The 57,671-nt window shown below is 59.3% G+C and carries 38 protein-coding genes and 7 pseudogenes; 33 read left to right on the top strand and 12 right to left on the bottom strand.

Going from position 1 to position 57,671, the window contains the following annotated elements; genetic code table 11:
• Positions 1–250: 250 nt before the first annotated feature.
• Entirely contained in the window at positions 251–1,009 is a 759-nt protein-coding gene (locus I6F21_RS26925) for a GntR family transcriptional regulator (RefSeq protein ID WP_225183734.1), read from the bottom strand.
• Between the two features lie 151 nt (positions 1,010–1,160).
• Between I6F21_RS26925 and I6F21_RS26920 the strand changes: the two genes are divergently transcribed.
• The 17 genes and pseudogenes from I6F21_RS26920 (at position 1,161) to I6F21_RS26850 (ending at position 21,076) form a co-directional block, all read left to right on the top strand.
• Positions 1,161–2,702, top strand: coding sequence for an ABC transporter substrate-binding protein (locus I6F21_RS26920; protein ID WP_225129795.1), 1,542 nt, complete (start codon positions 1,161–1,163; stop codon positions 2,700–2,702).
• Between the two features lie 4 nt (positions 2,703–2,706).
• Positions 2,707–3,699: an ABC transporter permease gene (locus I6F21_RS26915; RefSeq protein ID WP_225183733.1), complete on the top strand. Its 993-nt coding sequence runs from the start codon at positions 2,707–2,709 to the stop codon at positions 3,697–3,699.
• Positions 3,696–5,270, top strand: a complete 1,575-nt coding sequence (locus I6F21_RS26910) for an ATP-binding cassette domain-containing protein (protein WP_225183732.1) — start codon at positions 3,696–3,698, stop codon at positions 5,268–5,270. The genes I6F21_RS26915 and I6F21_RS26910 overlap by 4 nt, the downstream gene beginning before the upstream one ends.
• A gap of 50 nt (positions 5,271–5,320) precedes the next feature.
• Entirely contained in the window at positions 5,321–6,049 is a 729-nt protein-coding gene (locus I6F21_RS26905) for an ABC transporter permease (RefSeq protein ID WP_225183731.1), read from the top strand.
• A 16-nt stretch (positions 6,050–6,065) separates the two neighbouring features.
• Positions 6,066–7,025 carry a TIM barrel protein gene (locus I6F21_RS26900; protein WP_225183730.1) on the top strand — a complete coding sequence of 320 codons (960 nt, stop codon included), beginning with the start codon at positions 6,066–6,068 and terminating at the stop codon, positions 7,023–7,025.
• 355 nt (positions 7,026–7,380) lie between these two features.
• Positions 7,381–8,100: a Crp/Fnr family transcriptional regulator gene (locus tag I6F21_RS26895; protein ID WP_225183729.1), complete on the top strand. Its 720-nt coding sequence runs from the start codon at positions 7,381–7,383 to the stop codon at positions 8,098–8,100.
• Between the two features lie 459 nt (positions 8,101–8,559).
• On the top strand, positions 8,560–10,080 hold the full coding sequence (locus tag I6F21_RS26890) for a porin (protein WP_225183728.1): 1,521 nt from the start codon (positions 8,560–8,562) through the stop codon (positions 10,078–10,080).
• Between the two features lie 311 nt (positions 10,081–10,391).
• Positions 10,392–11,378 (top strand): DMT family transporter, encoded by a 987-nt coding sequence (locus tag I6F21_RS26885; protein ID WP_225183727.1) that lies wholly within the window; start codon positions 10,392–10,394, stop codon positions 11,376–11,378.
• A gap of 1,394 nt (positions 11,379–12,772) precedes the next feature.
• Positions 12,773–14,635: a trehalose-6-phosphate synthase gene (locus I6F21_RS26880; protein WP_225183726.1), complete on the top strand. Its 1,863-nt coding sequence runs from the start codon at positions 12,773–12,775 to the stop codon at positions 14,633–14,635.
• Positions 14,636–15,778: 1,143 nt separating this feature from the next.
• Entirely contained in the window at positions 15,779–16,222 is a 444-nt protein-coding gene (locus tag I6F21_RS38720; protein ID WP_249787554.1) for a hypothetical protein, read from the top strand.
• Positions 16,120–16,335, top strand: a pseudogene (locus I6F21_RS39070) (hypothetical protein); the annotation flags it as partial. The gene I6F21_RS38720 and the pseudogene I6F21_RS39070, both read left to right, overlap by 103 nt.
• 51 nt (positions 16,336–16,386) lie before the next feature.
• Entirely contained in the window at positions 16,387–16,719 is a 333-nt protein-coding gene (locus tag I6F21_RS38710; RefSeq protein ID WP_249787562.1) for a hypothetical protein, read from the top strand.
• Positions 16,720–16,738: 19 nt separating this feature from the next.
• Positions 16,739–17,194: a hypothetical protein gene (locus tag I6F21_RS26870; RefSeq protein WP_225183725.1), complete on the top strand. Its 456-nt coding sequence runs from the start codon at positions 16,739–16,741 to the stop codon at positions 17,192–17,194.
• 81 nt (positions 17,195–17,275) lie between these two features.
• Positions 17,276–17,821, top strand: coding sequence for a prolyl oligopeptidase family serine peptidase (locus I6F21_RS26865; protein WP_346656832.1), 546 nt, complete (start codon positions 17,276–17,278; stop codon positions 17,819–17,821).
• A gap of 749 nt (positions 17,822–18,570) precedes the next feature.
• Complete coding sequence (locus I6F21_RS26860) at positions 18,571–18,777, top strand: cold-shock protein (RefSeq protein ID WP_346656831.1); 207 nt, start codon at positions 18,571–18,573, stop codon at positions 18,775–18,777.
• 917 nt (positions 18,778–19,694) lie between these two features.
• Positions 19,695–20,213: pseudogene (locus I6F21_RS39065) on the top strand (hypothetical protein); the annotation flags it as partial.
• A 146-nt stretch (positions 20,214–20,359) separates the two neighbouring features.
• On the top strand, positions 20,360–21,076 hold the full coding sequence (locus I6F21_RS26850) for a hypothetical protein (protein WP_225183780.1): 717 nt from the start codon (positions 20,360–20,362) through the stop codon (positions 21,074–21,076).
• 111 nt (positions 21,077–21,187) lie between these two features.
• On the opposite strand, the pseudogene I6F21_RS26845 reads toward I6F21_RS26850, so the two are convergent.
• A pseudogene (locus I6F21_RS26845) lies at positions 21,188–21,418 on the bottom strand (winged helix-turn-helix transcriptional regulator); the annotation flags it as partial.
• A 167-nt stretch (positions 21,419–21,585) separates the two neighbouring features.
• On the opposite strand from I6F21_RS26845, the pseudogene I6F21_RS26840 reads away from it, so the two are divergent.
• The 3 pseudogenes from I6F21_RS26840 to I6F21_RS26830 all read left to right on the top strand — a co-directional run.
• A pseudogene (locus tag I6F21_RS26840) lies at positions 21,586–22,331 on the top strand (aspartate/glutamate racemase family protein).
• Positions 22,332–22,924: 593 nt separating this feature from the next.
• Positions 22,925–23,092: pseudogene (locus tag I6F21_RS26835) on the top strand (transcriptional regulator); the annotation flags it as partial.
• A pseudogene (locus tag I6F21_RS26830) lies at positions 23,085–24,281 on the top strand (type II toxin-antitoxin system HipA family toxin); the annotation flags it as partial. The pseudogenes I6F21_RS26835 and I6F21_RS26830, both read left to right, overlap by 8 nt.
• Positions 24,282–25,056: 775 nt before the next feature.
• On the opposite strand, the gene I6F21_RS26825 reads toward I6F21_RS26830, so the two are convergent.
• On the bottom strand, positions 25,057–25,347 hold the full coding sequence (locus I6F21_RS26825) for a hypothetical protein (protein ID WP_225183723.1): 291 nt from the start codon (positions 25,345–25,347) through the stop codon (positions 25,057–25,059).
• A gap of 958 nt (positions 25,348–26,305) precedes the next feature.
• Between I6F21_RS26825 and I6F21_RS26820 the strand changes: the two genes are divergently transcribed.
• From I6F21_RS26820 to I6F21_RS26805, 4 genes are all read left to right on the top strand, one after another.
• Positions 26,306–27,577 carry a DNA repair exonuclease gene (locus I6F21_RS26820; RefSeq protein WP_225183722.1) on the top strand — a complete coding sequence of 424 codons (1,272 nt, stop codon included), beginning with the start codon at positions 26,306–26,308 and terminating at the stop codon, positions 27,575–27,577.
• Positions 27,578–27,580: 3 nt separating this feature from the next.
• The gene (locus tag I6F21_RS26815) at positions 27,581–31,123 is read left to right on the top strand and encodes a YhaN family protein (protein WP_225183721.1); all 3,543 of its coding nucleotides are present in this window, start codon (positions 27,581–27,583) and stop codon (positions 31,121–31,123) included.
• A 276-nt stretch (positions 31,124–31,399) separates the two neighbouring features.
• Positions 31,400–32,467: an SIR2 family protein gene (locus tag I6F21_RS26810; protein WP_225183720.1), complete on the top strand. Its 1,068-nt coding sequence runs from the start codon at positions 31,400–31,402 to the stop codon at positions 32,465–32,467.
• Positions 32,464–34,203: an ATP-binding protein gene (locus tag I6F21_RS26805; RefSeq protein WP_225183719.1), complete on the top strand. Its 1,740-nt coding sequence runs from the start codon at positions 32,464–32,466 to the stop codon at positions 34,201–34,203. Before I6F21_RS26810 ends, I6F21_RS26805 begins: the two co-directional genes overlap by 4 nt.
• Before the next feature lie 289 nt (positions 34,204–34,492).
• Here the strand turns inward: I6F21_RS26805 and I6F21_RS26800 are convergent, their stop codons facing one another.
• The 5 genes from I6F21_RS26800 to I6F21_RS26780 form a co-directional block, all read right to left on the bottom strand.
• Complete coding sequence (locus I6F21_RS26800) at positions 34,493–34,969, bottom strand: hypothetical protein (RefSeq protein ID WP_225183718.1); 477 nt, start codon at positions 34,967–34,969, stop codon at positions 34,493–34,495.
• A gap of 136 nt (positions 34,970–35,105) precedes the next feature.
• Entirely contained in the window at positions 35,106–36,410 is a 1,305-nt protein-coding gene (locus I6F21_RS26795) for a type II toxin-antitoxin system HipA family toxin (RefSeq protein WP_225183717.1), read from the bottom strand.
• Positions 36,410–36,661, bottom strand: a complete 252-nt coding sequence (locus tag I6F21_RS26790; protein ID WP_225129751.1) for a helix-turn-helix transcriptional regulator — start codon at positions 36,659–36,661, stop codon at positions 36,410–36,412. Before I6F21_RS26790 ends, I6F21_RS26795 begins: the two co-directional genes overlap by 1 nt.
• Positions 36,662–36,808: 147 nt before the next feature.
• Complete coding sequence (locus tag I6F21_RS26785) at positions 36,809–37,273, bottom strand: hypothetical protein (RefSeq protein WP_225183716.1); 465 nt, start codon at positions 37,271–37,273, stop codon at positions 36,809–36,811.
• Between the two features lie 53 nt (positions 37,274–37,326).
• Positions 37,327–38,493, bottom strand: coding sequence for a GSU2403 family nucleotidyltransferase fold protein (locus I6F21_RS26780; RefSeq protein ID WP_225183715.1), 1,167 nt, complete (start codon positions 38,491–38,493; stop codon positions 37,327–37,329).
• Between the two features lie 489 nt (positions 38,494–38,982).
• Between I6F21_RS26780 and I6F21_RS26775 the strand changes: the two genes are divergently transcribed.
• The 5 genes and pseudogenes from I6F21_RS26775 to I6F21_RS26755 form a co-directional block, all read left to right on the top strand.
• Positions 38,983–39,975, top strand: a complete 993-nt coding sequence (locus I6F21_RS26775) for a Wadjet anti-phage system protein JetA family protein (protein WP_225183714.1) — start codon at positions 38,983–38,985, stop codon at positions 39,973–39,975.
• Positions 39,965–40,603 (top strand): DUF4194 domain-containing protein, encoded by a 639-nt coding sequence (locus I6F21_RS26770; RefSeq protein WP_225183713.1) that lies wholly within the window; start codon positions 39,965–39,967, stop codon positions 40,601–40,603. The genes I6F21_RS26775 and I6F21_RS26770 overlap by 11 nt, the downstream gene beginning before the upstream one ends.
• Positions 40,600–44,034, top strand: coding sequence for an SbcC/MukB-like Walker B domain-containing protein (locus I6F21_RS26765; protein WP_225183712.1), 3,435 nt, complete (start codon positions 40,600–40,602; stop codon positions 44,032–44,034). Before I6F21_RS26770 ends, I6F21_RS26765 begins: the two co-directional genes overlap by 4 nt.
• Positions 44,035–44,036: 2 nt before the next feature.
• Positions 44,037–45,206 (top strand): Wadjet anti-phage system protein JetD domain-containing protein, encoded by a 1,170-nt coding sequence (locus tag I6F21_RS26760; RefSeq protein ID WP_225183711.1) that lies wholly within the window; start codon positions 44,037–44,039, stop codon positions 45,204–45,206.
• 927 nt (positions 45,207–46,133) lie between these two features.
• Positions 46,134–46,259 (top strand): annotated as a pseudogene (locus I6F21_RS26755) (integrase core domain-containing protein); the annotation flags it as partial.
• A 211-nt stretch (positions 46,260–46,470) separates the two neighbouring features.
• Here the strand turns inward: I6F21_RS26755 and I6F21_RS38705 are convergent.
• Positions 46,471–46,956, bottom strand: a complete 486-nt coding sequence (locus I6F21_RS38705) for a hypothetical protein (RefSeq protein WP_249787552.1) — start codon at positions 46,954–46,956, stop codon at positions 46,471–46,473.
• 185 nt (positions 46,957–47,141) lie between these two features.
• Positions 47,142–47,528, bottom strand: a complete 387-nt coding sequence (locus I6F21_RS26745; protein ID WP_225183710.1) for a hypothetical protein — start codon at positions 47,526–47,528, stop codon at positions 47,142–47,144.
• A gap of 1,209 nt (positions 47,529–48,737) precedes the next feature.
• On the opposite strand from I6F21_RS26745, the gene I6F21_RS26740 reads away from it, so the two are divergent.
• Together I6F21_RS26740 and I6F21_RS26735 are read left to right on the top strand one after the other, a co-directional pair.
• Positions 48,738–50,036 (top strand): glycosyl hydrolase family 28 protein, encoded by a 1,299-nt coding sequence (locus I6F21_RS26740; RefSeq protein WP_225183709.1) that lies wholly within the window; start codon positions 48,738–48,740, stop codon positions 50,034–50,036.
• A gap of 214 nt (positions 50,037–50,250) precedes the next feature.
• Positions 50,251–51,288: a pectinesterase family protein gene (locus tag I6F21_RS26735; RefSeq protein WP_225183708.1), complete on the top strand. Its 1,038-nt coding sequence runs from the start codon at positions 50,251–50,253 to the stop codon at positions 51,286–51,288.
• Positions 51,289–51,610: 322 nt separating this feature from the next.
• Here I6F21_RS26735 and I6F21_RS26730 read toward each other — a convergent pair whose 3' ends face one another.
• Both I6F21_RS26730 and I6F21_RS26725 read right to left on the bottom strand, forming a co-directional pair.
• On the bottom strand, positions 51,611–51,748 hold the full coding sequence (locus I6F21_RS26730; RefSeq protein ID WP_225183707.1) for a hypothetical protein: 138 nt from the start codon (positions 51,746–51,748) through the stop codon (positions 51,611–51,613).
• Between the two features lie 215 nt (positions 51,749–51,963).
• Positions 51,964–53,790: an NEL-type E3 ubiquitin ligase domain-containing protein gene (locus I6F21_RS26725; protein ID WP_225183706.1), complete on the bottom strand. Its 1,827-nt coding sequence runs from the start codon at positions 53,788–53,790 to the stop codon at positions 51,964–51,966.
• Positions 53,791–54,477: 687 nt separating this feature from the next.
• Here I6F21_RS26725 and I6F21_RS26720 point away from each other — a divergent pair.
• Both I6F21_RS26720 and I6F21_RS26715 read left to right on the top strand, forming a co-directional pair.
• Positions 54,478–56,217, top strand: coding sequence for an NEL-type E3 ubiquitin ligase domain-containing protein (locus tag I6F21_RS26720; RefSeq protein WP_225183705.1), 1,740 nt, complete (start codon positions 54,478–54,480; stop codon positions 56,215–56,217).
• A 728-nt stretch (positions 56,218–56,945) separates the two neighbouring features.
• Positions 56,946–57,083: a nucleotidyl transferase AbiEii/AbiGii toxin family protein gene (locus I6F21_RS26715; protein WP_225183775.1), complete on the top strand. Its 138-nt coding sequence runs from the start codon at positions 56,946–56,948 to the stop codon at positions 57,081–57,083.
• Positions 57,084–57,671 lie beyond the last annotated feature (588 nt).

Raw genomic sequence — 57,671 nt, 5'->3', positions numbered from 1 at the left:
CGATTTGCACCGACGAATTCGGCGACTCCGAGGGCCTGTGTCGATCCGGGTTATACTCCAATAGTTCGATCGGTTTCGACCTTGGGTTTCGATCGCGGCGCATTCGCGCTGTACTCGGGCCATGCATGTGGACCTCTCAACCAGTGACATCCTTGTCTACGCGTCAATACCCAGATAGCAAGCGGCGGAACCATGGTCCAAATCGTTCTGCCGGGCGATTTGTTCACGAGGTTGCGAGTGTCATCAATATCTACAATCTGTCGAACCGAAATTGGACCCTATCGGCAGCATAGATCACCTGGTAGCACCAGACTGGTTCATCATGCTGATCGATGCTTGATGCGCGCTTTTCCATGACCGGCCTAGCCAGGGATTGATCCAGCAGGGTTGCTTCTTCCTCGCTCGGCATCCGCGCGAGCAGGTTGATATCGATCTGGGCTTTTTCCACCAAAGCGAATTGCTGTAGCGCGTTTTCGACGTTTGCCTCGGGACCAAGCGCCGAGACGAAACCGTCGAAACGCGGTAGTTCCAGATAGCACGTGCTCAATGCGAGAGGGCGGTTGTCGGCCTCGCTGACGAGTCGGATGCGTAAGGCCGAAGAGTCTAGGGGTAAGCGAAGGGATTGCCGCACCCAGTCGTCGGGTTGGACGATATCCGCCGCGAGCAACCTACGGCTCGGCCTCATGCCATTATCGATGACGTTCTTCGAGAAAGTGTGGCGTCCGCTGAGGCGGTACTTGAGGGCATCGATCTCCACGAACGAGCCACGCCCGTGTTCAATGCGGATGATCCCCTTGCTTTGAAGGCTCGCTAAGGCCTTGCGAGCCGTCATGCGGCTCACGGCAAAGCGTTCGGCGACTTTGGTGTCGGATGGCAGTGGCCTGTTGATCTCGAAATGCCCGCTCAGGATCTCCTGCTTCAGCGTTTTCGCGATAAAGCGCCACCGGGGTCCTTCCAAAGCATCGGAATCGGTGTCAGCCCCATCGAGAGGGTCATCGACTTTATCCATATTGTATCCATTCTGTGTCATGAGGCTGTCATCTCAACTCGTATATACGAGTGCGGCCGTCAAGAGCGGGCTGCTTGGCAAACACAATGCGGCGGCCGTTCCGAGCGGACCAATACTCGATGGGGGTGAGGCCGTTGCCATGGCATCTCATATGATCACGCGTCGCAACTTCACTGGTTTGATCGGTGCCGCTGCCCTGTCCACGGCGTCGCGGCCGTCCAGGGCCCAGCAAACCGCGCCTCGCCGCGGCGGTCGCGTGCGGGTCATCCTGCAGGAGACGGCTTCCTCGTCATTACTTGATCCGACCAAGGTTGCGTCGTGGGCGGTCTATTTCGCCTATGAGCTGATAGGAGCTCGCCTCGTTAATGTCGATTCGCATCTTCAGCCCATTCCGGCCCTGGCGGAGAGCTGGGAAGCCGCAAACGGCAAGGTGAACGACTGGATCTTTCGCCTGCGCCGCGGCGCCGAGTTCCACGATGGCAGATCGGTCACGGCGCGGGACGTGATCTACACCATCAACCGATTGCGCGATCCGGCAGCGCAGTCGCCTCTGCGCGTGCTTGTTGACCACGTGAGCGATATCGTTGCTGAAGACCCGCAGACGATCCGCTTCAAGCTGACACGTCCCGATGCCGATTTCCCGCTGCTGCTCGCCCAGGATCGCTTCCATATCTTGCCTGAGGGATATTCGCGCTTCGACAAGCCACTTGGGGCGGGCGCCTTCATCGCCAATGGTCTCGATCCTGCTGGCGTAAACACATATCGCCGTAATCCGAACTTCTGGGACGGCGGCAAGCCCTATCTCGATGAGGTCTCATTTCAAGGCAACCAGGATCCGATCGCGCGCGTTTCGGCTTTGCTCGCTGGGGACGTCGACGCTGTGCAGACAATCAGCTTTGCGCTGGCTAAACGCGTGGCCGCAGTGACCGGCCTTGAGGTCGTCTCATCGCCCAGCGGTGTGCACAACGTGGTCGCGATGCATGTCGACAAGGCACCATTCGACCGTGTCGAGGTGCGCGAGGCACTAAAATGTCTGTTCGACCGCTCCCTTCTCCGCGACAAACTGTGCGCGGGGCAGGCGAGCATTGCCAATGACCATCCAATTCCTCCGTTTAGCCCGTTCTACCATTCCGAGTTGCCCGTCAGACCCTACGATCCGGACCGGGCGCGGACGCTGCTTCGCCAGGCTGGCGTCGACCTCGGCCAACTCGTTTTGCACGCCTCTGAGGCCGTTACGCCCAATGTGGCTGTCGACCTGGCGCAGATGTTTGCCGATACGGCGCGCCAGGCGGGCGTCAATGTGCAGGCGCGACGGGATCCCGTTGCTGGCTATTGGGACAATATCTGGCTCAAAGAGCCGCTGATGGTGGGTGGTTGGGGCATGCGCTACACGCCCGACGCTATGCTGCGCGTTGCCTATCGATCTGACGCCAAATGGAATGAGACACGGTGGAGACGACCCGAGATCGACCGTATGATGGACGATGCCCTGGCTACGACTGATCTAGAACGTCGACGCCTGTTGTACTGGGGGATCCAAGAGGCGATCCACAAGGAGGGTGGTGCCGCCATCCCACTGTTCTTCAATCAGCTCGATGCCAAGGCGAGCTATGTCAAAGGCGTTGCACCGTCACCGCTCGGAGCGCTCAAAGGCTCGGCGTTCTCCGAGATCTGGCTCGATCGCAAGGTTTGATCCCGTGCAAGCGCTGACACCATTTCACGCCGCGCCTGAGCGCGTGCATTCAAAGCGTGCCAAAGCGTGGCTGCTGTTGCGTGGCATCCTCACACGTGTTGCCATTCTTATCGGCGCATCCGCCCTGATCTTTCTCGGAACGGCAGTCATTCCGGGGGATTTTGTCACAGAGTTGCTGGGCCAGGACTACACTCCCGAGCTCGCTCAACGCATGCGCGCTGACCTCGGCCTCGATCGTGGCCTTGTGGAACGCTTCGTCCTCTGGCTCTGCGCCTTCTTGACCGGCGATCTTGGCCGCTCGTTTACGACCCGCACCGGCGTCTGGGAAGTTGTCGAGCCTCGCCTCGAAAACACCCTCGCCCTCGCTGCCGTGACGTTTCTGTGGTTTCCGGTCGCGATCGCGGCAGGGCTTGGAGTGTTCATGACTGGCCGACGCACGCAGCATTTCTTCAGGCTCGTAGCGCAAATTGTCATCTGCACGCCGGAATTCCTAATCGCCTATATCTTCATCTATGTGTTTGCCGTGGAGCTTAGGCTTTTACCTGCGGTTTCCCGCATTTCGCAGGGACAGCCTTTCCTGGACCAGCTCCGTCTCCTCGTTCTGCCGAGCGCTTGTCTCGGTGTCGGCATGGTCGCCTATGTCGGGCGGATGGTGCTCGCGCTGCTCGCCACGGAGGAACGCAAGGATTACTTCGAGTTTGCCCGGCTCAAAGGCTTTGGCCGGGGCGAAACTGCGCTGCGTTATGCATTGCCTGCGATTACACCATCGATCCTCAATCTCGCACTGACTTATTGCGCCTATCTGCTGACGGGCGTGCTCGTGATCGAAGTCGTGTTCGGCTTTGCGGGGCTTGGTGACCTTACTGTGTCCTCTGTTGTGTGGCGCGATATCCCCGTACTGCAGTTCTGCGCGATGCTGATTACCGGCATCTATATGCTGCTCTATTCATTGTCCGATCTCGTGAGCGGTCGCTTCGTCGCGAGGATCGCGCTGTGACAGAGGTGCTGCGGATACGTGATCTCACAGTAGAAATCGCAAGCTCGGACAGCGCCGTGAACCGGATCGGCGCGCTTAGTGCCACTTTCACGGGCGGTCGCCTCTATTCCGTCATAGGTCCCTCGGGCATCGGTAAGACGAGCCTGTGCCTGGCCCTTATCGGCTGGCAGCGTCCCAATCTCCGTATCACGGGTGGCGATACCTCGTTTCTGGGGCGATCACTCACCGGAATGGCTCCCCCTGATCGGCAGGCGCTTTGGGGGCGGGACATCCTCTACATTCCCCAGTCGTCTGCCACGACTCTCGTTTCAAGCCGTGGCGTGGTCGATCAACTCGCGGCCTTTCCCGGGGACACGAGCTCGCAACGCATTGAGCGCAGGCATCTGCTTCGCAGCGCCTTCGATCGCCTCGATATTCCGGGGTTCAACGAGAACCGCTATCCGCACCAATATAGCGGCGGCCAGCTCCAGCGCATTCTCGTCTCTAGCTTGTTCTGCGCTGCACCGCGCCTCGTCATGCTGGATGAACCGACGAGTTCGCTCCAGCCGGCACTGAAGAGCACGGTTATGACTGCCATCAAAGCGCGTATCCAAGAGATCGGCGCTGCAGCCATAGTGGTGACCCACGAGCTCGCTTTTTTCGAAGCCTTGTCGGATGGAACTATCGACCTTGCTAGGCATCTGAAGCGACCGCTTCCCACCCAAGCGGCCACTTCCCGCCAAAAAGACCGCAACAGCATAAGGGCGCTCGCCCCAGAAGACCGTCCTACTCCTCTCGACTCGAACACGGGCGAATCACCGCCGCGGCATGCTGTGCCGCTCCGTGTCGACCGACTGAGTGTGCATGCGCCAAGCGGGCGTTCGCTTGTCGCCGATGTCTCGTTTTCGCTGGGCTCTGGCAGCTGCATCGGTCTCGTCGGCCCGTCCGGCGCAGGCAAGACGACAGTTCTTCGTGCACTTCTTGGTCAGCACCGTGACTCCTCGGGGGAGATCTTGGTCGGAGGGCGCCGTCTACCTCTCCACTATTCGGCCCGCACAACCGCCGAGAAGCGTGTTTTCGAGTACGTCCCTCAGTCGGTTCGGTTGCACCTCAACCCGGCGCTGACGATTGCCTATCTGATCGGCCGCAGATTGCGTCAGGCGGGGGAGGCCGGCAACTCAAACGAGGCTGCAAAGGTTCTCGACTCGATTTTTCTTCCGACCAGTTATCTGCCCAAGCGCCTGTCAGAGCTTTCGGGCGGGGAATGCCAACGGCTTGGGATCGCCTTGGCTCTTGCGTCGCGGCCACGCATTCTTCTCCTCGACGAGGTGACGGCCTCGCTCGACTCTGCCAATGGCGCTCTTGTCGTGGAGCTTCTGCGCAAAGTACGTGATCATCGTTCGGTCAGCATGCTCTTCGTTTCACATCAGCCGGACATGGTGGCGCGGCTCGCTGATGAAGTGGTCGAAATGCGTGCCGGACGCGTGCTCTCCTCTGTGATCAGCGTCGACGCGGCATCGCCTCCCACGACGTTCCCGAACTCGGCGAGCGCTTTCGAGCCGGCGCATTCTGTTGGACGGGGCCGCACATGAGGATTGCCGTTTTCGCGATCTTTTCGCTTGTTCTCTTCATGGCACCATCTTTGATCGACGCGCGATGGACGGAGCGTTACGGCGCCGAGCGGTTCGAGCCACCATCCGCGGCACACATTCTTGGAACCGATCACCTCGGGCGAGATCTATTCGCCGAGACACTCGCGGCTGGCCGTGAGACTATGCTCATTTCCGTGACTGCGGCATTCGTCGCCTTTGGTCTCGGCCTCGGCCTCGCGGTGCTCACGGGCCTGTCGAGAGGTTTCGGCGGCTCGGTGCTCGCCCGATCGATGGATGCGCTGATCGCGATCCCGGGTCTGATCGTCGCCTTCGTGCTGATCGCGGCCCTCGGATCGAGTACGTCCAGCCTGATCGCCGTCATCATCGTCGTCGAATTCTGCCGTGTGTTCCGATCCCTGCGCGCGCCCGTCGCTCAGGTGATTGCGCAGCCGTTCGTGGAGCTCTCGCGCATTCGCGGAGAGGGCATCGGCTACCTCGTCTTTCGTGACGTCTGGCCAAATATACGGGCCTATGCAGCCGTAGAACTCATCAACCGCTTCGTGTCGTGCCTGATGTTCCTGAGCGCGCTCAGCGTGTTGGGCCTCGGTGTGCAGCCTCCGGCAAGCGATTGGGGCACACTCATCAAACTCAATGCGGCGGGTCTTCTTCTCGGATCGCCTGCGCCAATTCTTCCTGGCCTATTCATCCTTACTACCTCGCTGCTTGCCCTTTGGGCTGTCGGCGAGGAGCGTCTCACCGCGTCCCGCAACCGACCCTGACACTTCGAAACCGGACATGACCAAGCTGTTCTTGCACTCTTACGGCCTGCGCTATCACTATCGTCACAAACCTGGCTTCGACGTTTTCTCATTGATCGATATCGCGGCCGAACTCGGGTTCGACGGGATCAACGTATCAGCTCACCTACCGGGCTATGTTGAAATCTCCGGACGCGAACGCGATCACCTTCGGAAGGTACGACGCCATCTCGATCACCGCGGGCTACTCATCGACATCGAGACCCGCGGGACGGAGGTCGCCCATCTAAGCGATTGCCTCGCCATGGCCGCTGACGTCGGAGCTGGATACCTCAGGACCTTCACGACAGGTGCGCCGGATCGCCGCCATCGCGTGAGTGAGGCCAAGAGGAATTTATCTCAGCTCACTCCGATAGCCGAGCGGGTCGGCATTCCAATTCTCCTGGAGAACCACGAAGATTTGTGCGGCGCCGAGGTCGCGGAGATCCTCACATCGGTCAATAGCGCTTGGATCCGCGCGTTGTTCGATTACGTCAATTCGATGCTCTTCTTTGAGCATCCCTGTGATGCCCTCGAGGCGATGGAGCCCTGGGTATGCTCCGCGCATCTAAAGGATTGCGTGCTATTACCCCCTGTGCGTCAGGGGGAGGAGGGGACCCTGCTCGGTGTGCCGATCGGTTCCGGCGTTGCACCTGTCGCAGAGCTGACGCAAAAGCTCGCAAGGCTCGGGCTCGACCGCATCTGCTTCGAGAACACGTGGTCTTATCGCGCCCCGCTGCGCGACCGACGCGGCACGGGCGAGCCTGGAGAATCCATTTTTGGTTGGGCAAATCTCCGGGAACTGCCCGCTGAGTGGATGATTAATGCCGCCGAAATGGCGCAGTCGGCCCCTGGAAAGGTGGTTGAGCTGGAGATGCAAGCTCTCGATCAATCCCTCTGCTGGCTTAGAAAACTGTCGATCGGCGCCGGACTGACGAGGTCGGCTGCGAAGGCATAGCGCACCGGATGCCCGCGGGCGCGCAGGAGACGTCGCCGATCAGTGATGGTTCTGTGCGGGCCGTCGATGGGTTCACGATCATTCAGAACGTGCTCGAAGGACGTGGACGGATGGCGACAGAAGTGTGGAGTTCGACATGTCTCTGGACGACGGCGCCGGCCCAAGTGTGGGGCCCATCTGTTTCGTGGCCGGGCTTGCTCTGCACGCCTCTAGGCGGAAACCAGCGGATCGTCCTTATCTCGTAGTTTAAGAACTCCCGTCGGTTCATACCTAACTCGCGTTGGACGATGTGACCCAAGAGCAGAGCAGTCTATCGATGCTTCCGCGCCCTGGCAGCTGCGTCGTGCGGGCAAGTATGCGGTCCTTTGTCAAAAATGCGATCCTGGCGAGGCTGCCTCTCCAGGATCTCGTAGCAATAGGGCAGTGTCTTGAGCCTGTCGTTCTGGGAGAACGCATCGTTCTGCAAGAGCCGAAAAGGAATGTTGATTACGTCTATTTCATAGAGTCGGGGCTCGTATCGCTAAGGATTGTCACCTCCGGCATTATCCTTGAAACGGCGGTAATAGGATTTCGGGGAGCGGTCGGCGCTTCGGTTCTATTGGGAGGTCATCTTTCGACGCATCAATCTGTCGTGCTTTTTCCTGGAACCGCTCTCAGGATCCGCGTCAAAGAATTGCGTCAGCTGATGAACGAGCGTCCGCAAATCCGGGAACAGCTATCTCGCTACGTCGACGCGCTATCATTGCATTGCGCTCAGACAGGATTTTGTGGCGTTTGGCACCATCGCGAAAAGCGGCTCGCGAGCTGGCTCTGTCTATCGAGTGACTCAGCTGACACTCATGTTCTTCCAGTTACCCATGACTACCTTTCGTCCGTCTTGGGATTGCCTCGTCCGGGGATAACCGAGACCCTGAACAAGTTTGCTGAACAGCGTCTTATTCGCAAGGTGCGCGGCGTGTTGCGGATCGATGAACGCAAGTGCCTCGAGCAAAGGGCATGCACTTGTTACAAGCTTGTTTCCGAGGCGTATGCCTCCTTGGGATCCACAATTGCAGCGAAAGAGTCGACCAACTAAAACAAGCGCAGCCAATTCGGCTTCGCCTCTTCTGTTCAATTTGTAAACGACTTGTACGGCAGGTGTCGCCTGGAGGTGCGCATGCATATGCCTCGGCTAATGCTTTCAGGACGTTCAGCTCTAATCTCATTGAGGCGCAAGATGCGTTGCTATGAAGCATACGTTCTTAGCCGATTGCAGTCCGAAGCATACCGTTGTGAGGCGATTAGAGCACACCTGCCAGAGCGCGTGAAGGTTCGTCTGTTTCCTACACAGTTTCCGCGCCGATAACGAGGGTGATCTGACATCATAGCGATGCGAGCTGCGGAATGGTCCGCGCCGCGACGTTCACTGGTTCAATCAGTCAGGTGGCGTTCGAATAAAGCCCTTTCGGTCGAGAGTGATTGGGGGGCGAAGGTGATGGTCTCTTCGGTGCGCCTTGCTGGCCGCCTTTGAGATGGTACAGTTTAGAGGCCTGTTATGAAGTTCGTGGAGAAGTTTTTGTTCGGTTCGGCGGTCGGTCTGATCGCCGTGGTCGAGGCGCATGCAGCCGATCTTCCCTGGAAGGCCAGGCCAGTCGAGTACGTGAAGATTTGCTCGTTGTATGGGGCCGGCTTCTATTACATTCCCGGCACCGATACGTGCATCAAATTGGGCGGGTATCTGCGCGTTGAAACCACACTGAACACGAGCGGCCACTATGACATGCCCAGCAGCGGCGTCCCTGGGGCTCGTAATCGCCTGACGGACTATTACAGTACACGTTCTCGCGAATATCTTTCTATCGATACACGCACTGCGACCGAGTATGGTGTAGTGCGCACCTTCTTCGATGGCGCCTTTACCTGGACCACAGGTACCTATGCCGGCGTGGGTACAACTGGCGTGAATGGTTCGACAGCGTATACGTCGTCACTCGGTTCTGCGGTTGGCGCTGGTTCCCTTGGTGTCTACGACGCCTTTATCCAGTTCGCTGGGTTCACTTTCGGCAAGGCGGCTTCGCAGTTCAGCTCGCCTTGGACGGGATATCCCGGAAACAACATCGAACTGCCTGGCGGCGGCGGCTGGGAGCCCGTGAACCAGTTCACTTACACCGCTGACCTCGGTCAAGGAGTCACGGCTTCGTTCTCAGTCCAGGATCAAGTCGCCAATTACACGAGCAATGTCTGGAACGTGAGTGGTGCGACAGCCAGCGGTCTAGCCGTCGGCGCATACGGTGCCAACGACATCGGCGGTTCGCGCACACCAGACCTTGTCGGTATGGTGCGCGTTGACCAGGCTTGGGGCCTCTTTCAGGCGTCGGTTGCTGCACATGACAACCATGCTGCATATTATGGCGCATCCGAAGTCACCGGCAATCCGAGTGACAAGTGGGGCTGGGCCGGTCAGTTGGCATTGTCCATCAAGAACGTCCCGACGGGGCCGGGTGACACCGTCAACATCCAAGGCGTGTATACGAGCGGCGCGAGCCGCTACAACTTCGATAGCTATAAGTCGACCACCTACGCGATGTATGGTGGCACCGGACTTTCGGGAGCCTACCAAAGCATCGGGCTTGCTGGCATCTCTGACTCTGTGTTCGTAACTGGCGCCGGCCAGGAGTTGACCACGAGCTACGGCTTTAACGGCGCGTATACCCACAATTGGGATCCTCATTGGAGTAGTGCCATCTACAGTGCGTGGACGGCTGTGCGGTACAACAACACGGCCAAGGGCTACGTCTGCGGCGCGTTCGTCACGTCCCTCGCGTTGTCAAGCGGCGGTTCCGGCTGTAATCCCGATTTCAACTATGCCGTTCTTGGTACAGTTACGCGTTGGACTCCCGTCAGGAATCTGACTTTCTCGGCTGAACTCTCCTACATGGTGCTCGACCAGAAGTACGCGAGCGGAAGCACTGTGACGCTGCCGCAGCAACCCAATATCGCTAAGCCGGGTACTGTGTACGAACTCAAGGATCAGAATAGACTGACGTTGCTGCTGCGCGCCCAGCGCAACTGGTAGATCTTGCGAACTAGGGAAAGGAGAAAAGTAACGGCTCCATAGATCAACGTTCAACATCCAAGAAGGCTTTCGGCATGTCCGCCGGGAGCCTTCCAACTAGGCGCGATGATCCGACACGAGATCGTGAGTCCACATTAGTTCCAGCGACGGTAGGCGAGCCTAGCCGCGAAACATGCTTACAGCCGAGGACACTACAAATGTTGATGCGTTGGAATGCTCGCGGAGCGGCACTGAAGCTCGTATGTTCTTGACGTGGTTCCCACGCCGATGACGAACGCGACCTGCGAACGCAACCATGCTTACGCGGACTTATGGGCGCCGAGATGTTCGCTGGCTTTTCCAATCGTTTCGCCAACATAGCCGATCCTGAGCGATCATTTAACAACAAAACTATCGCTAGGAGGATTCCAGGCGTGAAAAGTGTCAAGAAGGTTCTTGTACAGGCCGGGCTTGTTTTGGCCTGGAGCTCAGGTTTCATCGGTGCACGGATGATCAATGGCGGAGAATCGGTTTACCTGGTCCTCTTCTGGAGGTTCGCAATAGCTGCAGTCATATTCTCTCCATGGCTGGGGTTGACATTGATCCGAGGGGTGGCGCTCCGCGACGTTGCGAACCAAAGCTGTCTTGGCTTCTTAGCAATGTTCTGCTCCACCACCTTTGCAGTAAAGGCCGTCGCAACAGGCCTGCCTCCTGGAACGGCAGCATTGATAAGTGCATTGCAGCCTCTTGCAACGACAATTTGCGCTGTGCCTGTATTAGGCGAGAGGATTTCTGCCAGAAAGTGGCTGGGATCTTTGATTGCTCTTGCAGGCGTAGCACTTGCAACGGGAGGGCCAACAGGGCATGCCCCGCTTTCGGCGTATGGATTGGCGGTAGCAGCTAGTCTATGTCTGGTGTTGGCGACGCTTATTTCAAAGCTGAGTTCCACCTCTATGTCCATTTTTCCTGCATTAGCAGTACAAAGCGCGGTCTCAGCGCTTTGTATGCTCCCCTTGGCCGTTCTGGATGGAAGACTCGCTCCTCACATGACGGCGCAATTTGCCACTGTCGTCCTGTGGTTCGTAATTATCTCAACCGCCGTGGGTTATGGACTTTACTGGTTCTGCCTACGGGAAAATGCGGCGAGTGAAGTTGCAACGCTGATCTATCTTACTCCCGTGATTACGGCGGCCTGGGCGTACGTTGTGTTTGGAGAGCCGACGACAATGAAGGCAACTCTCGGATATTTTGTGTGCGTGATAGGTATAGCTATAGGAACCAGCGCGTTCACAACCAAACTAAACTTAAGCAAAAAGTGAGATTGCCGGTTTTCCAAATAATCGATTTCTCAATTCACGCTTCCGCCGCCGCGCGGGAAGAACTTCGGGCCATCCGCCCTGATTCGCAGTGCCCCTGGCACGAATAGCGCGGTTCCCAAGTTGCTGGACGGCGAGGCTAAGCTGGATCAAAATTACTCACGCCGGGCTCTCCTTTGTGAAGGTGCACTCCGCGATCAGCAGATCTTCGCTGGTGTTGATTTCGGAGCATAGCATCTGAGGTCGTCGCGAGGTGCCGCTGTCACCTGTAGGACACGCTTTCCACTGGCTAAGCAAGAAGCTAGTCGGTGTAGTCCTGCCCAGCACGGGACCTCATTATATAGTCCGGCGCTGGAACGATCATCGTGCTGAGGGTTGTCGCTGAAAATTTAGCAGGTTCATGGTCTTGAAAAGTCCTCGGCGTTCGCGCTCCGGTCAAAGGTGGTGTATCCCTTCTTCGGACGAAGCCGAAGCAATCGATCAATTTGCCCAGTCTTTTCGCCGGCAGACGCCGGCCGAGCGATTCGCGCGGCAATGGCTAGTGCCATGCTCGTGCGTTTTCCTGGCAAGTGCCCGGAATTCGAGTGATCTGAACCCGACCATTTATCTCAACCTTGTCGTGCGATGTGCTCCCACTGGAGGAGCACGTGCTCAAAGACACACGCTTAGGCCGTTAAGCCCGACAACTGACCTCTCGAACGTAGTTCGGCTGTTTCCGGAATTCGAAGCTGCCGCCCAGCCGGCTTCGCAATCCGAATCCGCCTGGGCAACAACCCGCAACGTCGACCAGGAAGCCGTCGCCGGTGTCGAGAACTGGCAACAACTGCCATAGCGGCGCAGGCTGTCCGGCAGCAGGCGGCGAGGCCGCCGGTTAATGGTCGCCATCTGTCCGTCGCACGGCAACCAGTTGTTGCACCGACGACGATCGTGCGGTTCACCTCTGCGTTAGCTGTAGATCACGACCAGGCGCGATGCCGCACTTGCGACCTTTCTTTGCGATGCCCCAACATGATGATCGGGTTCTCAGCAGCACCAAGCTGGCACCGTAGGCGATGTGGAGATGACTCTTATGCGAAAGAGTGCCACGGGACGAGGGCATCTGGTGCGCTCCACAGCTGCACATGAATGGCCATGCGCACCACCATTCCTGCGATGAGCGGAAGAACGTCCAAGGACACTTCGAAGGATCGACCACTTGACAACGCAAATCTTGTCATCAGCACCGTGGCTGGCCGCACAAAGTGCGTTTGATTAGCGGGGGGGCTGGAGAGTGATGCGCGGTGCTGGTCATCCAGAACCTTCGATCCTGCTATCTAGCTCGGCGACCGGTCAGCTTTCGGAAAGCTAGACCCGGCATCCTAGCGTAGTGGAAAGTCGCGGCCAAAGGGAGTTACGAGATGGTTCGAATCCGTGACGCGCTCGACACCGCAACGGTGGATTCCGGCGGTACATCAGGCGCAACCCAGCAAGATGAAACCTCAGCCCAAGCGGCCTTCGCCCTGCACCTCGACGAGATACCGTTGGAGCAGGAGCAAGAAGGAGGTGCAGGTCCTTCTCATGCTGTTGCCTCAGGCGACGCGGAGCATCGCTCGGTAAACCAGCAACCCGACATGAAGCTGGTCGTGATTTCGAACCGCGGCGCGCCGTTCGACCCCAATAAACCCCAGACCGGCGGACTTGCCGCAGCCCTCGAGTCGGTCGTCGAACGTTCCGGCGCGGTCTGGATGTTCTCCTCGGAGAATCGCGGCGACGGGACTGAGCGGCCCCTGCCACTCGTGAAGGCTGGCGAAGGCCATGTGGCCGAACTCGATCTGCCGGCCGCGCACCATCGCGGCTACTATCGAGATTATTCGAATTCAACCTTGTGGCCGGTATTACACTCCCTGTCCGACCGGATGTCGCGCGCGGAAGAGGGATACGACAGCTATCGACAGATGAACAACTTCATCGCGCGTGCGGCGTTCGACTTGCGGGATCGGGACGCATTCTGGGTGCATGATTATCACTTGCTCCCGCTCGGGGGCGATCTGCAAAAGCTCGGCATCGAGCGGCCGACCGGCTTCTTTCTGCACACGCCGTGGCCGACGCCCGACAGGATAGAGCGAGTACCCAATCATCGCGAACTGATGAAGTCGATGCTGGAATACGATCTGCTCGGCTTTCAGACGAACCGGGATCTGAACAATTTCTCGGCCTGCCTGCGAACCTATTTCGGGCTGGAGAGCAAGGATGGCGTCGTGACCACGGAACGTGGGCAGTCGCGACTTCAAAAATTCCCAATCGGTATCGATCCCAGGCAGTTCGCAGAGTATCTTTCGGCAGAGCTCTCGCCCGCAGAGCAAGAAAAAATCTCGTCATTATTGCAAAACTTTGAGGGCGCGAGGTTTGCGATCGGCGTGGACCGCCTAGACTACACGAAAGGTATCGACAAACGCGTTGAAGCATTTAACCAACTCTTGGCGGTCGAGCCGGGCAGCATATCGCTGTTGCAGATCGCGCCGTCCTCGCGCGCCGACGTCGACGAGTATCGAAAGTACAAGGAGGACGTGGAGAATGCGATCAACCATGTCAATGCCGAGCATGGCACAGAGGAGTGGAGGCCGATCCACTACACGAATGACCCGTTCAGCCAGGCTGCACTCGCGCGTCTTTACCGCGCGGCACATGTAGGTGTCATCACGCCGCTGCGGGACGGCATGAATCTGGTAGCGAAAGAATATGTTGCTGCCCAAGATCCGAAGGATCCCGGCGTTCTGGTACTATCGAAGTTCGCTGGGGCGGCTGAAGACTTCAACGAGGACGAGGCGCTGCTGGTGGATCCAAACCATCCCGAAGAAATCGCAGCCGCCATTTCGAAAGCGGCCAATATGCCGCTTGAGGAGCGTGTCAGGCGCTGGCGGTCGATGATGGATAAGATCGAATCCTATACCATCCACGACTGGTCGGCGGACTACCTCCGGGAGCTGGACAAGAGCCGCATCACCGTTCCGGCTGATCAGTTCCACCATCTCGGTCTCGGATGGAGCAACGAGGCTCAAATGCCCCTGTACCAAAACTATGCCGCGGCGCTGACCGCCTATAACGACATCGATCCCGCTGATGCCGCTTTGAAGGAGGCTGCCTATGCAGACGTGAAGTTGGCCTTTGTGGCTTTAGCGGCTCCACTGAAGCATACACAGGACAGACTCTGGGATCTGCCGGCGCCGGCAGCTTCACGCGATGGTCATCGCGGACAAGAGCTCGGTGCCAGCGAGGACTGACCGCGAAAAGCATAGCACGGCGGATGAGGCTTCTATAGCAGGACGGAGGAGCAATCCAGGGCGATGACGCGGTTCTTGCGCGCGGCGCAGGGCCGCAGGAAATCAAGACATCATGCGAGTGGTCCATGATCAGAAGGGGGCGATGCAGTCAACTCAGGTTGTATCTCTAAACGACGCTGATGCGGGTGGTGGCGGCGGCAGCCGGCGCGCTGCTGCCCGTTGATCGTTCCGCCCGGAAAGCGGCGCTTGTTCTGGGCCGCAACAGCACCGTTACGGAACAGTTCGCACTGAGGGTTGCACTAGCCTTGAACCAGCCCGGGTGATCTGGTCGGAGCGGGCGTTCTCGACCGAAAATCTCGCCCTTGATCTCGTTTGTGCAATAGGGCTTCGATGAGGATCACGGCTCGTGCGTCGGTCCCCGCCGGGTGGATCAGGATCGTTTAAGCTGGACCGTAGCTCCCTCAATTGCTGCTCATGCCCAGCTTCATTTCGCCGTTGCGCCGAAGAACCTGATCTGGTGCTTGTACTTGTTGTTGATTGTTGGCTCAATCTCAAGGCGTAGCGTAACTAGCCCGTTTCTAGGGCGTTTTTTACTCTCTTCGCTCGAGCGCAATCCTCTCGACAATCAGTCAACGAACCGAGCTATCGGCTTGACTTGTGGGTTTCGCGAGGACAAAGCTCGTCGAAATCGGCAACGCTTGCAGTCAACGATCAGGAGGTCGCCATGCATACCACCCTTGCCGATGTCGATCTGGCTTCTGATCAATGCGCTGCTCTTCGATGCCCGTCGACAAGTCTGCCCGGTGACGCCAGCGAGAAGGCGCAAGCTCATATGCGGAGGAAAGCAGCATCGCTGCGTCCCGGTTTTTGACGCTGGCGCTGTCTGGCAGGCGCTTCGCCGACCCGCTGTGATGTCCGCTTGGCAACCAATGTCGGCAACCGAACAGGGTCGTGCAGCTCCGAACGGCTGAAACTCACGACTCTTTAGCCGGCACGCAGCTTGCAATAAGGGGGCGCGACACCGCGTAAGCCGCGCTACGTCATGCGCTTGCGTGCTTTCCGCCGCTTCTGCTTGACGCGCCAGGGCCCGCGGCTGTGGCCACTCGACCTCGGCCGGAGCAAGTCCCTGACGAAATCACTCCTATGCGCCACGTTGCTTTTGATTGCCTGCGCACGGCGCTTTCACACAAGCGAACGGATGCGGCGGTGACTGATGACCCATTCCTTTGGCTCGAGGAGATTGAAGTGCCAAGCGCGTTGGCTTGGGTTCGCGCCGAGAACGAGAAGACGCTCGGGGTACTCCAGTCGGATCCTCGCTATCGGCGCTTCTACGAACAGGCGCTCTCCATCCTGCAGTCCAAGGATCAGATCGTAGATATTCCATTGGAAGGGCGCGGTTTGGAGCATTTCTGGCAAGACGAGAACCAGGTGCGCGGCGTCTGGCGGCGTACCACGCCTGAGAGCGATCGTACTCAAGATCCAAAGTGGGAGACTATCCTCGACGTGGACGCCTTGGCCGTGCCGAGAACAGGAATTGGGTCTTTCAAGGTGCCAGCTGCCTTCCGCTTCAACAGCGCCTCTGCCTGATTAGTCTCTCCGATGGCGGCAAGGATGCCGCGTCCATACGAGAGTTTGACCGCGACTCCAAGACCTTCGTAGCGGACGGCTTTACTCTCCCAGAGGGCAAGCAGGACGTCAGCTGGGTCGATGCTGACACACTCCTTGTTGCACGGGAGTGGGGTGAGGGGACTTTGACGCAAGCCGGCTATCCCTTTGTGGTGAAGGAGCTCAAACGCGCTCAGCCGCTCAGTGAGGCTTGCGAGATCTTTCGTGGCGAGCCCACCGACGTTCTGACGTCCCCCTTCGTGCTTCGTGACAGCAAGGGTCATATTCATGCGACCGGCGCGGGCCGCGCGATCAGCTCTTTTGAGTTCGAGTATGTGGTCTTCCGCCCCGACCGACCCGTCAAGCTCAATCTGCCGAAGAAGGGCGCGATGAATGGCCTAGCGGGTAGTAGGCTGCTTGTAACGCTTGATGAAGATTGGACGCCGCCGGGCGATATCAGCTTCACCGCCGGTCGCTGATCTCGTATGACCTCAACGAATGGAAACAGGATCCGCTGCGCGCCAGCCCATCGCTTGTTTTCCAACCTGGGCCCCGCCAGGCTGGGGCGCCACAAAGAATTTGTTGATACTGACGATCCTTGAGAACGTTCAGAGCAAAGCGTTCGTTTATAAGTACGATCAGGGAGCTTGGTCGACGGCGTCGATCCCGCTACCGGAACATGCGCATGTCAGCCTGTCAGGCATCTCCGATGAAGCGGACCAGGCCATGTTCACCGTCTCGAGCTATCTCAGACCAACCTCAGTCTGGTATTTTGATGCCGAAAGCAAAAGCCTTGAGGAATTGAAGACGACACCGGCTGCCTTCGATGCGTCTAATCATGTCGTGGAGCAGCTCGAAGCCACTTCGCGCGATGGCACGTCAATTCCCTATTCTCTGGTGCGGCCGAAAAACGCAAGGTTTCACGGCACAATTCCGACACTTCTCTATGGCTAAGGCGGTGTCCAGGAGTCGCTTCTGCCCTCTTATCTGGGACCGGTCGGGCGGCTCTGGCTCGAACAGGGCAATGCCTATGTCGTGGCGAACCTGCGCGGGGGCGGCGAGTTTGGTCCAGAATGGCACCAAGCGGCGCAGGGAGCAACGAAGCAGACGACATGGGATGATTTCATTGCCGTTGCAGAGGACCTGATCCGCCGCAAGATCACGAGTCCACGCCGGCTAGGAGTCATTGGCGGCAGCCATGGCGGCCTGCTCGTTGGCGCTGCAATCACCGAACGTCCCGAGCTCTTCAACGCGGCGATCATCCAGGTGCCGCTGCTTGATATACTTCGATACACCAAACTGGGCGCCGGCACCGCCTGGATCGGCGAGTACGGTGATCCCGCCATTGCCGAGCAGCGTGCGTGGATCGAACGCTACTCGCCCTACCAGAAGCTGGTCGCGGGCAAGACCTATCCTGCTCCCTTAATTCTTACCTCCACCAAGGACGACCGCGCGCATCCAACGCATGGCCGCAAAGCTGCCGCGAAGCTCGCCGGGCTGGGCCTTCTATTACGAGAACATCGACGGGGGACACAGCGCCGCGGCCATTCTCATGGAAGTTGCGCGTCAACTGGCCCTTGAATACACCTATGCATCGAGGCGGCTTTGTTCTGAGTAAAGTCGGTGGACGGGCTGATCGAAGCAGACAAATAGAGACCATCCGTTATCTCAACGTCTTCACGGTGCTCAGCTGAATTCATCGAACCCAAGGCGAGAGGCTGATGAACCGCCGGCGGCGCGAGGAAGTTCGTCAGTAGTTACCGTTTTGAACAAGCTCCACAGTTGCCGAGCGGGTAAATACAACATGACGAGCGGATAACTTGCCAAATGCGCTTTATTCAGGATTGTCTCGGCAGACCCTGCTCGTTCGATGGGACTCGACGTGCGGTTGACAACCAAGGCGAACAGCCAAAGCGCAGCCCTGCGGGCCGTCTTCAAAGCACGTCAGGTAGCTTCAATACAGGCATGCGCGGATTGATAATCTTGCTCTAGGCTGCGCAAAGGAGTTCACGACCGCCCTGTTGTTCAACGTCGATGAAAACGATCCGCCGGCTCAGGATGAGCGCGGCATGTTCGAGGCTCCGCAAGCCTTCTGTAAGCCGGTCGCGCACGACCAGTGAGGCGAAGGTCAAACGTCATCTGGGCAGAAGCCTTGAGGCGAACTGTCGTCGACGTCAGGACGCTTTAGTCGCTTGCACAATGCGGCCTCAGCTAGACCACGCGGTGAAAAACGAGCACGTGACTAGCGCAGCGACTCGGCTCTTGCCGACCCTCTTGATGGCCGGGAGACTCTTCGCTAGATCACAACGGTTCACTATGGAGATGCCGTCGTGGCAATGGGTATTGTGAAGTGGTTCAACTCGACCAAAGGTTATGGCTTCATCAGGCCTGAGGACGGAAGTCCCGATGTCTTCGTGCACATCAGTGCCGTCGAAAGAGCCGGTTACACCACTCTCGAAGAGGGGGCCCGGGTAAGTTATCAGCTCAAGGCCGGGCGTTCGGGTAAGATGTCAGCTGAGGATCTCCGGGTTGGCTGATCCGACTCGCCTCCGGAAACTGCTCTCTGCAAAGCGGGTTCTCGCACCCCGTCGGGCGATGCCTTGTGACGGCGCGCTGGGCGTTTGGCCTTTCTACGGTCGGGGGCGGCGGTCTTGCGGACCGGATCGCGCCGGCCCGGCGCGGTCTTACAATCAGGATCATCGGGGTATCCGAAAGGGCTTCTTCCGCCCAACGTTCGACGAACCGCTCCAACACGCAAACTCTAAAATCCCGGTCGATCAGAACTATCAGGATCGGCTGATGGAGGTCATGAGAACGGCGATCTAGCTGGAAGCCTGGAAAGCCTTATCCCCACTCCGGCACTTAACTTCTAAGGCTTCAATCGGAATTCGTAGATGTAGAGCGAGATCGCCCGCGCCAGTACTCGTCAGCATCATACAAGGACGCGCGGCTGGCCCGACACGGCACGCGTTGGGGTGCCGTTACATGGAATTGATCGGCAATTATCTCGGATCGCGTACGCGTGTCCTTTATCTCAAGCGCAAAAGCACAGCGCATCCCGAAATCCCTGCGTTTGGAAGGAGATAGATAAATTTGGACCTCGCTTCATGTTGCCTTCCAGCGTCCCAATGAAATTAGCTGTAGTGTCCTGTTGCGATATCGTCAAATCAGCGTTCGCAGATGTGCCATGAACACGGCCTTTTTCCTGACGGCGATTTAGCTACCGCTCAACGAGCTCTTCTTTGTCGCACGATGCCCGCTCGTAAATTACGCGGCCAACACATAGGCGGCTAAGAGCTCACACTGTCCGAACGCAAGCGAGAAGCAGCCCCGCCGCAATATCGCACTGCTGATGCGGTTCCGCGGTCGAATCGGCGGCCTGAAAGGATGATGCCGAAACGTAACTCGTCGGACACCTGATTGTCAGCTTCAGAGCCAATGTCGGGAAGCTGGCATGGCGATGCGGCACGATACGGCGGAAACCTGCTGTTTGCCGGCGGCATGCTGCTTGCACAGATCGAGCTGCGGGCGGCGCGAGATAGCGCGTGCACGGTCGCAACACGAATTTCGCTACGTTTGCCCACACGCAAGAACTTGTGGGCTCGGCCTGCGTGCCTGGTCCGAGGATAAGGCAAATGAAAAAGTCCCTTCTGCGCGCCGCGTTGCTCTCGATGATGTGTTTCCCAGTCGCGCTGCTCCACGGGCTCGCTGTGCGACCCCAGTGGACGATTCGTGCCTCTGGCTTGAGGAGGTCGAGGGACCGCGCGCATTGGCCTGGGCACAGGCCGAGAACGAAAAGACGCTCGGCTTGCTGCAATCGGATCCTCGCTACGATCGCTTTTACCGGGACGCGCTGACGATCCTCCAGGCAAAAGACCGGATTCCGTTCGTTTCGCTGAAACGGCAAGGTCTCGAAAATTTCTGGCAAGACGAGAGCCATGTGCGCGGCATCTGGCGGCGCACTACGCTTGAGAGCTACCGCGGCCAGGATCCCCGATGGGAGACCATCCTGGACATTGACGCGCTCGCTCTCGCCGAGAACAAGAACTGGTCTACAAGGGTCGCCGCTGCCTTGGGCGGCGTTGCCTCGTCAAACTCTCCGACGGCGGCAAGGACGCCGTGTCCATACGCGAGTTCGACAGCGAAGCCAAAAGCTTTGTTGCAGGTGGATTCCAACTGCCCGAGGGCAAGCAGAGCGTCAGCTGGATTGATCGTGACACCGTCCTTGTTGCACGTGATTGGGGCGAGGGGACCACGACCGAGGCCGGCTTCCCTTTCGTGTTGAAGGAACTCAAGCGCGCTCAGCCGCTCGATCAGGCGCGCGAAGTCTTTCGCGGCCAGCACACCGACTTCAAGACCTCGCCGTTTGTGCTTCGTGAAGGGCGGATGGATGTAACCGCCGTGGTCTGTCGAATCAACGGCTTCGAGCGGCAGTATGTGCTGTTCGGACCCGCCGGGCCGATCGAGCTCGATCGGCCGAAGAAGGCCTTGATCGTCGGTATCGCGAGTGGCCGGCTGCTTGTGAAACTGGACGCAGACTGGATCCGCTCCGGCGATACCAGCTTCAAGGCCGGCTCAATGATCTCCTATGATTTGGCCGAATGGAAGCAGGATCCGCTGCGTGCGAAACCCTCTGTCGTTTTCCAGCCCAACTGCCGGCAGGCACTCAGCGGATTTGGCCGCACCAGGAAGTTCCTGGTCCTGACCATTCTTGATAACCTTCAAAGCAAGGCGTTCGTCCTACAGGTACGATCAAGGTGTCTGGCATGCCACACCAGTCCCGCTGCCGAAGAATGCGACCGTAAGTCTATCAGCCACTTCCGCGCAAAACGATGAAATGACGTTTACCGTCTCTAACTATCTCACGCCAACATCACTTTGGTACTTTGGTGCCGAAAGCAAACGGCTCGAGCTCTTGAAGACGGCACCTGCGACGAGCTACGCCATCGAATGACGCGACGTGCGTACACTCATAAACACAGTCATCGGCACGTTGGCTTTGCGTCTGTCAACCAGGACGACGCGCCGGCAGATCAGGCCACTGTCCTCCATGTGCTTGATACGCCGCCAACAAGCGGACACCGAAAGATTGGTCGATTCGGCAAGCGCTGTGACGGGAATTGCTGCGTCGAGCTGCAACTTGTCCAGAATCTTCAGGTCGCGATCGTCCAACGTCATGTTTTTTCAGCCGGCTTCGGAGCTCGGGTGAGAAGAGTTTTTGCTATCGCAGAGATAAGGCCCTTGATTTGCACTTTCCAGAGCGATTGCGCGAAACAAGGCCGAGATTTTGCCGCCGAAAGCGCGGTAAACCTGTGCCACCTTCGCAATGAAGTGGAGATCTCAAAGTGCAGCGGACGATTGGGCTGATCGGAGGATGAGCTGGGAAAGCACGGCCATCTATTACAAGGAAGTCAATGAAATCGTCCGTCAGCGCCGCGGCGGTCTCGCCTCGGCAGACATCTTGCTGCGCTCGGTTGACTTCGGCTATATCGTCACCCTTCAGAACGCAGGAGATTGGAAGCAAGCCGCGGCTTATTTAACGAGGATAGCCCGGCAGTTGGTTGACGCGGGCGCCAGCTGCATCCTGATCTGCACCAATACGATGCATGTGATTGCCGACATTGTTGCTGCCGAGCTGAGTGTGCCGCTCATCCACATCGTCGATGTGACCGCTGCGGCTCTTCTCGCTGCTTCCTTCAAGCGACCACTGTTGCTTGCGACGCGCTATACGATGGAGCAACCGTTCTATTGTGATCGCCTGCGGCAGCGCTTCGGCCTTTCACCTGTCATACCGGGGGAGGGCGAGCGGAGCCGGATCCACAATGTCATCTTCGATGAGTTGTGCTGCGGCACTGTTTCTGATCTGTCGCGCCAGGAAGTTATCGACATGATCGCGCGCGGTCGTACACGGGGCGCCGACGCCGTTATCCTCGGCTGCACGGAGATTGGCCTTCTCATCGGCCCGGAACATTCAGAATTACCGGTGTTCGATTCGGCGAGGCTTCACGCCACGGCGGCAGCTGATTTTGCTGAGGGTAAGCTGTCAGTTGGTGCCGTCTCGGCGATGATCGCCTCGCCGATCGACACTTGATCTTGTCCTCGGTGATGCCGATCTCGGCCTTTAGCCGGGGTCCTAACGCCTCTGCACCTAGCCATGGCGGGCAGCGCGGTAGCGCAAGAAGGGCAATTGTCAACTTGTGGCAAGATCAAACCGGCGTTCCGATCACGATGAGCTGCCGCCGCCTACAAGCTCGCCGAGATCGTTGTGGGGCCGGCAGCGCCGCTCGACACCGAGCGGCGCTAAGGAACATGCTTCGCTCGACGGAGATTAGCGCGGATTTTCCCGCCGGTCGTCTCGATCTTCTTTTCGAGGAACCCAGTGCTCGGGGAGCAGAATTCCCGATCGGTAACTTTCTGGCCCGTTCAGCGTTGGCTTGAGGGAAATGTTCCCGCCCGGTAACTTTTATCCTCCTTCCATCGGAACTACACGAAAAGTTCCTGATCGGTAACTTTTCCTTGGACATTTGCTGTTTCAACCCATAAAGTTCCCGTTCGGTAACTTATGATGAGAGAGCTATGAACACGCCTCCAAACGGCACTCCCCCCTCGGGCGGAAACGAGGCTCCTGGCGAGACCGGTGTCGCCCGCCAAGCCGCAGAGTTCGCTGCAGCATTCGGTCGCCTCATCCAGAAAGAACGCAAACGCCAGCGCCTCCGGCAGGACGAGCTGGCCATGGTGAGCGGGACAGGAAAGCGCTTCATCGTCGACCTCGAGGCCGGAAAAAGCACCTGTCAGCTCGGGCGCAGCCTGCACGTGGCAAACGTGCTCGGGCTGCGCATCGAGGATGTTCTCAAGGATGCCCAAGCCCGCCGCGCGAACACTTCCGAGACACCGGACATTCCCGACAGCGACGAGGAGGAGCCTCATGGACCGTCTTCCGGTCTACTTTGAGACGCGAGAGGTCGGCTGGATCACGGCCGCCGACGAAGCGTCAGGCTTCACCTATGCCGAATCCTGGCGCGGGCTGACCGGCGCCTTCCCTGTGTCGCTCACCATGCCGCTCACGCGGGCGTCGTACGATGCCTCGGTAATTCTGACATGGGCGGCAAATCTGCTGCCGGAGAACGCAACTCTCGGGACCGTAGGTCATATGCTCGGCAAGTCGCCGGCCGATGTCATCGGTCTTCTTGCCGAAATGGGCCGCGACACCGCCGGCGCGCTCTCCGTCGGACAGCCTGGCACCGGGCTGATCGCCGGCAAATGGCGAGAGATCCCCGACAAGGCCTCCCTCGAGCGCATCTTCAATGAGTTACCCCACAAGCCCTTGCTCGTCGGCGAAGATGGCGTGTCGATGTCGCTTGCCGGTGTGCAGACGAAGCTCGCCGTCGCTCTGGATGGCGACACCCTGTACATACCGATCGACGGCGCGCCATCGACCCACATCATCAAGCCCGATGACGAGCGCTTGCCTGGCGCCGTCCAGAACGAGGCATTCTGCCTGACGCTCGCGCGCATGATCGGAATCCCGACGCCGAAGGTGACGACCGGGACGGCAGGCGAACGTACCTACCTGCTGGTTGAGCGCTATGACCGCCGTCATGAGGGCAAGAGGTGGCGGCGGCTGCATCAGGAGGACTTTTGCCAAGCCCTGGGCCGACCGCCAGCTGCCAAGTACCAGAACAACGATAGAGGCCTAAAAGGACCATCATTGGCCGACATGGTTGGCGTGACCCAGCGCCAAATGACCGCACAGGAGACCGCCCGTTTCGTCGATCTTGCAATCTTCAATCCGATGGTTTGGAACACGGATTCTCACGCCAAAAATTACTCGCTGATGCTATCGGCGCGCGGCGCCGCCCTGGCGCCAGGCTACGACATCGTCTGTGCGGCGCCATATCCGAAGATCACCCGCAACATGGCGCAGAAGATCGGCGGGCAGAAGCAGGCTGACCAGCTCGGACGCAACCACTGGGAGCGCTTCGCCACCGACTGCAAGCTCTCTCCAGCGCAGACGATCCGGCGCGTCTCCGAGATTGCTCAGGCCGTGACGCACCATGCAATGGCGGCCAAGGCCGAGGTCGAAGCCATGCCTGCCGGCGGCGATCCCGTCCTGGACATAGTGGTCGAGGCGGTGATTTCGCGCGCACGCGGCTACCTAGAGCGCCTGAAGCAAGCGGAGCCAGCGCCGGAAGGCGCAGCAGCCCCATCATCGTTGGCGCGATCGCGCAATCGTCCGGGCCGAGGCGTGTCTGGAGGGCGGCTGAAGCTGTAGCGGATCATCGTCCGATCAGCGCTGACGCTCGAACAGGCCCGCCGCTCCCCGAGAGAACGCCGCCCAATGTGCTGAGGTCTTCGCGCGCTACCAGCTGGTCTCTGATCCGGCCGCTGACGCGCGATCGCTTCTGTAACCGCGGCCGGATCACCGACCCCTGATCGCGTTAAGCGAGCCGTTTACGGATATCGAGCTGCACGCCTTCGCGATATGGATCGCAGTCGCGCTGAAAGGCTTAAACAATCCAGGACGCCCAGCCCTGGTGAGGTGAGGCACTTGGTATGGGTGTCCCGTCCATTGGCGTCAGTGGAAAGGTTAAGCGCGCTACCGAGGACGCGGAGAGGAATTGTTACAGCGCTACCTACCGTAGTTGTACGGAGTTCACTCGGCATTTAGATACCAATAATTTGGCGCCGGGGCTGGAATTTCATCCCGAAGTCGATTGCAACCGGCAAAGGGGTCGCTGAAGGGCGACCCCTTTTCGATTGTATCGCGCTGTTCGACTTCTTCGAATCGCACATCACCGCCTGAAAACATGGCGCGCTCACTCGCGATCGGCCTGCACGCGCATCCATTCCAATCCGATATCGATAAACCCCAAATTGGTATTTGGCGTGATCATTGGCGGCGATGGCGTATCTGCAGTACCGCATGGGTACATCCATGCAGTTGATTCCTTCGATGAACTCCAGCGCGAAATGAGAAAATTCGCTTGATATCTGCGGTGCGCGGCAGGAAATTGACGAATTTTCCTCTTCGTGACGAGGTAAATTTTCCGTTCTGGACGGTGTCCGGCCGACGAGTCCGAATCAAGGCTCAAGCCGAATGAGCTCACGCAGCAGCAGCTTTCTATCGATGCCAAGCAGCGAGGCTGCTTCGGATGCTGCGCACCAGAGTTTCTCCGGAGTTGCGGAAGATGAAGGTGGGGGATCGTCGCGAAGGCTTTAAGTCTCTCCCAGGAGGGACAACTGGAAGTGATCAGGCACCTCGGCAATTCGGCTCGCTGCGATCGGGTTCCGTGAGAGTGACCACAGTTGGTCGTCTCCAAAGCGGCAGCTCCGATTCTTTGAACGCGCCGCGTGAATTGTGGGTTCGTTTTCGCGCTTGTACTTCCACTGCACAAGCTCGGAGCCCCGTTTGGCTACGACAACGAATCTGCTGTAATCGGGTCGATTTCTAAGGGGCCGAAAAGCAGTGCCATCATCCTTTTGCATTGGTACAAAGGCCCGCGACTACTCTCCGGCCACGGCTGGCGGTCAATGTTTGTGGCGAAAATTCTATCGCGCGTCAGGATTGCTGCCTCGCGCAGTGAAAAGCCTCTTTACCATTATGGCGGCGTCTTACGTTGCGACGGGGCGGCGGTATCGACTGCGAAGTCGATGTCGCAGCGGCCTGTCTTGGACCGGTCCGACGACCAAAGTCGTCATGAGACGAAGGCCCTGGGCGGATAAACCGCGGTTGCGGCACGGTGTGTGTTCCCAACCGATCGCCGCATTTGCGAGAATTTCGACGCGAGGTCGCTAGGAAAGCGGCTCGCAGGACTGAGGAGCTAGCTCAGATACGACCTTGTCCGAACTGTTACCAAAGACACGCTGTCCGCAACATGAATAACGCGATACTCATGTTAAACGTGCCACCGAATCTTCGCGTCACCCTCAAATTCGGCGGCCCCTTCGAGCCCTCATCGACAATCCCTTTCCGCGTTTGCGGATACTTGGTGACAACACTCCGCTCAAGATTGCGATAAAAGGATTTTACTAGTTTGTTCTGATTGGAATTAAGCGAGTCCTGTTGTGAGCACTTTCCAATTTATCCATACCGGCGACATACATCTGGACAGCCCCCTGAGAGGCCTGAGCGGACAGGAGGGGCCAGCGGCCGAGCGCATTCGAACGGCGACCCGAACTGCCTTTGAGGACCTCATTACTCAGGCAATCGATAGACAGGCGGCTTTCGTGGTCATCGCCGGAGACCTCTACGACGGCGATTGGCGCGATTTTCACACCGGCCTGTTTTTCGTTCGGCAGATGGGTCGTTTGCGGGCGGCGAAAATCCCCGCCTTCGTGTTGCACGGCAATCATGACGCCGAAAACCAAATCACGAAGCGGCTGACGCTTCCTGACAATGTTGAGGTGTTTAGCTATCGAAAGCCCCAAACTTTCAAGCTCGATGATTGCCGCGTCGCCCTTCACGGTCAAAGCTTCCGCCTGCAGGCGACGACGGAAAATCTGGCAGCAGCCTATCCCGCGCCGATCAAAGGCTATTTCAACATCGGCGTGCTGCATACTGCACTCGGCGGAATGGGTGGTTCTCACGAGAACTACGCCCCTTGCACGCTCGAAGAGTTGGTCAACAAGGGGTACGACTATTGGGCGCTCGCGCACGTGCATCAGGGCGGCGTACTGCATCAAAATCCGCACGTGGTGTTTTGCGGCAATCTACAGGGGCGCCACATCCGCGAAGCCGGCCCGAAATCGGCGCAGCTCGTTACGGTCCAAGACGGAGCGATCGAAGGCGCTGAGCTGCTCCAAACGGATGTCGTGCGGTGGATGCATGTCGATGTACCGGTCAGTGGTAGCGCGCGGTTCGGGGATGTTGTAGATCAAATCAAACGTTCGATCGACGAGGCGGCCAAGAACGCAGAAGGCCGACTGCTGGCTTGTCGCATCAAACTAAGTGGCCCGACGGCTCTTCACGCCGAACTGATGGCGTCTGCGCCGCAATTGTTGGCTGAAGCGAGAGCCGCAGCACTGGCTCTTGGCGAAGAGGTTGCATGGATCGAACGTGTGATCAATGCGACCGTGCCTGCGACGGCAGTTTCTATCCAGTCAGAGGGCAGCGCGATCAACGATCTCAAAGTCCTGCTAGCTCAGGCTGCGGGGGATTCCGATCTCCAGGCAGAAATCGCGAACGATCTGGGCGACCTTGTCCGCAGGCTTCCTCACGACGCGGCACTTGATATTGACGATTTTCTTCTCGAAGCGGTGATCGCGAAACAATACTCGGTTGTGATTGAGCAGGCTGGCGAATATCTGAGCGCACGTCTGACCGCGGAAAGGCGTTGATCCGTGCGTATTCGTTCTCTTGACCTAATCCGTTACGGACATTTCACCGGCACGACGCTTCATTTTCCGTCAGGCGAACCTGACTTTCATATCGTGTATGGCGAGAATGAGGCTGGAAAGTCGACGACGATGTCGGCGATTGAAGATCTGCTCTTCGGTATTCCCGGGCAATCATCCCGTAATTTCCTGCATGAGAATGCGGCGCTGCGCATCGGCGCCGCCCTGGAACGCGACGGCGCGCTGCTTTCGGTCCGGCGTCGCAAGGGCAACAAGGATACGCTTCTCGGTCCGGACGATCTGCCGATTGCGGCTGGCGATGGCCTGCTTGCTCCTTTGCTCGGCGGGATGGACCGTGCGTTTTTCTGCCGGATGTTCTGTCTTGACCATGAGCGCCTGCGGGCTGGCGGACGGGATATCACCCAGGCCAAGGATGATATCGGCGCGGCATTGTTCGCCGCCGGGGCCGGCGTGTCAGGTCTCCGCGATCGGTTGGGTGCGATGCAGGCAGAGGCGGATGGGCTCTGGGCCAGCCGCAAGGCGGGACACCGGAAATACTACCAAGCGGAAGACCGCCTTAAAGAGGCTGATGCGGCGTTGCGTCAACACACGGTGAGCGCAAGCAAATGGCAGGAATTGAAATCCGCCTTTGAAGAGGCGCGCGGCCTTTGCAATCAGATCGAGAAGGAAATCGAAGAGCAAGTTTCCGAACTTGCGAAGATTTCTCGAGTCCGGCGCGTATATCGCGGTGTGCGTCGGCTTCAAGAGATTGAAACCGAGATAGTGGACCTCGGCGCGGTGGTCGAATTACCTCCCGACGCGGCCAGGCGATTTGAGGAGGCCTCGGACGATAACGCTGCTGCAGAAGTGCGTATAAGCGCATTCCGCGAACAGATCGCAACAATCGGCACGGAAATTTCCAGACTCGTGGTTGACGATAGCGTTCTGCTCCACCAAACGGAGATTGAACGACTTTCGAAGCGCAGCATACAGCTGTCTTCGGGCCGGGCGGACTTACCGAAGCGCCGGGCCGAACTCGCCGCAGCGGAAGAAGTCCTGAAGCGCGCGGCGATTGAACTGGGGTGGACAGGGTCAGTCGCCGACCTGGTCGAGAGAATTCCGCCGCGGGCTAAGGTTGCAGCAGTCCGCGGACTGTTGACATCGCGTGGCAGCCGATTTGCCGCCGTTGATAGCGCTGAAGCGGCGCTAGAGGATGCCAGCGAAAAACTCGCTGATATACAGGCACGGATTGAAGCGCTCGGAGCGCAGAAAGACCTTTCGGTGCTGGCTGGGGTCGTCGAGTCCATTCGTGCTTTTGGCGATCTCGATGCGCGTCTTCTGAGTATCCATCAAGAGCATCAGGATGCCGATAGATCATGTCAGCGGCAAATGGCTGATATGAATCCGCCTATCGTGAGTGAAACGAGTTTGCAGGCCTTGAAAAGTCCGGCGGAAGAGGCGGTAAGGGTGCATCGCGATGCTGCCCGCGAGCTTCAGGCGCGTATTCAGCGCCAGCAAGCTGTGACGCGTGAGCTGACCCGTACAGTCGAAAACAATCGAAAGTCTTATGCTCGTCTTGTGTCAGATGAAAGAATTGTCGGCGTTGAGGAGTTGAAGAAACTGCGCGAACGGCGGGATGCCGGATGGTCTATCATCAGGCGCAGACATGTCGACAAGATCATGGTGCCAGAATCGGAGGAGCTCGCTTTTACAAGCGGCGAGCCGCTGCTCGATGCCTATGTGAAGGCCATCGAAGACGCCGACACCGCGGCGGACCGTCGTTTTCAGAATGCGCAGTCGACGGCTGCGGCCATGGTGCTGGCGCGGCAAATCGCTGAAGAGCAAGACGTCCTTGAATCCGCCAAGCAGGAGCTGTTTTCGTTAGCCGAAGAGCAGAAGGCATTGGCCGAGGCCTGGGCGATCCTGTGGAAACAGGTTACCGATAACCCGCGTTCTCCGGACGAAATGCTGGATTGGCTCGATGCAAGGGCTGGCGTGCTCGATCAAATCGCCAAGCGTGACGCCGCGCTTCATGCAGAGTCCTCGCTCCAGCAGCAAATTGCAAAAGCCAAGCAACAGCTCGCCAGCTTGATGGCGGACACGGCAATCGCAGCCTCGGCAGATAGTCTGCCGCTGAACGGAATTCTTGCGGCTGCCGAAGCGGGCCTCCGCATGGAGGAGGGCAACACACAAAAGAGGAATGAACTCGCGCTAGAGCAACGGAAGGTCGCAACAGAAGTCGAACGCAGGCGCGTGGCTGTTGAAAACGCTGCGAAAGAGCGTGATGTCTGGAACGCGCAATGGAAAGAGGCCCTGAGGGGCATCAATCTGTTACCCGAAGCCCCGCTTGAGACCGTTCAAGCGCAAATCGAAGCAATCGATCAAATGCGGGAGACGTCTGCCAAGATCGCGGATTTGAAGCACGAGCGCATTGGAAAGATCGAGCGGGACATCACGGCGTTTACCGAGGATGTCGAAAAGCTCGTAAATGCGATCGCGCCGCGGTTTTCCGGGCAGAATGCAGATGAAGCAATCCTGCAACTCCATGCGCAATTGAATGCGGCGAGGCAGACTGTCGTGTCCCGCGACGAAAAAGCTGAGGCGATGCAGGGCCTGCAGAAGAAATTGGAAGAATGCGACAAGTCCAGGACGGACGCCGAGGCTGTAATAGATCGCCTCAAGAGGGCCGCAGCCGTCGATTCGATCGACAGATTGCGAGCGGCTATTCTTCAGTCCGATCTACAACGCGCGCTTAGGGGTGAGCGATCGCGCTTGCGGACCACGCTTGAGGCTGATGGCGATGGGCTTGGTGTCGAACAACTCGCCGAGGAATGCCGCAGCGCCGATCTCGATCAAACAACGGCTCGGGAGCAAACGCTGAAGGCAATACTCAACGATGCCAGGGAACGCCAGCTGATCGCAATTCAGAGTCGCAATGATGCTGAGCGTTTGTTCGAAGCCGTCGGCGGCGACGCCGCTGCGGCCAAAGCTGCTGGTGATCGTCAGCTGGCTTTGGCCGAGATGAAGGAGGTGGCGGCGCAGTATGCGCGCGTTCGCTCCGCAACCATCATCCTGAGGTGGGCGATCGAGCGGTTTAGGCGCGAGAAGCAGGCACCATTGCTCAAACGGGCAGGGGAGCTGTTCTCTATTCTGACCGGCGGCTCGTTCCAACGCCTTACGCTCGAATACGACGAAAAAGATGTGCCACATCTGGCGGGCGTGCGCGGGAACGGGGGAGCGGTGCCCGTATCAGGTCTCAGCGAAGGCGCCGCCGATCAGCTCTTTTTCGCGCTGCGCATTGCTGCCGTTGAAGAGTATCTGATGCATGCTACGCCGGTGCCATTTATCGCAGATGATCTTTTCATCAATTATGACGATGCGCGCGCCTCGGCCGGTTTCAGGGTGTTGCAACTGCTTGCGGAGAAAACGCAGGTGCTTTTCTTCACCCATCACCAGCACCTGCTTGATGTGGCGTCTACTGCGTTTGGCAGGAGTGTTTCGACGGCAATGCTGGAGCCTCGTCCACATCAAATGAAGAACGTTGCTTAGATGGATTGCAGAATGCATGTCTCGAGATCATTATCTCTAACTACAAAAGCCGTCCGCGACGCGGAGTTTGCGTCGACATGCTTCTCGGACTTCCTTTGGGGAAAATCAATCCGAGAAAGTTCACGGTCCTGCAGGCCCTTCGTCGTCGCGACACCAAGCGTAACCTGATCGGCCAAGGGCTAATTTCACATTTAGCGAGGATGCAATCCTCGCCGAAATTGATCCATCCACTAAATCTCATAGGGATGACGACGGCTGTAGTGGATACAGTCGGCGTTGGTCGGGAAGGGACTGTATGGCGGCCAAGAGCGCGCCGGAGATCGCGCAGGAATTCGCGCAGGCGGCGCTCAGCCCGCACCGGTGATCATTCTGGGCAGCGGCGCCTCGGCTGCGCACGGTGTGCCCGGCATGGGCGCCTTGGCGTTGCAGCTTTCCGCTGTTAAGCCGCCCACGAGCTGGACAGCAGACGAGAGGAGCGAATGGGATAAGTTCATCGCGCAGCTTGCGGCCGGCGATGATCTCGAAAGCGCCCTCCAGGCCGTGCGCCCGACGGAACGCCAGACCCAGTTCGTCGCCAGCGAGACCCGCGCTTTCTTGCTGCCGCACGATCTTCGCGTCCTCCAGACGCTTGTGGCGGACCGGCGCGCGCTGCCGCTCTCGCGGCTGTACCTCCATCTCTTCGACAGCACGCACAAGACCGTTAATGTGGTCACGCCAAACTATGACCAGCTTGCCGAATATGCCGCGGACGCCGCCGATGTAAGCACGTTCACCGGCTTCAACTACGGTTATCTGCAATCGCGCGCTCGCCATTCGAACACGCGCGTTTTCGTTAATCGGCAGGTGACCCGTACGGTTGCCGTCTGGAAAGTGCATGGCTCTCTCGATTGGTTCCAGGATTCCGCCGGCCAAATCATCGGCGTCCGCGGAATGCGCGACGTGCCGACCGGATACTCGCCGCTGATGATCACGCCGGGCATCGACAAATACCGGCTGACACATGGCGAGCCGTTCCGAACGATCCTAGGCCGCAGCGATGCCGCGCTCGAGAACGCCCGCGCCTATTTCTGCGTTGGTTATGGCTTCAACGACGAGCACCTTCAGACCAAGCTGATCGAGCGTTGCGACCGCGATTCCGTCCCGCTCGTCGTCATTACCAAAGAGCTGACCACGTCCGCCCGGACCTTCCTCGGCGGCGGACGCTGCCGGCGCTATCTCGCGATCGAGGAGGGGACGATGGGCGCGCGCGCCTATATGCACGACGTGCCCAACGGGTTTGACGTAGATCAACCGATCTGGCGGCTCGACCGCTTCCTCAATGAGATGACAGGAGTTTCCGCGTGAGCATTCTGAATTTTGCGGACGAAGAAGCGCTGGGGCGCGTCCAATCGGTCGACACGACCACGGTAATCGTCCACGTCGATGATGTCGAGGCGCTGCGGGCGCTGCAGGTGAACCGGCTGGTTGCGCTCCAGAGCAGCCTTGCCGGCCACAAGTTGATTGGCGTGATCCAAAAGATCATCCGTACCGCGCTCGGTGAAGCGAAGATCGCCGATGTCGAGCTAGGCGAGGCCGCGCATCCCGAAGTCAATCTGGTGCGGATTATGTTGATCGGCACGCTGCTCGATCGGGACGGACCGCGCGCCAATGTCTTCCGCCGGACGCTAGAGACCGTCCCGGAGATCGACGCCTGCTGCTTCGCTCTCGAAGGCGAGCGCCTTACGCGCTTCATGGGCGTGATTTCGGAGGTGACCGGCGGCGCGCAGCGCCTGTCGCTTGGCGCTTATACGCTCGATCCCAACGCTCAGGCGTTCGTCAATGGCAATCGGTTGTTCCAGCGTCATGCGCTCATCGTGGGCAGCACCGGCTCGGGCAAATCGTGGACGACCGCCCGGCTGCTCGAGCAAATCGCTGAGCTCGACAGCGCCAATGCCATCGTGTTCGACATGCACGGAGAATATGCGTCGATGGCTGGCGAGGGCTTCGTCCATCTTCGCGTCGCGGGCCCAAGCGACATCGAAGCGGGGAAGGGGCTGAACGATGGTGTGCTGCATTTGCCCTATTGGCTCATGAGCTACGAGGCGCTTGTCTCGATGTTTGTTGACCGCTCCGATCAGAACGCCCCAAACCAGGCCATGATCATGTCGCGTACCGTCGTGGACGCCAAGACGGGCTTCCTGGAAGCCGGCGGTCATGTCGAGGTGCTCGCCAACTTCACGATCGACAGTCCAGTGCCTTTCAGGATGGAAACCGTGCTCGGCGAGCTCAACCGGCTCAACACAGAGATGGTACCGGGAGCCAGGACGGGGGAGAAGCAGGGCGATTTCCACGGCAAGCTCAGCCGGCTAATCCAGCGCCTCGAGGGCAAACGCACCGATCGGCGCCTCGACTTCCTATTCCCTGCGTCCGGCGTGGCGGACAGCTATGATTGGCTCGATCGCGCAGTTGAGCTGCTGCTCGGTGGCAGGGCGGCCCAAGGCGGCCATGGTGGCGTCAAGATCATCGACTTCTCCGAAGTTGCCTCCGACATTTTGCCGCTGATCGTCGGCATGGTCGCGCGCATGGCCTTCCACGTGCAGCAGTGGAGCGCGCAGGGGCTTCGCCATCCGCTGGCTCTGTTCTGTGACGAGGCACATCTTTATATTCCACAGGATCCGACTTCGGGCGCCGCGGAGAATGCGATCGCTACCTTCGAGCGCATCGCCAAGGAGGGGCGGAAATATGGCGTCGGACTGGTGGTGATCAGCCAACGCCCCGCCGAAGTGAACCGCACGGTCGCCAGCCAGTGCAACAATCTCATCGCGATGCGGCTAACCAACGGTGACGACCAGGCCGTCGTGCGGCGGCTGCTGCCCGACAGCCTCGGCGGCTTCGGCGACCTGCTTCCGGTCCTCGACACGGGCGAAGCACTCGTCGTTGGCGATGCGATTCTACTGCCCACGCGTATCCGCATTGCCAAACCGATAAACGAACCGCTTAGCGGCACGATCCAGTTCTGGGATCGTTGGGCCGACCCAGCGGCTGCGGCGACGCTCGATAAGGCTGTCGAGAGCTGGCGCCGTCAGACGCTTGTCAAATAGTTGCCTTCCAGCAAGCCTCTGGCGCATCTCGATGCTGGGCCAAAAGTGACTCGCTCATCGACATTTGTGAAGTCTGAAGTGAGTTGTCGCTCGCGGAACCAAGCTTAAGGTTGCTTCTTCACCACAGTAACGATGCCGTAGATATACTGCGGCGCGGGCCTCTAAAGTTCACATCCGCTCCTTAGGGAAGGCAATCGCAGATTTCCGCAGATTGCGCGGCACCCGCGCTTCGCCTCTGCGTTCTCGAAAGATAGAATATGTCCCCTTGTCATCTCGCTCGACCTGTCGATCACCAGCTTGAAGCGGCTGGCGAAACGGCGGTGTCGGTCACGTGACGCGGATTGCGGTCGGAAACCTCCTGATGTGCGAGTCGACGGAATGGCGGAAGCGCATCGAACTGAAGTTTGTGTTTTGGCTGGCGATAGGTTTTAAGCCCTTCACTCCATGACCTCGGCGTGAGCGGAAGAGGCTCAAGGGGGCAGTTGACGGGCGGCCTCAGCGCGTCGAGCGTGAAGTGAAGGACGTCGCTCATGGTTAGTTTGGAAACGCAGTCGCTGTTGGACCTTGCATACGGACGGCGCGGGCCGCTCGCCGTCGAAGGAGAGCGGCAATCGCCGTTCGAGAACCGGGCCCGTTTCTTGAGCCGCTGGTTGGCTGCTTTCGGGCAACGCTCCCTATTGCTGATCGCGCTGCTGCTCTTCTGGTAGGCAGCATCCAGGTTTGGATTGGTCGATCCGGTCTTCCTGCCACCGTTCACGGAGGTCATCGTAGCCGGCTGGCAGCTTGCGCAAACCGGCCGAACTCTATGACGTCTCCGCGAGCTTGCTGCACGCCTTGAGCGGATTTCTGATCTCTGTTGCCTTCATCGTTCCGCTTGGTTTGGCTGTGGGCAGTCAGCCCGGCTAGGCAGCCAGCGAATTCACACGGCGCTTCGCGCCATCAGCAATCGATATGGCCATCTTCTCCGGAAATCCTTTTGGAAGCGCGTTCAGCACCTGATCTATGGCTTTTGCGGCTGTATCGCCGAGCTGCTGGATGACAAGCTTGACTGTTTTGTCGGGGAGACCGCAGCTTTTCGCAGTCTGCACGAAATGTCGGCCGAGAACCGTGTGGACGACGTAATGCCGGTTGCTGCCGATCGCCATGGCCAGCTTCATTTGGTTTTGACTGATCTGTCCAGCGTCCAAGCTCGGTTGGGTCGAAATGATGTCGTAAAGCGGGGCAAGATGAAAACGTCCGCCCGGCGCCAAATGAATGCTAAAATTCTTCGCGTGGCCATCGGTGGTGGCGAGCAGCCAGAACACGATCTGCGCCTTGAAGAAAATGGCCTGGTCGTCCTCAGGCGTATCGCTGCCCTTGAGGAAATCCGAGATTTTGTGGATGCCGGGTCCGCCGTCGGATTCATACTTGCGCGCGGGCGGAACGGACAGCGCCTGGCAGCAGTCTTCCTGCGGCAGCCGCAACAGGCGGCCGTCGCGCGTCCAGATGCGATCGAACCGTTCAACTGCGAGCACGCGGCGCCCGGCGAAATCGATGATGCTTGATTTGGCGACGGGCAAGCCGAGTGCCGCAACCAGCTCAAGGCACAGATGCTCGTTTGCAACGCTGCCGGTCAGGTCGATTCCGTTTGGCAACTTCCCGATCTGCGGCTTGATAATGTGCGTAGTTGCGGTCGTGCCATGAGGCACGTGCCACTTGTCTTTCCAGTAAAGCAGCGCTGTCTTTTCCTGCGTGCCCGCGAGAGAAATGCGGAAGTCCTGGTCGGCGCCGATGCCGAGCGGATTGCTGGCAAGATTGCCGAGAATGGCGGCGACCTCCTGATCGCTAGCGGCGCGGCCATCAATGGCGCCGGCGCCCCCGGGTGCGGCACCGTCGGGAAGGAATTGCAGCGCGCCGATGCAATCGCGGCCGATTGCGGAGAGCAGGCTGTAAGCGTCGGCGCCATCAGCATGCGCGCGTTCGGCGACGCGTCGGCGGATGTCGTCATTATCGGGCAGAAGATTGTCAAAAACGGCGACGACGGGATCGCCGATATAACGATCCTCCCGCAATGGCAGCGACGCCGAAACGGGGATGGCATTTTCCCACGCGAGCCACTGCTTGTCATACTGGAAATCGATTGCGCCGCTGCTCTCGCGCCGCAGCTGCCCGACCAGCCGTGCGTTGAGATAGACGTTGAGCGGCGCGCGGGCAGGACGACGCGCCATCAGAACAGATCCTCAATCGCTTCAGCCGTCAATTTGGTCCGCGGCCGGATGACCAACTCGAGGTCGAGCGCGGCCAGCGCATCCATCAAGGTGCGCAGCCGCGTTGCAGGTACACCGGCTTCCAGCTTCGAGACCGTCGCTTGACGCGCATGCATCTTCTCACCGAGGCCAGCCTGGGTGAGCTTCTTCTGCCGCCGGTAGCGCCTGATCCCGGCGCCAACTTGTTGGGGGGTGCGGGCAATCGTATCCATAGGTTACCATACGCGAATGCGTATATATCGTCAATATACGCGATCGCGAATATCAGTCGATTATACGCGTCCGCGTATATCTGTGCCTAATACGCAATTGCGTATGAAGCCCCGCGATTTCCCACGATTGAAATTATTAAAAAACCATCACCGGCCCCTGCTCGTATCTGCCAGTCGGGCGTACGTCGCCTTGATCAGGTCGTCCAACGCCGCAGCGGCGTCCTCGTTGAGATTGGGATCTTCGCGCAGGATGGACGAGACCTGGGTCAAGGGACTGGCCGCGCCGAAAGCGACTTTGAAAAAGACACCCGGGCGGCAATCCGGCCCAGGGCGGGAGGTCATGGCGGTGGCCCCGACAAGCCCGTCAGTCCGTTCGTCATCGAAAAACCGGTCACGGTCGAGGACAAGAAGCAGACCGGCCATCAAACAGGCCAGCACGTTCCGATCCAGCTCTACTTCGTGCTGAGCCTCGAGCGCGTCGGCGGCAAGACCGAGCTGATCGAACGGCATGATGCACATCACCGGCATGGTCAGCTGCATCGGCAGCGAGATGATCAGCGAGCCAATCACGTGATTCGGCATGCCGACGCCGCCGATGATCAGCAGCAGCACCGGCGCGCCCGTCGCCGATGATGGGCGAGAGAGCCTCGTCGACCGAATTGGCATCACGGCGTTGGCGACGCCGTCGGCTTCGCAATTGAAACGCGCGCCAGAAGACCTTCCTTGCCTCCCGTAAGCCCGTACTCCTCTGCCGGCTTGCCGTCGAGTTTGGCCGCTTCGGCTACGCCCTTCGCGAGCATGTCGAAAGTGTCGTCCGAAAGACGCAGGGCGCCAACACCAAGCCGTCGTCGCCATCTGGCTCCGCGTTCCCAAGCTTCGATCCACCCAAAGCCTAGGTCGCTACTACGTTTGACGGCATTGAATGCTTGAATGAGCGCGCCAGCCTGGTTGATGTCCTTTTTGGCCTTATCCGCAAAGAACACATTCCGTTTGGTCGCCATGATCAGTTTGTGGACGGCGTAGCGCTCCGGGGCCGGTACAAGGACCGGCACTCCGGCGTCGTGCAAGACCACAGAGCGGATGGGCTCATGGATCAGGTAGTCTAGGAACCGCAACACCTGCGCACCTACAGACGGTCCCAATGAAGGCATCTGCGTCAGTCTGGAGGAGTAGTCCTCGTCGCCACGGTTTGGTGTAAGGAATTCGACCTTGAAGCCGGTGGCATTGACAAAACCGCTGAACAGCTTGGTTTCATCGGTGGAGAATGAGGGCGCAAATGTCGGATCCACCTTTTTCAGGATCTCTTCGATGTCGGGCATGCTTTCATCGATCGAGATCGAGATGCCGTAGAATTTCGCGATGTCCAGATCCTCGGTCGTCACGAGCTCGTCGGGCAGCTTGACGCCGAGTACGCCGCTGTATGTCTGATAGGCCATCGAACCGACGAGCGTGGCGCGAAGCCGGAAGAGTCCCGCGCGCGCGAGTTCGTTGACGACGAGACCTTCCATGTGGGGAGGGGCAGGGTAGCCGGCCCGCCTCAACTTCGCTGCCAGCTCGCGTCGCGCGCGATAGCCAATCTTGGTGCGCTGGAAAGCTTCCGCGCGTTTGGCAATCTCGGGATCATCGGCCGGACCGACATATTTGAGAGTCGTCTTCGTCGGTCCCTCGCCACCGGAGGGCTCGTAGGCCTTGTAGTAATAGTATTCGCGGTTGGCTCGCTTCTGTTTGAGAAAGGTCCCGTTTTCCGGGAAGTTCTCGTCGAAATCCGCGTCGGTCGCCTTCTGAACCAGGTCGGAGAACATGACTTGGTCGATGTTGGAAAACTGCTTCATAGGTATTTGTTACCATTTTGGCGAAGTGGTAACAACGGGTTTGTATCCATCCTGCCAAAATGGTAGCAAATTTGTATCCATTTTGCCATAATGGTAACAACAATAAATTCAATGACTTGAGGCCGGATTGTCCGGATCTTAAGACCGAACTCCTAGGCTCCGATCGGACTTCATACTAAGAACCGATCTTCCGGTTGTATTTTCAAGACCCACTCTCAATAACAATGTTGTCCGGCACATCATGCGTTTAGCGTCGCCATCTCAGCATGAAGTCGGGCCCAGGAGCCGCGTCATTGACCTTGTTCCGCCATTTGCATGACGACGCGTTTCTAGCTTTTTCGCGCGATCACAAGCACCTGTACGCGGCGTGTCTGCTCGACCTCCATGAACGCTTCTTTTCAGGCGCCCCGTCGTTCCCGACGCCGCAGCAGGTGGTCCACGCCATCTACGACGTCATGCGCGCCAACCCCGTCCTCTGGAACGAGGGCGATGATTTCGGCGTCGGCCTTGCGGATCCGGCGGCGTCCCGCCGAGATCATTTCCGGCAGGCTGGCCGACCTGAAGCGCGTCCGACGGACCGTCATGGAGTCGAAAACCGTCGCTACCCGGCTGGAAGCCTTTTTCGAGGAGTTCGTCGACCAGCTCCTGTTGAAGGATTTCGAGTCCATCCTCACCGTCAACCATCCGTACCGCTTCCGCGACGCCATTGTCGACCTCGCGCGGAGGATCTCCTACACCCCGGAAACCATGCAGGTCCTCGCCGAGGAGTACACAGCTTCGAGCATGGCAGCCGACATCGAGGACGGTCGAATGGCCGCGGCCGACGACCTGCTGGCCATCGAAAGCATCTTCGATCAGATCGGGGAGATGTTCGATAGGATCGAGGCCTTCCGCAGGCAGCTCGAAGCCCGGGTCCGCAACACCATTAAGTACGCCGAGCGGGGCGGGCAGGGACTCGTCGGCCGAGCCGGCGACCTGGTGCGGCGCCTGGATGCCCTACTGCGGGACGGCAGACACAACAAAGCGACAATCGAATGGAGCATCGAGCCGCTGCGGTCCCCCTGGTCGGAGCACCATCAGGCGACGGCCAGGCAACCACGCCGTCTCGTCGAAGCAAGGGAGCTCTCCGAGCCGCCGTCGGATCCGCTGTACGAACTGCGCAAGAAGCTCCGCCTCGAGTATATCGCGCGTATCGCACCCCGCCCCGAGGATGTCAGACGATTCCTCGAGGGCCAGGTGCCGCCATTCGCGACCAGGGAAGCCCGCTTCATGGAAATCGGTACCGTGGACGACTTTCTCGCCTTCGATTGCGCCCGCCGCTACGCCCTGACGGGCGAGGTTCCGGCGCAGGTCGCGGCCGGCTTTGAACTCGAACCGTGCCCCGACACGCCACCACACGACAGCGAATGGCTCCGTTGCGCAAACTTCCTGGTCAAGCGATCGGGCGCACTCCGGAAGGCGAGGGCGGCTCATGCTCAGTGAATTCGAAAACGTCGAGCGCTCCTTCGGCGCGGAAAAGGCAGCCGACCTCCGCAAAGCGCTGCACTTCCTACTACGGCGGCAGTTCGTGTTCGCGGGAGACCCCCGGACCGGGACAGTCTACAACACGATCATGGATGGCCGCTTCCGCGACGTGGTCGACGGCTTCTTCGATAGTTGCGGATACCGCGTCCACCGCGATCCGGAGGCGCAGTGGTCCGGCATCGTCGCCATGGACGAGGACGTGCCGCTGCCCCGGATGAAGCTCGACGAAACCATCGTGATGCTAGTGCTGGCGGCATACTGGCAGCAGGAGGTGAACGTCGGAGCAGTCGAGGACCGGGCCGTCGTTGTCGCCACCTTGAACGACCTGTTCGACCGGTACCGAGAGATGGCGCAACATGGCGGCGGAGGCGCGATCTCGGCCGCCCGTTTCCGTGACGTCCTGCGCGAGGCCGCCCAACGCAGTTTGGTCGAGATCGGTGATTTTGACGACGAGCAGCAGGACTGCGAGATCAGGATCCGCCCGATGATCAAGCTGATCAGTGGCGGCGATGCCCTCCAACGGCTTGAGCGCTACGTCCGTAGCGAGGAGGCGCGGTTTCCGCAGCCCGCAGGAGACGAGGCATGATGGAGCTGCGACACCTCACGATGGTGAACTGGCACCTGTTCGACGTAGCCGACATCGACGTGACAGGACACGTCGGGGTGCTGGGCGAGAACCGGTCCGGCAAATCGACGATCCTCGACATGGCACAGGTCGTCCTCACCGGCGGGAGCCGGCGGTTCTTGCGCCTGAACGCGGTCGCCGGCGATAGCGGAAAATCGCGCAGCGGCTCGAAGCGCAGCGTCGTCGATTACTGCCTTGGGACGCTCGGCGAAGACCAGCGCCGGCGCGACGAGGCGCGCACCTACATCGCGCTCGGTTTCGAAGATACGGAAGGCGCCCGGCCACCGGTCACGATCGGCATGGCGCTCGAGGCGCGCAAATCCGACAGCAGGGAGACTGTGCTGGCACTGTTCGTCGCCGTCGGGACCGTTCTGAGCTCCAACGATTTCATCGAGCAGCGAGGAAAGTCGCAATTCCCGGCGCAGTGGGAGGACGTGCGCGCCCGGATCGTTGCGGCGGTCGGCGAAGGCAACTTCGTCAATCATCGCGACCGGGCGAGCGACTACGTCCGCGAGTATATGCGCCATCTTCTGCCGCATTCGCCCTATGGTGAGCAGAACGCCAGCGCCCTGCAGAAATCAATCGTCAACGCGATGACGCTCGACCACAACCAGACGGCGACGCAGTTCGTGCGGAACTACATCCTCGAGGACAGTCCGATCGGCATCAAGGAGCTGCGCGAGTCGATCCAGACATACCGCAACATCAGCGAGACCATCCGGAAAATGCGCCTCAGGCTCGAAGCCCTAAGGGCGCTTCGGGGCGTCCTCGCCGCGCTTGAAGAGGCGCTCGAGACCAAGTTCAGGGAGGAGTGGATCGCAAAACGCGGGACTTGGCTCGCGGCGCGGGCGACAAACCTGGACTTCAAGACCAAGCGGCGTACCGAGATGGCGCGCCGGGACGCCGCAGCAAAAGAACTCGAATTCATCGACGACGACGTCAAGGCCATCGACAACGGGATCGAACGGCTCACGGCCGCGATCGCCGAGCACGATGCCAAGACCGGCAGAAAGTCCCTGCAGCAGACCGCCGATGTGGCCGGGCAGGCGGCGCACCGCGCCTCGGCGGACTTCAACGCTCGCATGGAGAACATCCGTCGCCTGGAGCCGCTACGCGCGATATGCGCGGACGGTTTCGAGGACTTCGTTCCTGCGCTTGACCGTCTTCTGACCGCCACCTCCGCGGCAGACATCGGGCGCGTCTCCGACGAGGTCACCGCGGCCGAGAAGTCCTTCGCGGCAAGCGGCGCCAAATGGCTGCCGAAGATCGACGAAGCGCGTCAAACGATCATCGCGGAGCTTTCCGGGCTCCGAGGCCGGCGCGACGAGGTGCTCGAACGCATCCGACAGCACGCCGCCGGAGGGGCGCGCGCCTATCTTGGCGACGACACTGAACTCCTCTGCCGCAGGCTGCGGCAGAGGGAAATGGTCCCGCGCGTACTCTGCGACATCATCGACGTCGCCGAACCCGAGTGGGTAGGAGCCGCCGAGGCGCTCCTCGGCCGCGACCGGGAAGCCGTGTTCGTGGACAGAGCGGATATCAGCGCCGCCACGTCAATCTTCAAGGAAGGTCGCCGCGAGTTTCGCCATGCATCGCTAGTGAGCCTAAACAAGCTCGAGCAGTTCAGGGCCAAGCCGGAGCGCGGCACTTTTCCCTCCATCTTCCGGAGCCAGGATCCGGACGCGATGGCCTTCATCATGCGCCGCTACGGCAATGTCCGTCTCGCGGACACGCTCGACCAGTTCAACAGGCCCGGCCGGGCTATCATGAAGGACGGCCTCTACGACGACGGACTCGTCCGGAGCCATCGCTGGATCGAATCCTCGCAGCATAAGATCGGAAAGGCGGCCCAGGCGAACGCTCTGCGATCCCTGCAGGATCAGGCCGAGGAGCTGGGTCGGATCCTGACCGACAAGGGGAAGGAGGCCCATGCCGCGGAGCAGGCTGTTGCCGCTCTGAAGAACATCTGCGAGGAACGTAATGACCTCGCGGCTTGCGCGGCCGCTTTCGCGGCCGCGCAGACTGAGGTCGCTGAAGCTCAGGCCAGGCTCGATGCCCTCGATGGCGCGGGGGACGGCGGGCTTCGCGACAAAAAGAGGGCGCAGCAGAAGCTGAAGGAGAAGAGGCTGGAGGAGAGAAAGACGCAGCAGAAGGCGTTCGGCGAGCACGACGGCGAGGTCAGGTCGGCGGAGAGGAGGCTCGGAGAGGGCGAGAACGTGCCCGGCTCCGAACTCAACCTCAGGGTCGCGCGGTCGATATACCGCAAGTTCTTCTCACTCTACTCCACCGCGAAAGGCAGGGCCGTCTACCGCGACCGCCTCGATGCCGCAGCCCAAAAGGGCTTCGCGGAGAAACACCGGGCCATCGCCGAGAAGGCCTTGAAGGATGCGGACGCGTCCGACAACGAGCGCGCCCGGATCGAGCGACGGGTCCGCGAGCTTCTTTACGATTACTTTGACCAGTTCGGGATGAGTTCGCAGGTCGGCGCGGAAAGCGAGCCGCTGCGGGAGGTGAAGCCGTGGATGGAGCAGCTCATCTCGGATATCGAATCCAACGAGCTGCGCCAGTACGAACGGCAGGCGCGGGAAGCGGCGGAGAAGGCGTCCACCCTGCTGCGCGGCGAGTTCATCAACGCGCTCACGGCCCGGATCGGAAAGATGGAGCGGGAGCTGCAATCGTTGAACCGTAGCCTCTACGCACATCCCTTCCATAACGAGCGATACTCATTCCACCGCACCCAGATGGTGGAATTCCAGCCCATCCTGAAGATCATCGAGATCGCCAAAACCTCTCCGGAGGCGCTCGATATGCTGTTCCGGGGCGACGTGCCCGATGACTTCCCGCACAAGGATACGATCGTCGCACTCGAGGCGCTGCTCGAGGACCCCGACAAGGATTTCACCCAGTTCGAGGACTACCGCAACTTCTACACCTTCGAGATCCACATGGAGGATGTGGCCACCGGCCGCTCGACCCGCTGGGAGCAGCGGCGCGGCACCGGGTCTGGCGCCGAACAGCAGGTGCCTATCTACGTTGCCATCGGCGCTTCGCTGGCCGCCGTCTACGGCAGCGCGGAGCGTCGTGCCGGCAAGCCTGCCGGTTTTGCCTTGGCCATGTTCGATGAGGCCTTCTCCAAGATGGACGGCAAGAACCAGCGGCAGATGATGAGCTTTTACAAAAACCTCGGCCTGCAGTTCGTGATCGCCGCGCCGTTCGAGAAGCGCGTCGCCGTGCTCGAGCACATGGACACCATCGTGGAGGTGGACCGGATCGGCGAGCAGTCCAGGGCTACCGTGGTGGAACTCAAAGAGAAGGCCAAGCGCGAACTCATGGCCATCGATCCGGACCTGATGTCCGAAGATGAGCTCGCCACCCGTCTGGCCGCCGAGTAGCCATGGCTCGGCGTTTCACGGATGCGCTCGGCCTGCTGAACGACCTGCTCAACCGCTTCGAGGCGGGGGCCGCAAGCCCGATCGCCCACCCGGACTACCCCGCCTTCCCATCAGTCGTCGCGGCGGACGCCTTCCTGAAACACATCAGGGAAGCCGAAAGTGCCGGCGCAGTCTCCCTTGGTTGGGGGCGCGGCCCCATGCGCGACCAAGTGGCACATGTGCGGCTGTCCTCGGCGGAGAACTTATACCGATATCTCGGCCGCACCCCGGCCTCACGCATCGCGGAGCATGCCGCCGTCCGGCTTGTAGCCGGAGTGGCGCTGCACGAGTCCCTGAAGAACAGCGGCTCTCAAATCGCAGAGGTGTGGGCGCGGGGTAAGACGTGGCACGGATTCGGCTCGTCCGACGTCGACACGCTGCGCCACGCATTCGTTCTCGCCCAGGCGATCCTCGACAACAAGCATCTGGACGTCGACTACAAAACTTTCTCGCGACGTACGGTGGGGCACAGCAAGATACTCGAGCGCATCGAGGGGGCCCTGGTCCGGCTTTTGAGCGGCATAATGGACTTTCCGCCTGGCGCCCGCCCCCGCGAGGCACTGCGAGCGATCGGGCTTGAGCGCTTCGCGCCGCCCCTGCTGATCGCGGGCAAGATCGACCTCGACGGAGCCGATCTTTCCAGGATATCTCCGCATTATCTCGGAATCACTCCCAAGGAGGCTGATCGCGTCCGGTTCCGGGAGCCGCCGGCCTACGTTCTAACGATCGAAAACTTCGCAAGCTTCAACCGGCACATCGCCGAGGCGGACCCCGGCCGATTAGGCACGACCATGTATGTCGGCGGGTACCCCTCGCTTGCCACCCAGCAGGCGCTGCGGACAATCGCAGGATTGGTATCCGAACAGACGCCGATCTTTCATTGGTCGGACATCGATCCGGACGGCACCTGGATCTTCCACACCATCGAGCGCGCCGTCGATCGACCGATCCGTCCCCACCTCATGAGCGTCGAAGTTGCCGAGCGTTTGGGACAAGTGCCGTTCAAAAAATCGGCACCCGCTCGATGTCCACCGGACTCCGGTATCGCAGCTCTGGCAGCGTACCTGGCCAAAGATGGAGCCAAGACGCTCGAGCAGGAAGAACTCGATCCAGTCCTGCCAGACTTTCATTAGAAAATGCGCGCGGACGCTCGTGGTTGCGGCTTTGGCCGTCTCGCTCAGGACGCCGTTTGTTTCAAGCGCGACAACAACACCGCCTGCAACTACGTGCTGCGGGAAAACCGACATCGTTTCTTCATAAAAACGCTCAACCGGCATTGGCATGCCGGTTGCTTGAAGATGTGACGAAACCACCTGTGACTATGATGCTCCTTCAGCATCCGGTCGAAGTATTCAGATGAAGCTTGCCCGCTTGATCGATGGCAGAGGTCCCCTGATGTGCTTTCCAAACCGTGCGCCTGCTTCGCGAACTCTGCGATCTCCAGGTCGCGCTCCGGTTTGCCGGGGAGAAGCCGATTGTCTTGTAAGGGGCTCGCAACGAATGGTGGTTCTCAACAAGAACGCCAACGTAAAGGCGTCCTCTGGACGATCGTTTGGCATCGCTTTAGCCCATGGCTCAGGGTGGGGCATGTGCGACATGCGGAGCGTGCATTCTTGAAGCTAGGTGCCGGCCTTGCATCGGCGCTTGCAGATGGTCAATGAGCTAATGCAGAACGATTCGGATGTTGAGAAAATACTCAGGCAACAGGACGAGCTCAAGGTCAAGCTGCTTCGCGCCCAATCGGTTGTCGCCGAATGTAAGGCAGGATTGGCGGATCTGGAGCGGAGGCTTGAGTGTCGAGCGGTCTCATCGTCGATCGATGAACGCCAGCACAACTCTGCGGCAAACAATTCAATACGTAAGGCACGACCGCCCAGATCGCGAAGCGTCGATGATCCGGTTGACCAGGATGCTGCCGTAGAGTTTTCGAGTCGATCATGGGACCGTTGAAAGCTGCCGCCGCGCACGTTGACGGCGACAGGTTTGGTCACGGACCTGGCGAAGATCTGCCGCAAGGCCGGGATCAGCCAGGCGACCTACTTCAACTGGAAGAAGCTGCGGACGCCCAGCAAAAAGTGGAGACTTGGCGCAGATGGTACAATGAAGAACGGCCCCATGGGGCAATCGGAAATCGACCACCGCTTTTGCTGCACACCCACGTCGGCGCAACCAGCCCGCCAACGTGACAGAGGCGCAAAACTCTAGTTCTGAGTGGTCCAAACTTCGGTCTCGCTGCAAAAACCCCGAGACTCTAACTGCGGCTGGATGAAAAGCAATGGCAGGTCACTCCTTCGTCAAGCTAATCGCTGTCGCTCAGGGATGCTGCTCATGCACCCTTGAAGCACGACTCAACTTTCAGGAAAAGTGGGGACTACGCTAGGCCAATGCCACGGCTATTCATGTATTCGCCACTATCGAAAACATGGACAACAAACGCTCTAAAACGCAGTGCTTGGACCATCTCGCGCCAGCTCTCGTGGGGGCATCGCATCCCGGCTTGGTTCGGTCCGCGCCAAGATGTCGAAGTCCAAGGGGTAAGATTTTTAAGCGGGGCGGCGGCAAAGGCGGTGGGATGCCCCGGGTCATCGCACCCGGTTTAACCGGAAAAACGAACTTCAATCCGTGCACCACAAAATTATGAAGATTGCGGCGGTTAGGCTTTGCGTGGCCGGATTCCCGATCTTTGACCGCAAGTCCCGACGAAAGGCTCCGGTTGATCGAGGCATTGACCTCTGTCTTGCTGATACCAAGGGCTGATTCCAGGCTGCGTACTGAGTAAGGGTCATCGTGATACGCAGCCTCCCCAGGATGCGCATCGCCCTCATTTTTGGCCTGTTCAAGGCTCACGAGCTTCAGCAATACAACAAGGACTTGACCTTTCATACAAATTCGCTTCCGTCCTTTGTCCTAGGACTAAGGACAAGACCATATGGCGGGCCTTTCAGGGATAGAACGTACTGCTTGGTGGCCGACGAGGGGAGATCTGCCGCCCCTCCTGGTAGCATCTTCGATTTGCAGTTACTTCAAATTGTTGCTGCCTCAGGTCTGCCCTTGCCGGTCAGCCGAATTCATATGCCCAACCGGCCCGCCAGCGTTTCTAACGAATCCATAACCGCTCCCTTGAGCGAGGCGGAGGCACCCGTGTGGATGTCTAGCAATACATCGAGTGCGGTTTGCGTGCCGTGCGCAGCGATCATAGAGACGGCTCTGGAGGCTCCGTTGTGGAACATCGGGCGACCACTCTCTCGAGAATGGAAGTGGCAGAAGATGCTGTCTTTCACGCAACTCGTCAGTGCATGCCCGTGTGCTGCCGTGTCAGAAACTAGAAGATCAATATCGTTCGAACCAAGCACCTGCTTCAATCTTCGCTCGATCGCCGACAAGGCGGCCTCGGATCCGAATCGCGCAAATCCCTCGGCCAAGTTTAGCCCGTCGATCCGTTCATAGTCTTCCATGGCCGCCCAGTCCTGGTTCCCGGGGCGAATGCGATCCGGAGCCGGCTGTAGCCTCGTCAGCTTCTCGAAAGATTCTCCGAGTACGGACTAACCCACTGATGTGATCCTGGACGGGAGACTGGCATGGACTCGCACAATTTCGAGATATCCAACACAGGACCTCCGCCATCGGTACAGCACGCCGTCAGACGATCAGCAGCCGAACCAGCCGGTAGAAGACGCCTTTGAGCAGCGATTGGATGCGGCGCGCGGGAACGGTTCCGCTGGCCTTGCCCGACGCCTCGGCCGCAAACCGCCGCCGAATGTGTCGCGCGGATTTTGATTACATTCACGAGATGATGAGCGGCGTCAGTGCTCGACAAAAACTGTCACGGCGACTGCTGAGAAGTATCTTCAAATGCTTTACAAGGTGGCGCGTTTCCCCGGCGAGCGCGACCAGTCACTCGAAGCCAGTGATGACAATGCACGAAATCGGCTCTCTAACACCGTGTTCAAGGAGAACAAACACGTAGGTATGGCTTTGCGGGCGCTTCAAGAACAGCGAGGAGGTTCATCAGCAGTCAAGGTCAGGCGCGTGCGGGCTGCGGCTTCGGCGAGGTGTCGGGTGCACACCCGTGGCTCCCACTGAGGCGATCTGGCAGCGGCTAAGTGACGAGGCCCAATCGGAGCGCCGCGGATCGCCTTCGACAGCTCCTAGCGTCAGCGGCGGTGAACAGTCGATTTCCTTAACCCCGCGAGCGCTCGACCTCGATCTTGCCGCCGTGAAAGCCGATCGCCCCGCGTTCGTCCAACGACGTGTCGCTACAAATGTTGCGGTGCGCCCTCCTGGCTGAACGGCAGCTTCGGTGGTCAGGTGACCGTGGGCGCTCCTGTCAATTCTTGTAGTGCGGCTCTTCGATCAAACGTCGATCCGACGCAGCGTCCGGATTCACGCGCAGTTGTTGATGCCGAAAATCGGGGCCGGTTGGGCACTCTCTCAGTGTGAGAACGCTGAGAAGCTGTTTGGATTTTGGACTATCGCACAACGCTTCGTCTTGTTCGCGCATAGGCAAGGTGCTGCTGCGCAATCGTAAGGTTCAGGCCTCTGCTGCGTCTTATAAATGTCATCTTGCGCGGGCCAGTGACGCGCGCGACGGCTCGATCGAGCCAGCGCTCAATACCAGAAAAGGCACGCGCCAAACGTGGGCGTGACAAAGCACGAGCAGGTCAATGACAAAGCGTTTTCGCAGCTGGGCCGTATTATCCATACTCGCCTCCATGGTTGTCTGCCCCGCCGCAAAAGCGCAAGACCGCCGGACTATCGCCGAACCTGTTGCACCTCAGACGGTCTGCGATCGCCCTGTGCCTTCCGGCAAGAACGATACAGTTAGCCTACAGGACGCCATTCAACATTGCCCCGATGGCGCTGCAGTTTATCTTGGGCGCGGCGAGTTTCACTCAGGTCCACTCGAGATGAAATCGGGCGTGACCTTATGGGTCGGACGCGGTGCGACACTGATCGCCATCCCCGAACCTGCTGCTTACGACAAGGGCCTCGGACAATGTGGTCGCATTGCAGAAAAGGGCGACGGTTGCCGGCCATTCATCAGCTTTTCTAAAACGCGCGGCGGCGGCATCTACGGAGAGGGCATCATCGATGGTCAGGGCGGCGCAATGATCGGCGGCGGCGCGGAAACCTGGTGGCAGCTAGCCCGCCGCGCCCAAGCCCAGGGCGGCAATCAGAACGCCCCACGCTTGATCCAGGTCGATCATGCGCTGGACATCACGTTCTCTCGTGTCACCTTGCGCAACGCTGCCAATTTTCATGTCGCGATGAACCGGGTTGAAGGTGCCACGTTTTGGGGCCTCACGATCGATTCGCCGGCGGATGCCCGCAACACCGATGGCATCGATCTTGGCGCCAGTCAGGATGTGACCATCACCCACAGCGTGATCCGTACCGGTGACGACAACGTTGCAATCAAGGCCGGCGACAATGGCTCAAGCAGCCATATCTCGATCATTGATAATTATTTCGGCTGGGGGCATGGCATGTCGATCGGCAGCGAGGTGAATTCCGGGGCCAGAGACATATTGGTGCGTAATCTGACGCTGGATGGTACGACGTCGGGCCTGCGCATCAAGAGCGATGTTAGTCGAGGCGGTCTGGTCGAGGGCGTGACTTATGAGTACGTGTGCCTGCGGGGCAACCGGTGGCCGCTGGCCTTCGATACAAAATATGATCCGCGCGCTCAAGGCACGAGGATTCCGGTCTATCGGCAAATCGTTCTCCGTCATGTGCATGGCGACACTGGTGTGCTGCTGATGCGCGGCGTAGACGAGCGGCATGCCCTGGACGTGACACTCGAAGATGTCCGATTCGCCAATTCCGCGACTTGGCAACTTGAACATGCGAAGGTCACCGCAAATCACTCTGACGTATGGCCCCCGCTGCCCGGACGAGCTACACAACCGCTGCTGCGCGGATCGGAGGTATGTTCCAGGGCATTCCGCGACGGCAATCAGTAAGCACTACACCCGGCACCGAACTCAGATGGTGAGTTCCGCATCTGAGGCCAAGATTACTGTACACGGTCGGCCTCATGTCCCGAGTTGGTTGCAATTTGGCGAGGGTTTTGCAGGGCCGAAAATGCCAAGGTGACGAGCAGGTTCTGATTTGGCGTTGAAAATCTCGTGTCGATGCGCGGCGACTATCCCGCTGAGAAACGAAGTGTGAGATCACATGCGAATTTTCATTTCCGCCGCTGCACTTCTGGCGGGATGTTTCTGCATCTCGGCAGCGTACGCTCAGGCACTATCGGTGTCGCATGCCGGAACTGCAGACTATCACTCCTTGCAGCAAGCCATCGACGCGTTGCCGGCGGAAGGCGGAAATATCCGGATCGCGCCGGGCGTCTATCGCGAGAAGGTCAAAATCTCCAAATCCGGTATTCATATCGAAGGGACTGGCAGGAAGCCGGAGGATACGGTCATTGTGTATGGCGACGGCGCGATCAATGTAGGAGGAACCGCCCGTTCGGCGACGCTGGATGCCGCCGGCGATGACTTCCGGCTCGAGAATCTGACCATCCAGAACGACTACGCCCTCGATCCGGCCAATCCACCCTCGCAGGCGGTAGCGCTGTCCGTTACCGGAGATAGGGACGTCATTACGCGTGTCCGTCTGCTCGGCGCCCAGGACACGCTGTTTGCGGGCAAGGGACCAAACGGCAGAATGTCACGACAATACTTCTCGAACTGCTACATCGAAGGGCATGTCGATTTCATATTTGGCAACGCCAAGGCCTGGTTCCGGCAATGTGAGCTGCACGGCCTCGCCAATCAAGCGGTCATCTATACCGCTCAGAGCAAGGCAATGCCGGATGAGGACAGTGGCTATGTTTTTGATCATTGCAGGCTGAGTGCCGACCCTGCTGCTCGCTACATCGCACTTGGCCGCCCCTGGCGCCCCTATGCCACAGTGGTCTTCCTGTCGGCGAAGATAGATGCCCCCGTCACCGCGGAAGGGTGGCGCGAATGGACCCCCGGCAAGACCAATACGTTGAGGACAAGCTATTATGCTGAATACAGATCCTTCGGCGTCGGGGCTAACCCCTCAGGCCGCGAGCCTCATTCCCATCAGCTGACAGAGGGCGAAGCTGCGAGATGGTCGCTGAGCGTGTTCTTCGGGGGTGTCACAGATTGGCTGCCAACGACTCAGGATGAAACAAAGAGCAACGTTCACGGTGAAGGGGTTCGACGGCGATCCTCGGGTGAATGACGGGAGGAGAGCCTGATTGTGATGGAGAGTCTTGTACAGCAACCCAACTGCCGCCGGAGTCACACCGACAGAAGGGGCAGGCGCGACGATCTCATCGGTTCGCGGTCCGCCCACAGCGCCCGCTCCAGCTCGCAGATCATCTTGTCCGTTTTCGGCGGATCAGTGTCGGCAAGCTCTACGGACCGTCACGTCGGCATCGTCGTCATCGCTTGGGAACGGCTGATTTTCTTGCTCAGCGCCTGCGCAGATCTCCGGAGAACGAAGTGCGCTGATGCTTCGCGGCTATCTTCGTTCGGTCAGTGATGGTCAGGCCCCTCGTAGCTCAGCCAGCAGCCGGCGCCTCGATCAGCCGATACGCGCGGTGCAAGTACGGTGCAGTCCGGCGTTCTTCCATGCCGGCTTCGAAGCCGTACAAACGCGCGTATCGGCTCTCCGATTTCGACAATTTGCCCGTATCCATGCGGCCCTCGATAGCAGCCGACGATCATCCGCCTCATCGCGAGATCGGCCATCGTCGCTTTCGGGAAACACCCGCTGGAACGAGTCGAGCAGCGCCGGTTTTTAGATCGGCGCCGCTCCGCTTGCTGCGCATCACGTGAAGGCTCTCGGGCACAAACCGGCGCACCAGAGGGAAACTGTAGCAGGAATTAACAGCCTCCTGCAGCAAAGCTGGCTTCACAGGGTGAGGCCGAGATCATTGAGCACCTTGTCTCTTAGAGCGCCCTTGATCTCACGGGCGATCTCTTTGCGAACTGCGGCACCCAACACTCGCTTGGCATCTTCGACGAGGCCAGCTTCAGCCCCGGTCAGGCCTTGATCGGCGAGCTGTTGCTCCATTCGGCTGTCGAACTCCTTTCCCATTGCACCAATGAGCTGGTCCTGCGTCTTGGCATGCTCTTCAGGTGCGATGCGGCGAATCACATCGTCCCAAGGCTGCCAATCCATTGCCAAATAGTCGGCAAATTCCGCCGCCTCCCTGTTCCGCACGGATGTCTCTGCGCTGTCAACGTCAGAGTCGGTAACGCCGGAAACTTCAAAGAAGCGCATGTCCGGCGCGACGTGTTGTAGTCCCAGCCGCTCGCGCAGTTTGTTCTGATAGGCAAGAAAGACTTCAACGGCGTCGATGTCTTCTACGTTGTCGACCGAGGCGAGCGAGTGAGCCTTATCGCGCGCGATCGCCTCGAGCGCGTCCATGCGGAACATGACGCGCCCCAATTCGACGAGATCGGCAAGCCGTGCCTTGTTGTCATAGAGGCCGTTCTCGACTTCCGCGATGAGGCGCGCGGTCTGCATTCCGTTCCAGGTTAATGTTCTGCGGTCCTCGCAGCTCTGGTTGGCATCCCATGCCAGTTGAAAGTACTGGGCACGCAATTGCGGGTTTTTTGCCGCCTGACGCAGATCATTGGCCACCGATTGCCGGAACCCTTCATTGCCAGAGCTGACGGACTCGAACAGCTTGGCGAGGAAAAGCCCGTATTCCCGAGCGCCCGGCTCTTCTGCAAAGTTCTGCCAAGCGGCAAGCACCTCCCGATCGACCTCCTGTGGATTGCCCTTCAGCCATTCTGCAACTGTTTCAGCGAGAGCGTCCGCCTGCTCATCGTCTGTCCCGGACGATTCACTTTCGTCGTCGTGCGAAAGGTGGACAGTCGGGCCGACATAATCCTCCGCGCTTAGGATTGTACTCAGGTTCGCCAGGACCTGCTCAGACAGCGGATTTTCAGTCAGAACTAGGGTGCCATCATCGCCCAAGGCCGTCAGCAGGTCCTCGGGCAGACTCGTCAAACGGTTTTGGCTTACGTCGAGAAACCGGAGCGAAGCTGGGAGAGCCGGCGGCAGATCCGTCAGTTGATTTTGGCTTACGTCGAGATATTCGAGCATAGCAGGGAGCGCCGCCGGTAGACTCGTCAGCTGATTGTGGCTGATGTGGAGAAATTGGAGCGAAGCAGGGAAGGCGTCGGGTAGGTTCAGCAGCCGATTGTGGTTGGCGCAAAGAAATTGGAGCCCGGCAGGCAGGACGGCAGGTAGGCTCTCCAGCCGGTTCGAGTTCACGTCGAGGCCTCTGAGCCCGCCCGGAAGCGGGGGCAGGCTGCTCAGCTGATTGCCACTGACATCAAGACGCTGGAGCGAAGCGGGGAGTTCGTCAGGCAGATTGGTAAGCCGGTTGAAGGGCACATCGAGCACGACAATTTCGCTTGGAAGTCTGGGCAGACTGGTAAGGGACAGCGACTGGAGATCCAGCATGGCGTCTTCACCCAGAGCATTGACCCGCCTTGCCGCTTCGTCCCGGTCCTCGAGAGGACCCACGTGCGGTTCAGCAGCCCAATTCTCGAGCGCCTCGTCTTGTTCGGCCGCCGCATGGGTTGAATGCCCGGAGTTTGCTGCGAAGCCCGTCACGAAAGCATCCCATTGTGCCGCCCCCCGGCCTTCCGCCCCATCTTGTTGGGAAGATGCAGAAGGAGTGCCTCCGCCGCGCCGAATCTGTCCTGCCTCAAAAGGATCCATTCCACTCCCCTTACGACACTGAGCCAACCCAGCCCATGACAACACGCTCTAGGACCTAGGACACTTATCTTTCGACAAGCTGACAGCCCTATCGCAAGGGCAACGATGGCACCAAAGCCGGCAGAAGTCGGTAAAACGATTTGGAGCAAGAAATTGATCGCGGTCGCGGGTAGTTATCTCCCGTGCGCAGCAGCACTTAAACGCCGCGCCGCAGCGCGCCGATGGTGGGATATCTCAATGGCAGGCAAATGAAGCCTTTTCGGCCGAGTGCGTGAAAGACGAAGAGCGGCAGTCGCTCGAACGCTCAACTCCGCGGGGGTCCTTTCACCTGCCAACCCAATCGGTGCCACGCTGGTCTTTGCCACTGGTGATAAACCGAGCGACTTGGATGTTCTGCAGCGAGGCTCGTCAGCTAATCGACAGGTGACCGTGCTAGGGGCAGAACGCTTTCGCGTTGGCGGTCCTCCGGATCTGTCCGCCCAACGAAATGGCAGCAAACGTTGCAGCAGCATTGATCCATTCGCCGCCTCCAACTCGTGTGAAGCTGTACCGCTTCGACCAGGAGGGGGGCGCCCCGACCCACGTGCGCTCGCTCGAATGATTATTGTGGCAGCGGGCAACCTCCTGCTTCGTAGCCTTGCGCAGCGGCAGGCGTATTCTTCAAGTTTCTGGCGAGGGAGAAAGTTGATGGACATAGGACAGGCACAGCGGAGCGCAGGTTCCGCCCCGGATACTTTTGAAGAAGGGGAGCGGGAAAGCTACCTCGGCGGCTTCAATCGTGCCGTGGCGAATTTGGTCGAAACCTTGACAGGGTATCGGACCCCAGCCTCCGCGCGCGCGCAGATCCTGGACAATTGGGTTGCCGAAGAGGGGCAGGGCGAAGCCGAGAATAGGCGACAGGGGCGCCGACGAATCAGGAATTCGGATAACACAGGTTCGCACTCGCTCGATTTGTCCTCCCTCTCGCTGACCGCTCTGCCTGCCGCGCTGCCGCCAAGGTTGCTGGAACTGCGCGCCAGGCACAACGAGCTAAGCAGCCTGCCCGCTATATTCCCACCCGGTCTCCAGCATCTTCTCATTAGCCATAATCGCTTGACCAGTTTGCCGGACGATCTTCCGGCAACCCTCTCTGAGCTGGAGGTCGCTGATAACAGGTTGACCAGTCTGCCGGCAAACCTTCCGGCCGGGCTGCAGATCCTGAACGCAAACGACAACCGGCTAACCAGCTTACCGGACGCTCTCCCGAGCGGGCTCACCGCGCTTGCGGTCAGTGGCAATCAGCTGACCGACATCCCCGAGTCCCTCCCCTCGTGGCTCATTGAACTCAATGTCAGCGGCAATCAATTGACCAACCTTCCCGACCCTCTTCCGAGCACGCTCCAATCACTCAATGTCAGCGGTAACCGGCTGACCGACCTGCCTGAAGGTGTTCTAGAAGCTCGTGTACCGCATAATAGCCTCTACTACCCGCATCTGGAGAGCCTCGACTTCTGGGATAACCCGCTGCCGGACGATGTTCTCGCTCTGGCGGCTGAAGCGCCACCGCAGCTTGCGCAGCAATCCCTGCATGAGGCTGCCGCACACTGGCTCGCAGACGACCCGGCCGCGCTGGGCGAATGGCAGCACTTTGCGGATGAGCCCGGCGCCCAAGACTACGCACAGTTCCTGGAGAGGCTGCGAGCCACTGTGAACTACGGCAATGACGGGTTTCGGCAGGCAGTGGCTGATGATCTGCGGCAGGCGGCCGCCAATCCGACATTGCGCGAGCAGTTCTTTGCGCAGGCTTCCGAGGCCAACGCGAGCTGCGAGGATCGTGTCACCTTGCACTGGAATGGTATGCAGACCGCGCGCCTCAACGCTGACGTCGAGGACGGGGTATATGACGATCGGCTTGGCGATCTGATCCAGCGCGGCCGTGTCGCCTTCCGCTTGGAGGCGTTGGACGAGATCGCGCGCGACAGGGTCAACTCGCTCGCCAACGGCAACCCGAACGTAGACGACATCGAAGTCTACCTGGCCTATCAACATCGGCTGCGCGAGCCACTGGAGCTCAGTCATGTCGCCCCTGACATGCGCTTCCTGGCGGTCTCTCACGTAAGCGAGGATGATGCGACGGAGGCGCTCAACCTGGTCCGGGGGCGGGAAGCAAGCCAGTTCACCGACTACATGGCAAGCCGCTGGCAACCCTGGGAGACGGTGCTGAGGCGCATCGCTCCGGACGAATATGAAGCGATGCAAGACCGGCTCGTCGAAGCCATGGGCGAGGAGTTTCAAACCCGCTTGGATCAGCGACTGGCCGAGCGTGGTCTTCTAGGCGATCCGGATGCCGAGCGGGTTCTCGGCGCCCAAGTCCGAAAGGAGATCGCTGGCGAGATCAAAGGCGAGGTCATGCACCGTGTGCTCGCAGAGCGCGGCCTGAAACTATGAGGCTCCCAAACCGCCGCAGAGATATTTATCATTGCTCTGCGGGCGATACGTAAAGATCGATCGTGAAGCCTCACCCATCGCTGCCAAGGTGCTTTTGCACCTTGGCAAGTGCGCTGCCGTCGATCAGGGCCTTTCGGTCTTGCCGAGCGACAAAAGTTCCCGCGCGCGAGGCGACGCGCATTTGCGTCGCGTCGAAAGCCGCTTCGGGATGAGAGCTCAGTCGGTCGAAAAGTTGTTCAGGAGACCAAGGCGCGCAGCGGTGAAATTATTGGTTGCGCAGGCGCTGGCTCAGCCAACCAACTCGGTTTGACGAGGTGGCTGACTGTTCGGCAGGTTTATTTGACTTCGGGGGCTTCCCGCGAGCTCCATCGTGGCAAGCAAGTTTTTCTAGTTCAAGCATGCACCGCGTTGGCAGCTTACGATGGCAAGCCGTCGTGCCGGTGAGGTCGTGCGCGCGCTCGAGCGCGGCGATCCCGAGACTGCACGAGAAACCTTTTGGTCCCTCAGTCAAAGACGAAGCCCGATTTAAGTGATCGAATCGAAGTCTGCCGGATCTTCATTGCCAACTCGGCTTGCGAGGCCCGTAAGCAAGCTGCGTGCTGGATAAACTTTTAAACCTATCCGATCCCGAGAGGCGCTCACCGTTACTGCTGCGAACTCAGGACGGCCTGCACATCTTCCCGAAAAACAATGTTTGGGTCGTTGACGCCTGAACGCGCTGGTGGCCACTGGGCGAGAATCTCGTCTTCAAGGGCGGAACGTCCCTTCCCGAGGCTTACGGCGCAGTTCGCCGGTTCCCGGACGACCTGGATCTCACATACGGCATTCGAGCAACAGCTCCGAACCTGGCGAAACACAATCGATGACAATTCGGTCCCTCAGAACTGCAGTGAAAGCAAAAACGGAACTCCAAGGCACGAGAACGCCTCCCGGTCTGCGTCGGGGAAAAGACGTTGTGTGTCATCAATGAACGCCTACAACAGGACAAGCTCACTATCAAAAATGATGCCAAGGACGACAAGATGCTCGTCACGTATGATCCATTGAGACTGGTAGCAGCTATGTGAGTCCCGCCGTAATGCTTGAATTCGGCGATCCACCGGCGACCAATTTCGTCGGCTCGAACACGAGACCGGCGAAGAGGTGCGGCAAAATTGGAACGACCCCGTCCGTCGTCAGGCGGGCGCCGATGCGACGCCGGTCTCGCGCGCAGCAATATCCTGATCTCGTCAGCTTTTTGAAAGGTTGCGGCTACAACAATCGAGAATCTGAACGAGCTGCTATCTCGCCGTAATCCAGGCCGTATGGATTGCTGCAGAGTCGATACAAACATGAGGAGAGCAGGATGGATCCGGTTGACCCATTCTTCGATTCGATCACTTAAATCGGGCTTCGTCTTTGACTGAGGGACCAAAAGGTTTCTCGTGCAGTCTCGGGATCGCCGCGCTCGAGCG

This window comes from Bradyrhizobium sp. NBAIM03 (assembly GCF_020194055.1).
In the GTDB taxonomy this organism is placed as follows: domain Bacteria; phylum Pseudomonadota; class Alphaproteobacteria; order Rhizobiales; family Xanthobacteraceae; genus Bradyrhizobium; species Bradyrhizobium yuanmingense.
Note: the sequence above shows the minus strand (reverse complement) of the source record. Positions and strands in the feature narration are given on the sequence as shown.

Bases quoted from the DNA above. Each gene is read 5' to 3' on its own strand.
- I6F21_RS26760 (WP_225183711.1), top strand. From the start codon at position 44,037: ATGGCTCGGCGTTTCACGGATGCGCTCGGCCTGCTGAACGACCTGCTC.
- I6F21_RS26920 (WP_225129795.1), top strand. From the start codon at position 1,161: ATGATCACGCGTCGCAACTTCACTGGTTTGATCGGTGCCGCTGCCCTG.
- I6F21_RS26880 (WP_225183726.1), top strand. From the start codon at position 12,773: ATGGTTCGAATCCGTGACGCGCTCGACACCGCAACGGTGGATTCCGGC.
- I6F21_RS38720 (WP_249787554.1), top strand. From the start codon at position 15,779: ATGCGCCACGTTGCTTTTGATTGCCTGCGCACGGCGCTTTCACACAAG.
- I6F21_RS26900 (WP_225183730.1), top strand. From the start codon at position 6,066: ATGACCAAGCTGTTCTTGCACTCTTACGGCCTGCGCTATCACTATCGT.
- I6F21_RS26870 (WP_225183725.1), top strand. From the start codon at position 16,739: ATGGAAACAGGATCCGCTGCGCGCCAGCCCATCGCTTGTTTTCCAACC.
- I6F21_RS26720 (WP_225183705.1), top strand. From the start codon at position 54,478: ATGGACATAGGACAGGCACAGCGGAGCGCAGGTTCCGCCCCGGATACT.
- I6F21_RS26885 (WP_225183727.1), top strand. From the start codon at position 10,392: ATGGGCGCCGAGATGTTCGCTGGCTTTTCCAATCGTTTCGCCAACATA.
- I6F21_RS26735 (WP_225183708.1), top strand. From the start codon at position 50,251: ATGCGAATTTTCATTTCCGCCGCTGCACTTCTGGCGGGATGTTTCTGC.
- I6F21_RS26790 (WP_225129751.1), bottom strand. From the start codon at position 36,661: ATGGATACGATTGCCCGCACCCCCCAACAAGTTGGCGCCGGGATCAGG.
- I6F21_RS26740 (WP_225183709.1), top strand. From the start codon at position 48,738: ATGACAAAGCGTTTTCGCAGCTGGGCCGTATTATCCATACTCGCCTCC.
- I6F21_RS26745 (WP_225183710.1), bottom strand. From the start codon at position 47,528: ATGGAAGACTATGAACGGATCGACGGGCTAAACTTGGCCGAGGGATTT.
- I6F21_RS26925 (WP_225183734.1), bottom strand. From the start codon at position 1,009: ATGGATAAAGTCGATGACCCTCTCGATGGGGCTGACACCGATTCCGAT.
- I6F21_RS26725 (WP_225183706.1), bottom strand. From the start codon at position 53,790: ATGGATCCTTTTGAGGCAGGACAGATTCGGCGCGGCGGAGGCACTCCT.
- I6F21_RS26775 (WP_225183714.1), top strand. From the start codon at position 38,983: ATGATTTCGGCGTCGGCCTTGCGGATCCGGCGGCGTCCCGCCGAGATC.
- I6F21_RS26730 (WP_225183707.1), bottom strand. From the start codon at position 51,748: ATGGATACGGGCAAATTGTCGAAATCGGAGAGCCGATACGCGCGTTTG.
- I6F21_RS26765 (WP_225183712.1), top strand. From the start codon at position 40,600: ATGATGGAGCTGCGACACCTCACGATGGTGAACTGGCACCTGTTCGAC.
- I6F21_RS26890 (WP_225183728.1), top strand. From the start codon at position 8,560: ATGAAGTTCGTGGAGAAGTTTTTGTTCGGTTCGGCGGTCGGTCTGATC.
- I6F21_RS38705 (WP_249787552.1), bottom strand. From the start codon at position 46,956: ATGAAAGGTCAAGTCCTTGTTGTATTGCTGAAGCTCGTGAGCCTTGAA.
- I6F21_RS26795 (WP_225183717.1), bottom strand. From the start codon at position 36,410: ATGGCGCGTCGTCCTGCCCGCGCGCCGCTCAACGTCTATCTCAACGCA.
- I6F21_RS26800 (WP_225183718.1), bottom strand. From the start codon at position 34,969: ATGACCTCCGTGAACGGTGGCAGGAAGACCGGATCGACCAATCCAAAC.
- I6F21_RS26780 (WP_225183715.1), bottom strand. From the start codon at position 38,493: ATGAAGCAGTTTTCCAACATCGACCAAGTCATGTTCTCCGACCTGGTT.
- I6F21_RS26895 (WP_225183729.1), top strand. From the start codon at position 7,381: ATGCGGTCCTTTGTCAAAAATGCGATCCTGGCGAGGCTGCCTCTCCAG.
- I6F21_RS26770 (WP_225183713.1), top strand. From the start codon at position 39,965: ATGCTCAGTGAATTCGAAAACGTCGAGCGCTCCTTCGGCGCGGAAAAG.